Genomic DNA, 57,671 nt, shown 5'->3' on the forward strand with positions numbered 1-57,671 from the left:
TCCTGCTCGATGACCAAACGGGGGAGATAAAGACCGGCAAGTGCCTGACCACGCCCCGGGACCCGTCGGATGCCGTGGAGGAGGGGATACGGGGCCTCGAGAAGACGACCCCCGATTTCGTGGGGAAGCTGGACGAGCTCATCCACGGGACGACGCTCGTCATCAACTCCATAATCGAGAGAAAGGGAGCGAAAACGGGCCTCATCACGACGAAAGGGTTCAGGGACGTTCTGGAGATAGGCCGCGAGATCCGCTACGCTCCCTACGACATATTCGCGGAATTCCCGCAGCCGCTGATCCCCAGGAGACTTCGCCTGGAGGTGGACGAAAGGATTCGCAGCGACGGGACCATCTTGACGCCCCTCGACCCGGAAGACGCGAGAAGGACCGTGAGGGCGCTTCTCGATATGGGTGTCGAGTCCATTGCCGTGTGCCTTCTCAACTCCTTCGAGAACCCTGTCCACGAGCGCATGATCGAGGAGATCATCCACAGGGAGGCGCCGGAGGTCTCCACGTCCATCTCCTATCACGTCCTTCCGCAGATAAAGGAGTATGAAAGGACGAGCACCACGGTGACGAACGCGTACGTCAAACCCCTCACGGGACGGTACCTGTCGAAGCTGTCGGGACGGCTGGAGTCCATAGGCTTCACGGGCAAGCTCTTCATCATGCTGTCGAGCGGAGGCGTCACCTCTGTCGACACGGCCGCGCGGTTTCCCGTGCGCATCATCGAGTCGGGGCCGACGGCTGCGGTCATCGCCGGCCAGTACTACGGGAAGCATTTCAACATCCCCGAGATGTTCTGCTTCGATATGGGCGGTACGACGGCGAAATCGTGCCTCATCCAGAAAGGGGTGGCCGGTGTCGTTCCCACCTTCGAGGTGGGAAGGGTCCAGAGGTTCATGAAGGGAAGCGGGCTCACCATCCAGGTCCCCGTTGTCGACCTCATGGAGATAGGGGCCGGTGGCGGCAGCATCGCGAAGGTGAGCAAGCTGGGGACGCTGCAGGTGGGGCCTGAAAGCTCCGGCGCGGACCCCGGACCTATCTGCTACGGCAGGGGAGGACAGGACCCCTGTGTGACCGATGCCGACCTCCTGCTGGGGTACCTCGACGAGAACTACTTTCTCGGGGGCACGATGAAGCTCGACAAGGAGGGGGCCCGCCGCGGTGTAGAGGAGAGGATCGCGAAGCCGCTGGGTGTTTCCTTCATTCAGGCCGTCTGGGGCATACACGACCTCATCAACGAGACGATGGCGGCGGCGGCAAAGACGCACATCGCGGAAAAGGGAGGCAATCCCAAGATCGTCACCATAGCGGCCTTCGGCGGTGCCGGGCCGGTCCATGCCTACGGGCTCGCGAAGAAGCTGGGGTCGCCGCGGATGCTCATTCCGCCGAACGCGGGAGTCGGCTCGGCGATGGGGTTCTTTACGGCCCCGCGGGCCTTCGACCTTTTGAGAAGCCACAAGGTGTCACTGGGGGACGCCTCCTTCGGGGACGTAGAGGACATCTTCAAAGGGCTTGAACAGGATGCCGCCGAGATACTGAAGAAGGAGGCCACGACCGACACGATCCGATTTGAACGGTCCCTTGACATGCGTTTTGTCGGACAGGGCTCGGAGATGAACATCTCCTTACCCGACGGGGATTTCACGAAGGTGACGAAGGCCGAGGTCAGGCAGCGTTTTGATGACGCGTACCGGAAGCTCTACGGGAGGACGTACCCGGATTCGGAGGTGGAGTTCATCAACTTCAAGGTCAGGGCCAGCCTCCCCGAGAAGCTTCTGCAGCTGCCGAAGATCGAAGGAAGGGTCGGGACCCTCGACAAGGCGGTCAAGGGCCAGCGGCTTGCCTATTCGCCCGTTTCGAAGGATTTCATCCCCCATACCGTTTACGACCGGTACGGTCTCTTTCCGTCGGCACGATTTCCCGGTCCCGCGATCATCGAAGAGAAAGAGTCCACCCTCATCGTGGGTGAGGACGCCCGCGTGTCCGTCGATGACTTCGGGTTCCTCTGGATCGATCTCAAGGAGGTGTGCTGATGGCTCGTACCTTCGATCCGATAACACTCGAGATCCTGTGGAGACGGCTCATCTCCATCGTGGATGAAGCGGACGGCAGCGTCGCCCGCACCGCCTTTTCGAGTCTCCTCAGGGACGCGCACGATTACACCTGCATGTTCACCGACCGTTTCGGCAGGGAACTGGCGCAGGGTACCTTTGCCACGCCGGGACAGTCGGGCGCGATGGCCCTCGGCATCAAGAACCTTGTGAACAAGTATCCCCTTGACTTTTACAGCGAGGGAGACGCCTTCATCACTAATGACCCCTGGGCGCTCGCGGGACATCTCAACGATGTCTGCGTCATGAGCCCCATATTCTACAAGGACAGACTGGTCGCGTTCACCGCCTGCGTTTTCCATCATTCGGATATCGGCGGACGCGTCGCGTCCGACAACCATGACGTCTTTGAGGAGGGGATCTTCATTCCCCTGGTGAAGCTCTACGACAAGGGCGTGCTGAACGAGTCCGTTCTCGACCTCATCCGCTGGAACGTGAGGACCCCCGATGAGGTCATCGGAGATATCCGTTCCCAGATAGCCGCGAACCACGTCTGCGGTGAAAAGATCTGCCAGATGCTCAAGGAGAGCGATCTTGAGAACCTCGACGACCTCGCGGACCAGATCATCGGTCTCACCGAGAAGAGCATGAGGGAAGAGATCGAGAGGATCCCTGACGGAGTGTACCGGACGAGGGGTGTCATCGAGCAGATGAAGGGGAAGGATGACATCATCATCGAGGCAAAGGTGGAGATCAGGGGAAGCGATATCATCGTCGATCTCGAGGGGTCGTCGGGACAGGTGAACTGGGGCGGCAATGTGGTATACAATTTCACGTATGCCTATGTCTTCATGGCGGTAAAGAGCATGTTCGCGCCGGACATCCCCAACAATGACGGATGCGCGCGACCGATCAGGCTGACCGCGCCCGAGGGAACCGTCGTCAACTGCAAGTTCCCCGCGGCCGTGGCGGCACGCATGGGAGTGGGCCACTTTCTGACGGAGGTCATATACCGGGCGCTGTCCGACGTGCTGCCCGGCAAGGTGATAGCCGCGTCAGGCGGCACACCGGCGGCGATGAACGTCTTCTACGGGAAGAGAAAGGACGCGAGGCCCTGGCACAGCGTCATCATCAGGGGCGGCGGCATGGGGGCGGGGGCCCGCAACGACGGCAACTATGTCTACATCTTCCCGGCCAACGGGGCGAACACGCCCGTTGAGATCTTCGAGAGCGACACGCCGCTTATTGTGGAGAAACGGGAGATAGTCGCCGATTCCGGCGGTGCCGGCAGGATGAAGGGCGGGCTGGGGAAGCGAGAGGTATTCAGGGTCCCTGATGATGAGTATGCCCCCATTCCCCCTGTTAATCTGGGGATCCAGGCGGGCCGTTACATCTATCCGGCAGAGGGCCTTTTCGGAGGAAAGCCCGGGGCGAAGGCACAGTTCCTGGTGAACGGCGTGCCGGGGAACTCCTACGGGCTGACCCAGCTAAAGCCCGGCGACGTGGTGATCATAGACGCCGCTGGCGGCGGCGGCTACGGCAGCGCCGGTGAACGGGACCCGGAGCTGGTGCTCAATGACGTCCGCGAGGGATATGTGAGCCCTGAAAGCGCGAGGTCGGACTACAAAGTGGCGGTCGATCCGAAGACACTCGAGATCGATGAGGAAGAGACAAGGAAACTGAGACAGTGAAGATCGGCATGCCGCGAGAAGGGCATGCCAGGGGCAAGAGGAGGACAGTGAACATGGAGCGGCCATTCGATTCAAAAGTGAGATCGGAAAAGGAACTGAAAGTTCTCCAGCTCGACGGGCTGAAGTGGACCGTCGAGCACGCATACAATGGTTCCGTGCATTATCGGCGAAAGCTCGACGAGGCAGGGGTGAGACCGGGGGATATAAACTCCCTCACGGACATTCACAAGCTGCCCTTCACGACGAGCAAGGACCTTCAGGAGGGATACCCCTTTCCCTTGAGGAGCGTTCCCTTTGAAGATGTGGTCCGCATTCACGCGTCGAGCGGAACAACGGGCAAACGGAAAGTGCTCTGCTACACGGCGAAGGACATCGACGACTGGGCCAACATGTTCGCCCGGTGCTATTCGTACGCGGACTGCACACCCGAGGACAGGATCCAGATAGCCGTGGGATACGGTGTCTGGACCGCGGGATGGGGTTTCCAGAACGGATGTGAACGGTTCGGGTCCATGTCCATCCCCATCGGCCCGGGGAACACGGACATGCAGTGCCAGTTCCTGGAGGACTTCGGGACGACGGTCATGACCTGTACCGCTTCCATGGGCCTTCTCATGGCGGAGCTCATCGAGGCGAAGGGCCTTCGGGGGAAGATCCCCTTGAGGAAGATGATCTTCGGTTCCGAGAGGGCGAGCGATGCCATGCGCCAGAGGATATCCGAGCTTTCAGGAGTGGCCTTCGACCAGCTCTTCGACATTCCGGGCATGACGGAGCTCTACGGTCCGGGAACGGGTCTCGATTGCCGCTACCACACCGGCATCCACTACTGGGCCGATTATTACATACTGGAGATCCTGAACCCTGAAACGCTTGAACCGGTACCCGAAGGCGAGGTGGGGGAGATGGTGGTGACGACGCTTCGTAAGGAGGCGGCGCCCCTCATCCGCTACCGCACGAGGGACCTGACAAGGATCATGCCGGGAAAATGCCCCTGTGGCAGTCTCATGCCCCGTCATGACAGGATACTGGGACGAAGCGACGACATGTTCATCTTCAGGGCCGTGAACATCTATCCCAGCCACATAGACCAGATACTCTCCAGCATCAGGGAGGTCGGCAGCGAATACCAGGTCCGTCTCTACAGAAAGGACAAGGGCGGCAAGGACCACATGACGATCAGGGTGGAGCGGGCGCAGGGGACCGAGAAGTCCCACGACGCCGATAAGCACATCCGCAAGACCATAGAAAAGGAGGTCAAGAGACAGGTGCTCGTGAGCTGTGACGTGGAGGTGGAGGATTACGGCTCCCTTCCGAGATCGGAACGTAAAACGAAAAGGGTTTTTGACGAAAGGGATTCATAGACGGGTTTTACAGGATAGAAAGGATTGCAAAGGGGGTTCATGTGAAAGCCTGTGATTATCACAAGCCGCATACGGTCAAAGAGGCCATCGACCTCATGGATAGCCTTGAAAACGCGAAGTATATCGCCGGAGGTACCGACATCATGGTTCTCACGAGGCAAGGGAAGCTCTCTCCGGCTAACCTGGTATCGCTGAGAAACGTCAGCGGTCTCTCCGGCATTGACGTGCAGAACGGTGTCAGGATAGGTGCCGGGGTGACCCACACCCGGATCGCCAACGACGAGTTCATCCGGGAGCATTGCAGCGCCCTCGCGGAAGGGGCCGGTGTGGTGGGTTCCCGGCAGATACGCAACGTTGCGACCATTGGAGGGAATATTTGCAACGCGGCCCCGTCGGCGGACACGGCATGTCCGCTTCTCGTTCTCGATGCCGTCGCTGTTATCACCGGCACATCGGGGGAGCGCCAGCTCTCCGTTGACGATCTCTTCCTTGGACCAAACAGGGTGGCGCTGGAAAAGGGCGAGCTCGTGACCGCTTTCGTCATGCCGGCCTTCGGTCCGCGGACGGGTTCTGCCTACATAAAGCACGCGAGACGTATGGCAATGGACCTGCCCATCCTCGGTATAGCGGCGCGGGTGACGGTGAAGATCGGCGGCAGTGAGGGCGGCTGCAGGGACGCTTTTGGCGGTGACGCGTCGGAGACCGTCAAACGTCTCGAGGCGGAAGGGCTCAGTCTCGAAGATGTCCGGATCGCGATGAGCGTTGTGGCGCCGCGGCCGATACGCGCGAAGAGGGCCGAAGAGAGCTTGAAGGGCAGGACGATCTCGGAGAAGGCCCTGGAAGAGCTCGGCGAGATCGCCGGGTCGGAATCGCAGCCCCGTGACAGCTTTAGAGGGGAAGCATGGTACAGGCGGGACATGGTACGGGTGCTTACGAAACGCGCGGTTCTCACGTCCATTGAGCGCGCGGTGGGTGCGAGCAGCATGGTGTTTCCGGGCAGGCTCTGGTGAGGAGGGGGTTCATGATGAAGAAAGAGGTGGTGTTCACTCTGAATAACGAAGAGGTCATCGTGGAGGTCGACCCGAAATGGACGCTTCTCCACCTGTTGCGGGAAGTCCTCGAGCTGACGGGTACGAAGGAAGGATGCGGGGTGGGTGAGTGCGGCGCGTGTACCGTGATCGTTGACGGTGAGGCCGTGAACTCGTGCCTGTATCCCGTGATGGAGGTCGAGGGAAGGTCGGTGGTCACGATCGAAGGTGTCGCCTCGCCGGACGGCACGCTCCACCCCATTCAACAGGCATTCATAGAGAACAACGGTGTTCAGTGCGGCTATTGCACGAGTGGCATGATCATGTCCGCCAAGGCCCTCCTCGACAAGAAGAACGATCCGACGGAGGACGAGATCCGGACCAGCATAGCGGGAAATATCTGCCGGTGTACCGGGTACGTCCAGATCGTTGAATCGATACAGCAGGCGGCAGAGAGAATGAAGAAATAGGTGGATCGGTCCACGGACTTCAACGATACCGCTGAGCTGTGCTCAGCTCGAGGAGGAGGCAATGGAGAACTTGCTGCATGTTGGAAAGAATGTTCCGAGAACCGCCGAGATCGACAAGGTCACCGGTCACGCGGTGTATATAGACGAGTATAAGCGGCCCGGTATGCTGCACGGGAAGATACTGTACAGCCGGTACGCTCACGCGCGGATCAGATCCATCAACACGGAGAAGGCGAAGAAGCTGCCCGGGGTGCGCGCCGTGATCACCGGATATGATATCCCTGACGTGAGGGTGGGCTTTCTCGGCGACCAGACGGTCCTCAAGCGAGATGTCGTCCGCCAGTTCAGGGATGAGGTCGCGGCGGTGGCGGCCGTCACACCCGAGATCGCCGAGGAGGCTCTCGGGCTCATAGAGGTGGAATACGAACCGTTGCCGGCGATATTCGATCCCATGGAGGCCATGAAGCCGGACGCGCCGCTCATCCATGAGACCGACGCGAGGGGCCGTCCGCTGAGAAGCAACATCCTTCCCCTGCCGTGGAAGTTCTCTGCCGGGGACGTCGATAAGGCCCGGGAGGAGTCGGCCCATGTCGTGAAGCACGACGTGACAACCCCGTGGATCAACCAGTGCTGCATGGGAACGAGCGGGTGTGTTGCCGAGTTTGACAGCAACAACAATCTGACCTACTGCGCACAGACGAACGTCATCTTCGGGGCCAAGCAGAGGATCGCCGCCTACCTCAGGAACATCGGTCTCAAGGGAAAGAAAATACGGATCTTCAACCCTGTTGTCGGGGGAAGCTTCGGCACGAAGCTCGATACGGATATCTATGAGTTCGTCTGCATTCAGCTCGCATTGAAGACACGCAGACCGGTAAAGATCAGATTCACCAGGGAAGAGGAGTTCATGGCGCTGCCTCCCCGGCAGGCCTCCCGGTTCACGATCGAACAGGGGTGCGACAAGGAGGGGAAGCTGACCTTCCGCAAGGTCGACGCCATCCTCGACAACGGCGCCTACACCTCCTGGGGTGCGACCACGCCGTCCGTCATGATGCTGCCCATATCGTCGATGTACCGCGTGCCCAATGTCTCCTTCCAGGCGACCTGCGTCTATACGAACAACATCTACTCCCAGGCCATGAGGGGCTACGGGAACCCGCAGGCGGCGTTCGCGGTGGAGACCTCGATGGATCTCCTGGCGGAGAAGGCCGGCATAGACGCGGCCGAGTTCCGGATGATCAACCGCAACCATCCCGGAGACGTCACGCCAATGGGCCTCAAGATCACAACCTGTCCCCTGGAGCAATGTATCATCACGGTGAAGGAGAAGATCAAATGGGACGAGAAGCGGGGCAAGGGCAACGGCCGGGGAGTCGGCATGGCATCACTCATCCACGTCGCCGGGGGGGCCCGGGTCTATCTCTCGGATGGAACGGGCATACGGATCAAGGTGAATGAGGAGGGTGAGGTGGACGTGCTTTCCGGCAGCACCGATCAGGGCCAGGGATCGCCCACCGTCATCGCGCAGATAATTGCCGAGGCCACGGGTTTCCGGCCCGAGGACGTCAATATAGTCTTCGGCGACACCGCTCTCGGGCTCTGGGACGCCGGTACCCATGCCAGCAGGCATACCTTTGTCGCAGGCAACGCTGCCGTCAGGGCCGGTGAGATGGTGAAGCGCCAGATCCTGGAGCTCGCTGTGGAGTACATCCCCAAACTGGTCAAGAGGACCTTGAAACAGCAGCAAAAGAAGAACCCCGAGTTCGTGCCGCCTGAACTGGATTACACGTTGATCGACAGCCCGGACAAACTTGAGCTGAAGAACCGCATGATATATCCCAGGGAGGCCCCGGACCATCCCCATTTCAAGACCGAGGTCAGCAAGATCCTGACAGCCGGGCTTCACGTGGGTGTCGGTGAGAGCAAAGCGGTCGTCGCGGAGGTGTTCTGGGATCCGCCAACGCAGATGCTGAACGCCGAGATGAAGGGCAATTATTCGTGCACCTATGCCTTCGGGACGGCGGGCGTCGAGGTGGAGGTGGACAGGCAGACCGGCGAGGTGAAGATCGTGAAACTGGTTTCCGCCCATGACGTGGGCCGTGCCATCAATCCCACCCTGGTCAAGGGGCAGATATACGGTGCGGCATACATAGGGGTCGGTTACGGTCTTACCGAGAGAGTGCAGGTTGTTGATGGAAAAGTGGTGAACGCGAACTTCCGCGACTACAAGATCCTGACGGCAAACGACAGGATCCCCGTGGAGGCGGTCATCATCGAAGATCCCGATCCCGCCGGACCTTATGGAGCAAAAGGCATTGGTGAGCCGGGCCTGGTTCCGACGGCACCGGCCATCGCGAATGCCGTCTATGACGCGGTGGGTGTTTGGATCAAGGACCTGCCCATCACGCCCGAGAAGGTGCTTGCTGCTCTCAAGGCGCAGGGCCGGTGAGGAGGTACTTCGGTCTGAGGCCGGGGATCGGCAGGCGATACCGGCCGTACCCGGGAAGAGGGATTTTCGGCAGCAGGGATGCGTGAATGGAGAAGAAAAGGCTCATTTACATGGACAATGCCGCGACTTCCTTTCCGAAACCGCCGCAGGCGATACGGGCCATGGTCCGTTTCATGGAGGATGTGGGTGCGAACCCCGGCCGTTCCGGTCACCCGCTGGCCCGCGAGGCGGGGGAGGTCGTGGATGGGACGCGCAGGAGCCTGGCCCGTCTTTTCAATGCCGACGATCCCTGCAGGTTCTGCTTCACGCTGAATGTTACCCAGGCGCTCAACACCGTATTCCTGGGATACCTGAACCCCGGGGACCACGTGGTCACAACCTCCATGGAGCACAATTCCGTGATGCGTCCCCTGGTGTATCTGCAGGAGACCGGGCATATATCCCTCGATATCGCGCCCTGTGACCGAAAAGGCTTCCTGGACGTGAGTGCCCTTGCGGGATTGCTCCGCAAAGATACCCGGCTGGTGGTTGTGAACCACGCATCGAATGTCTGTGGCACCCTGCAGGATGTGGCGGCGGTAAGGGCCGTTATCGGTGATATCCCCCTTCTCCTCGATACCGCGCAGACAGCGGGTTGTTATCCTATTGATGTGAAGGCCCTGGGTATAGACATCCTTGCCTTCACCGGCCACAAGGGGCTCATGGGTCCCCAGGGGACGGGAGGATTCTACGTGAGGGAGGGGATCGATTTGCGACCCCTCATGCGGGGCGGGACGGGCAGCAGGTCCGAAGACCTTCACCAGCCCGATCTCATGCCCGACCTGATGGAGAGCGGTACACAGAACAACGTGGGGATCGCCGGTCTCGGTGCCGCCGTGGAGTTCATTCTCGGGGAAGGTGTGGAGAAGATCCGCCGTCACGAGGAGGAACTGACGCAAAGACTCTATGACGGCATCTACGACCTGCAGAATGTCGCGATCTACGGTCCCCTCGACCCGGCCAAGCAGACTGCGACGGTGTCCGTGACCTTTGAGAGCACGCTGCCCGAGGGCTCGGAAGGCTCCCTGGGATGCGGTGCCATCAACCTCGAATGGTTCGCGGACGGTGTTGGTGTCGGGGAAGCGGAGGACGTTCTGGGGAGTCAGTACAATATTGTGGTGCGCGTCGGCTTGCATTGCGCGCCGATGGCCCACAGGACGATCGGCACATTCCCGGATGGCACCGTTCGTCTCAGCATGGGGTACTTCAACACCCCTGAAGACATCGATGCCGCGGTGCGGGCGATACGGCGGATCGCGGTTTGAACCCATGACTGCCTTTGCGGGCGAGGTAACATGTTCATGATGGGGACTGACAGAGTGCGGAGATCAGGCTGCGTCGGTCGGAGAAAAAGGCCAATGACGACCGTTGGAATGAAGAGGATAAACAACCGGTAGGAGGGGGCATGAAGATCGAAAGGATCGACCACATATGCTTCGCGGTGAGTGACCTGGAGGAGACGAAGCGGGTGTACCGGGAGGATTTCGGGCTTGTCCCGTCCTGCGAGTATATCGCGGAATCGGAAAAGATCAAGGTGTCGCGCTACTACATCGGGGAGGTCGCCGTCGAATTCATGGAATCGACGGCACCCGACGGTGAGGTGGCGAAGTTCATCGAGAAACGGGGAGAGGGTGTCTTTCTCATATCCTACAAAGTGGACGACCTCACGAAGGCGATGGACGAGCTGAAGGAGAAGAACGTGGACCTCATCGACAAGAAGCCCCGGGAACTCTTCGGCACGCGGTATGCCTTCGTGCATCACCCGAGTAGGCTTCACGGGGTGCTCACGGAACTCCTGGAAGGCGATTTCGATATCAATAAGTGATGGTACGAGAGTATTCAGGACAAAGGGTCAAGGGTCACAAGGAGGGTGAATGAAGGTACTGGTGCTGGGAGGAACGGGAGGCATGGGCCAGGGGGTCGCGCGAGACCTCATCAAGCAGGACCGAATAGAGAAGGTGGTGCTCGGAGATATCAATGTCGATCCCGCCAGGGTGCAGGAAAAATTGCGGGCCAGCCCGAAGGTGTCCCTCGTGAGGATAGACGTCAATGACCACGCCGGGATGGTTGGAGAGATCAAGGGGGCGGATGTCGTCGTCAACTGTGCGGGACCATTCTATAAGACCGCCGTGGCCGTGGCGAGGGCAGCGGTCGAGGCGAAGGTCAACTACATCGACATATGCGACGATTACGAGGCGGCGCAGATCCTCTTCGCCTCCGATATCGACGCGGCGGCGAAGGAGGCGGGTATAACCGTCCTCACGGGTATGGGATCGGACCCGGGAACGAACAACGTTCTCGTGAAGTGGTACGCGAACAGGCTCGACCGTGTCGATGAGATATATCTCTACTGGGTCGTGAGCATCGCGGAGCTTGCAGGCGCTGCCTGGGACCACAGCCTCCACATGGTCCTCGGCAAGATCCCGCAGTATATCGACGGCCGACTGGTCGAGGTGGACGGAGGCGGCGGTGAGGAGGTGGAGCATTTCCTCGAACCCCTCGGGGAATGCCTGATAAGCTATGTCGGTCATCCCCAGCCCATCACCATACCGCGCTACATCACCGGGGTGAAAACGGTGGTCATAAAGGGGGCCCTCATACCGTTGTGGGTGGACAAGCTTATCAAGGAGCAGAAGGCGATGGGCCTTCTCGGCAGCGAACCCGTCGAGGTCAGGGGGGGGAAGGTGGTGCCCTACGACCTTGCCTTGAGGCTCTGGGACACCATCCCCAAAGACAGGGACAACGGTCCTCAGGCGTCGGGTCTTAAGGTCATAGTGAAAGGTGAGAGACAGGGGAAGCAGGTGACCTATACCGCCGATATCGTCGGCAGGATGGCCCCCGGCACGGGTCTTCCCGCGTCCATAGCGGCCCTCATGATGGACGGGGGTGAGGTCACCGTAAAGGGTGTCGTCGCCCCCGAAGGCTGCATCGACCCCGACCGGTTCCTCGCCGAACTGTTGAAAAGAGGCGCGCGGATACACCAGACGGAGACGATCCGGTCCATGTTCGAGCTTTAATGGCGAAAGGTTTTCCATGAAGGAGGTTCACATGAAAGAAGCCCCGAAGTTGAACATAAAGAGAAGCGTCGAACTCTTCGAGGAGGCAAAGACCCTCGTCCCGGGCGGGGTCCTGGGAGCCAGGAAACCGGGTGATTTCATCATGGGCGAGTATCCCATCTTTCTCGAGTACGGGAAGGGTTCCCGGCTCATCGACGTCGACGGGAACGAGTTCATCGATTTCCTCTGCGGCTACGGCCCCATCATTCTCGGTTACCGCGAGGATGAGGTCGATGACGCCGTCATACGTCAGTTAAAGGACAAGGGGTTCTGCTTCAGTCTCACCCAACCCTATCAGAATGAGCTGGCAAAGAAGCTCAACACCCTCATCCCGTCGGCGGAACTGAGCATCTTCCTCAAGACCGGATCCGACGCCACGACGGCAAGCATCCGTATCGCGAGGGCCTACACCGGACGCACCAAGGTCATGCGCTCCGGGTACCATGGCTGGCATGACTGGTGCGTCGAGATGAAGGGGGGCATTCCCGAGAAGTTCTACGAGGACGTCTATGAATTCCATTACAATGACCTCGAAGCGCTTGAGGACCTCATGAAGAAGCACGGGGACCAGACGGCGGCGATCATCATGACACCCTTCGGCCATCCTCTTCACCAGAAGATGCAGACGCCGAAGCCGGGTTTCCTCGAAGGCGTGCGCAAGCTGGCCGACACCTACGGCGCGGTCCTTGTCTACGACGAGGTGCGCACCTGTTTCCGCCTCAGGATGGGCGGGGCGCAGGAGCTTTACGGGGTCAAACCGGACCTCACCGTGCTCGGCAAGGGTATGGCCAACGGGTATGCCATCAGCGTGGTCTGCGGGAAAAGGGATGTCATGATGGCCGCGGCGTCGAAGCTTTTCATCTCCTCCACGTTCTTCCCCAACAGCGACGGATACATCGCGGCCCTCAAGGTCATCGAGATCATGGAGCGCGAGAAGGTGCTCGATCAGATATGGGCGAAGGGCGAAGGGCTTCTTAAAAGGATCCAGGGCATCATCGACAAGTATCCGAATACCGGGGCGGAGCTCACGGGTGTTGCCCCCATGTTCCACGTGACCTTCACGAAGGGGAACCCCGACACGCAAAGGGACCGCAGGACCGACTTCTACACCCAGATGATCCGAAAAGGCTTCTTCTTCACGCCCCATCACCACGCCTACCTCAGCTACAGGCACACGGAAGAGGACCTTGACCTCACGGTTCAGGCTATGGACGAATCCATGGCCTATGTGAGTGAGAAGTACAAAGGGTAGGGGGTACGGTAATGAAGGACGATCTCAATATCGTAGGCAAAAGGGTTGTGCGAAGCGATTCACTCGCGAAGGTGACAGGCGAGGCACGCTATACGGCCGATCTCACGTTCCCGGGCATGCTCGTGGCAAAGGTCTTGAGGAGCCCCTATCCCCACGCGAAGATCGCGGGCATCGACGTCTCGAAGGCCCTCAAGGTGCCCGGCGTCAGGGCCGCCATCAGCGGTTTCGATTCCTATGGTGTAAAATGGGGTGTTTTCCGGTATACTCAGGACCATGCCATGCTCCACACCGACAAGGTGCGGTACATCGGCGAGGATGTCGCGGCAGTGGCTGCCGTCGACGAGGAGACAGCGATGGAGGCCCTCTCCCGCATCAAGGTGGATTACGAGCCCCTTCCTGCCGTTTACGACCCCATGGAATCCATGAAGGACGGCGCGCCGCAGATCCATGAGGAGTACAAGAACAACATCAATATCCATATACATATCGATGTCGGCGAGGTTGACAGGGCCATGGAAAAGGCATACCTCGTCCGGGAGGACACCTTCAGGGCGGCCGGCGAGGCCTATGCCATGATGGAACCCTACGCCGTCGTCGCCTCTTTCAAGAGCGGATATCTCGATCTTTACATGCCGAACGCGGGACCGCATGTCCGGGCCAAGGCGCTGTCGAACATGCTCAAGCTGCCCCTCAACAGGGTACGCATCCGCCATATCAACTCCGGCGGGGCCTTCGGAGGGCGTTCCGAGGTGGCACCCGGTGACCTTGTGGCGTCGCTTCTCGCCATCAAGTCCGGCAGACCCGTGAAGCTCGTCCTCTCCCGCGAGGAGAATGCCACGAGTTCGCGTCAGGTCCACGACATCATCGCCACCGTGAAGACGGGCATGAAGAAGGACGGCACCATCCTTGCCAAGGACTACAAGGTGATATACGACGGCGGCGCCTACAGTTCCACGGGGCCCATCGCCACGTCCATACCTTTCTATGTCTATGAAGAATGCTACCGTTTCCCGAACGTCCGGTACAACGGCTACAGGGTGTTCACGAACAAGGGTATCCGCGGGATGTACGGCTGCCATGGCCGGGCCTTTCTTGCGGGCAATGAGGCTCAGATGGACGTGATGGCGAAGGAGCTTGGCCTCGACCCTGTGGGTGTGCGCCTTAAGAATGGCCTCAAGCCCGGCGAGATGACGGCGACGAAGTCGAAGATCACGAGCTGCGGCCTCAAGGAGACCATAACGACCGCCTCGGAGAAGACCAATTTCAGGAAGAGATGGGCGAAACCCTCGCGGCTCAAAGGTGTGGGCATGGGATGCGTCGCCATCATGTGCGGTTTTCCCATGGGGTTCCGGTCGGGCTCGTCCTGCTACGTCAAGATCAACGATGACGGACAGGCGACGCTCGTGACGGGGCTCGTCGATAACGGGCAGGGAAATGAATCGATGGTGATCCAGGTGGCCTCCGAGGTCCTCGGGATACCCATGAAAGACATCAACCTCGTGAACGCGGACACGGAAGTGACGAACCTCGACCCAGGCGCCTATTCACAGGCCGCCGCCTTCGTGGGGGCCAACGCCGTGCGGGTTGCCTGCGAGAACGCCCGCGGGAAGATCGTCGCCATCGCGGCGGAAAAACTGAAAGTGAAGGTGAAAGACATCGGCCTCAAGGACGGTGCCGCCTATTCGCTGAAGAACCCCGACAAGAAGATGCCCATATCCTGGGTGGTGCGCGAGGCTTTCTTCAGAGGAGAACCAATCACGGGAACAGGCTCGTTCTTTCCAAACATCGATTTCGAGAGGGAGTGGGTGACGAGGCCCTGGGGCCAGATGGCGGGGACCTTCTCCTTCGGGACCTCCGTCGCGGAGGTGAGTATTGACGGTGAGACGGGCAAGATCACAATGCCCCGCTTCACCTCGGCCCATGATTGCGGGCGGCCCATAAACCCGATGGCCGTCGAGGGCCAGATGGAAGGCTCCATACAACAGGCGGGGGTGGCGGCCATTACCGAAGGGAACCTGTGGGACGGGGGGCATCTGCTTAACCCCAACCTCCTCGAGTACAAGGTCCCCCTGGCGTGCGACATGCCTGATATGGACACGATCATAGTGAGCTCACGGGACCCCGCCGGACCTTTCGGCGCCAAGGAAGGGGGCCTCACGGTGCGCATGAACGCTTACAGCGCAGTGGCGTGCGCCGTCGCGAACGCCACGGGCGAGCTGTTCAGCGAACTGCCTCTGACGCCGGACAGGGTGATGAGCATGCTGGAACGAAAGAAGGGGGTGAAGTGATGATCCTGCCACAGTTTGAATACAAGAGAGCACGGAGCGTGGCCGACGCGGTTACCCTCTACAAGAAAGAGAAAGGAAAAGCGATCTATCTCGCGGGGGGAACGGACCTCATCCCCCTCGTGAAGCTGAGGCTGCAGGCGCCGAAGGCGGTCATCGACCTGAAAGGAATAGAGGACTTGAGGATCATGGCCTCCCGCGGTGGGTCCCTTGTGGTGGGCGCCAACGTTACCCTCTTCGACCTCAAGAAGGACCCCGTGATAGCAGCGCACTTTCCCGCTCTCGTCGAGTCCCTCGATGCCACGGCCTGTGAGACACTCCAGATGCGCGGAACTCTGGGCGGCAATATTCTCCAGGGTACGCGCTGCCTTGAGTACAACCAGTCCCTTGAATGGCGGCAAGCGCGGGGCTTCTGTTTCAAGATGGGTGGAAAGCAATGCAACGTCGTCAAAGGCGCGAAGGCGTGTTTCGCGAATTACTGCAGTGATAATGCCCCGGCGCTCATCAGCCTCGGGGCGCAGGTGAGGCTCACGGGCCCCGGCGGGGAGCGCACCGTGAAGCTGGAAAGCCTTTTTACCGGGGATGCCAGGGCACCTTTTGCCATGGAGGGGGGCGAGGTGCTGACGCACATACTTATCCCTCTCAAGAAGACAAAGGGGGCCTACGAGAAACTGCGTGTCCGCGAGTCCATGGACTACCCGCTTGTCGGCGCCGCCGTGTCCGTCATCGACGGGAAGGCAAGGATCTGTGTGGGCGGCGTGGGTGGAGCCCCCCGCCTTTATGTCCTCGGGGATATCAGGGATGCCGCCTCCGTCAGGGAGTTGGCCGAAAAGGCGTCCGCTGACGCGAAGCCGGTGGCGAACGCGACAGTCTCGCCTTCCTATCGGAAGAAGATGGTGGGTACCCTGATCAGGCGGGCCGTCAAAAGAACTCTTGCGGAGGGTAAGCGATGAAGACGATGAAGGTCAGTTTCAATGTGAACAACGAGGATGTCACCCTTGACGTGAAACCCTACGAAACCCTTCTCGAAACGCTTCGCGAGCGACTGTTCCTGACCGGCGCGAAGGATGCCTGTGGTCTGGGCTCATGCGGCGCCTGCACGGTGATCGTGAACGGGATACCGCTGAGGTCGTGCCTTGTCCTGACGCCTGAGGTGGAGGGAGCCACGATCACGACAGTGGAAGGCCTAAGAGAGGAGGGGAGACTCCACCCGCTGCAGGAGACGTTCATGGAGAAGGGGGCCATCCAATGCGGCTTTTGCACCTCGGGTATGATAATGACTGCAAAGGCCCTCCTCGACAGGAACAAGAAGCCTTCGAAGAAGGAGATCGTCACGACAATATCCTCCAATATCTGCCGCTGCACGGGCTACAAGAAGATAGTCGAAGCAGTGGAAGAGGCGGCCAAGAGGATGGCCTAAAGCGGTTTAAACCGCTTGAACCGCTTGAGCGTTAAAAGACATCGCAGGTCCTGTGGGTCGGATGTGTCCTATGGGACCTGTGCTTTTTCCTCGTAATGTTGTATATTATTAACTGTATTGGCTGTATGGAGGTGCGACGATGAAGATCAGGGTGAAAGTTGATTCGAACCTTCGGATCAAGAACGTTTTTGAGCCCCCGCTCGAACTGGAGATGAGTCAGGACGAGAACACCCTGAAGGATGTTCTCGGCAAACTTTCCGAGCGGTATCCCTACCTGAGGTTCCTGGAGAAAGGGGAGATGGGCGATGACCTTCACCACCTGTATCTCAATGGAGAAAGCCATTTTTCATTCCCCGAGGGCCTGAACAGAAAGATCACCGAAGGCGACACGGTCCGCGTGGACGCCTACATGGACCCCCTGGCAGGGGGATAAAAACGGTTCAAGAGTTCAAGGGTTCAAAGGTTCAAGGGATTAGAGACGGTTCCGGGTTCGGGAGTTCGGGCTCTTTCTCTTGAACTTTTGAACCCTTGAACTCTTGAACTATTTTCTCAGTAGTATCCACAACCCCCCTTCGGTAACAACATCGACTCCTTCGGTTATGCCTGCCGATTCGAGGTCTTTGCGTATCTCGTCGACGGTGGTCTCTTTCTTCCCTATGAGGTAATTGAGTTCCCGTGAGCAGTTCGCGAGGGGGCGGATGATCTCCGGGGGTGTGTACTTGCCGAAGCCCCCGCCCACGAAGGCCGTCCCGCCGGGTCTGAGGACGCGGAGGATGGCCCGGTGGTCGACCTTGAACAGTGACGGGAAGAACAAGGCCCCTCTAAAGACGAGAAGGTCGATGGTGTCGTCCTCGATACCGCAGAGGTCCGGCGACGTCCCGATAATGTCGACCGCGTCCCCCATGCTTCGTTTTTCTATCTCTCTCGTGTAAAAGGTGTAGAGACCGCGAGGGAAGGAAGCTATGCGAAAGGAACTCCCGATCCCCTGCCTGACAAGATCGTATATAACGCCGCAAAAGGGGCCGACCTCGAGTACGGACCCGTCCGCACGGCCATAGACGTCCCCGATATGACGTGCCAGATGTGGATAGACTGTCTCCCAGAGGATGTTGATCTCGCAGATGAGGGACAACATGTCGTGAAGTATACCAGACAGATGCGGGAGAGGTCCATCTTTTGAAAATCAGGACAAATGATGCTCGCTGTGATATTCTATCATCCTCTCTGATCACACGGAGGAAAACGGCGCCATGGGCGATATAAGAAAAATGCTGAACCCTGCCACCGTTGCGCTGATAGGAGCGACGGAAAGGGAGGGGTCTATCGGGAGGCGTATTCTCGAGAACCTGCTGACCTCAGGGGACCGGAAGGTGCTGCCTGTCAACCCCGGCCGAAGGACTGCGCTGGGAATGGAATGTGTTGCCAGCGTGTCGGACGTCGACGGGGAGATAGATCTCGCCGTTGTCGCCGTGCCGGCCGCGGGTGTGCCCCAGGTCGTGGACGAGTGTGGCAGGAGAGGCGTGCAGGGAGCCATCGTCGTGTCTTCCGGTTTCCGGGAGGCGGGAGAAGACGGCAAGATGCTGGAGAGGGAGCTTTTCAAGGCAAAAGAGAGATATGGGATCAGGATCGTGGGCCCCAATTGCCTGGGTATCATGATACCTGCCGCCAATCTGAACGCCACATTTCTGAAGATCCGTCCCGAAACGGGGAACATCGCCTTTCTGTCGCAGAGCGGGGCACTGGGTGATGCCATCATGGACTGGGGGACGAGCAACCATGTGGGGTTCAGCATGTTTGCGTCCCTCGGTTCAATGGTCGATGTCGACTTTGCCGATCTCATCGATTATCTCTCGGACGATTACGCGACGCGGAGCATCATGCTTTACATGGAACGCGTGGGGACAGCCAAAAAGTTCATGAGCGCGGCACGCATATTCGCACGGACGAAACCGATCGTCGTGCTGAAGCCCGGACGTTTTGGAGGGAGCGCGCGGGCGGTTGAATCACACACCGGTGAGGTGATCGGCGACGACAGGGTGTACTGCGCGGCGTTCAAGCGCGCCGGGATTGTTCGGGTAAAAGAGATCGCCGATCTTTTTGATACTTCCCGGGTGCTGGTATCGCGAACAATGCCCAGGGGCGCACGCCTCGCCATTGTTACCAACGCGGGTGGTGTCGGCATCATTGCCACCGACACGCTCATGGAACTCGAGGGACAGATAGCGGAATTGTCCGAGCAGAGCATCGGCAGGCTTGATGGCATTCTGCCCGGGGATTGGAGCAAGGGAAACCCCGTCGATATCGTGGGCGACGCCGACCTTTCGCGATATACCGGGGCCATTGAGATCTGCATGTCCGATGAGGGTGTCGATGGAATCCTCGTGGTGTACACTCCCCGCGCGGAAGTGGAGCCCCTGAACCTTGCGGAAGCGTTGCTCGACCTGTCCCGCCGGTCCAACAAGCCGTTGATCGTGGTATGGATGGCGGGTACTCTGGCCGAAAGAGGCAGGGATGTGCTCATCGAGAACAACGTACCCGTTTACCGGACACCGGAAGAGGCGGTCAAGGCCTATATGTACATGCATCAATACCGGAAGAACATAGAAATGCTTTACGAGATACCCGAGGACATCTCGCCCGGTCAGTCACGATTGAACAATTATCAAAAGGCCATAATCAAGAACTGTCTCAGGGAAGGGACCACGACCCTTACCATGGAGCAGTCCGTCTCCCTTCTCAAGAATTATGGAATTCCCTTTCCGCCGACATCATTTCCCAGGAGTGTCGATGAAGCTGTTCGCGTGGCGGAGGGGATGGGGTTTCCCGTATTGGTCAAGGTCAGAGCCGGGGGAAGGCCCGGTGCGGGCAAATCGTTTCCCGGTATTGCCTCCCGTCAGGCCCTCCTTGAGGCCCTCCGCGGGATTCAGGGAGAAGGCGGCCAGGGATCGCGTTCGACGGACATCCCGGAAGTGATGCTCCAGAAAACGGTTCGTGGGAAGACGGGGGAATGGTTTTTGAGCACCAGGAGGGACAGTGAGTTTGGTTCCACCATCTTTCTCTTCCCCACCTTCAGCGACGATGTGCCCGGCGCCAGGTCCGTCGCGGCCTTGCCTCCCCTGAACCAGACGCTTGCAAAGATATTCCTGGAAGACGCAGGCGTGCAGGAGGCCCTTCGGAAACAGGAGCATGTGGAGGTTCAGTCGCTCGTGAGGCAGTTCGAGGTGCTCTGTGTCAATTTCGCGTGCCTGGTCGTTGATTTCCCCGAGATCCTTACGATCGGGGCCGGTCCTATCGTGATCGATGACGGCGGTGTTTGCATGACCGACGCGGTGATCGGTCTCGACGGCGGGTTTTCCGCGCAACCTGCACGCTATTACTCCCATCTCGTGATAACCCCCTATCCCACCCAGTACGTCACGCCCTGGACGTTGAGGGACGGTACGGATGTCGTCATACGTCCCATACGCCCCGAGGACGAGCCGTTGACTCGCGAAATGCTTGCCCGGACCTCCGAGGAAGCCTTGAGGGTGCGGTTCTTTTCTTCCGTCAAGGTGCAGGAAATACCGCACAGCACGCTGATGAGGTTCTGCAACGTCGACTACGACCGGGAGGTTGCCCTGGTGGCGGAAACCAGGGAAGGAGAGGGCAAAAGCATCGTGGGAGGAGGGCGGCTCATCATCGAGCCCGATCTCAAGCGGGCGCAATTCGCGGTCCTCGTGCATGACAGTCTCCACGGCAAAGGTCTGGGCGAGAAATTTCTCGATATGCTCATAGGGATCGCCCAGGAGAGGGGCCTCGAGGCCATTTACGGGATAGTTCTCACCGAGAACGAGAAGATGCTGCGGCTTTGCAAGAAAATGGGTTTCGTATCAATGCGGCTGCCCGATGGGATCACCCGGGTGGAGATGGCATTGAATTGATCCTTACCGCCCTGGTGTCGGATCGGCCATCCTGTTCTCGGCCCGCCTTTCAACGTCATCGATCTTGTCCGCAAGACGATCGAGTCTTCTGAGGTCATCCGCCGTGAATCGCACGTCCCCGTAATAGATCCTTTCGAATTCCCGGGCAAATTCCAGGCAGATCGTCCTCAGATCGTCATCGCCGACGCGCCGGAGGAACTCCTCGAGACCCTCCGATGGGTGTTTCTCGTATCCCCGGGCCTCGAGGCGCTTGAGGAAACGGTCAAGCACCGCCATTTCCCTCCGTTTCATCGATGTGCTGAAGAACCACGCCAGAAGGACAAGGCCGATGACTGCCGCAGAGAGGGCCAGGTATTGCGCCGTCTTCTTCATAAGAGGGGAAAAGGAGAAGGACGACGGCCTCTTGAGGCCCGATACGATGGTCCTCGTTATGGATATCTGTCTTTCGAGGTTGTAGGTGAGGACTATTCCGTACCAGTAATAGTTTATGGTATCGAGGAACATCTGGAGCTTCAGGAGCCCCCCCCTTCCCGAGACGGCTGAAAGCGCAGCCCCGGCGGGCGTCGGATCGAAGCGGACCCACCCCCTTCCCGGAATGTGGACCTCCACCCACACGTGGGCATTCTTCTGGGGGACAAGGTAGTAACCTCCCATTTCGTTGTAGTATCCACCGTGGTACCCTCCGACAAGACGGGAGGGAATGTCGTTCACGCGCAGGAGAACAGCCATTGCAGAAGCGAAGTATTCGCAATTGCCCCTGGGGGAATCGAAGAGAAAGGTCTCGAGAGGGCTCTTCGATACGGGAAGGTCCTTGAGGGAATAGCCGTACCTGTCGGAGGCGAGGTGGTCAAGGACCCGTTTTACCGTGGCGTTCCTGTCACCCCGAACGGCAAGGCCTTTCGCCAGGGAGATGACGCGCGGCGAGAGGTCGGGAGGAAGCTGGAGGTGGGTCTTCAGGGCGATGTTCTCCTCGGGTATGACGTTCGAGAGCGCCGACAGGGCGGTATAGCGGACCCGTCTTTCTATGAAGCCCGGCATGGTGAAGGTGAGGTCGTCGTTCTTCCTTGCCCTTCTGAGTTCCACGTGGAGCGGTTTGTCGAGGGCAAAGAGGGAGGAATTGTCGTAAGGTTCGAGATATATCGTCTGGCTTATCATCTTGCCGACGGGCACCCGGGTCCTGGCCGGCGCGTAGACGCCACGCCTGGTGCCTCTCCAGGATACCCCGTCGAAGTGGTTGAGGGTGATACCCCTCCAGTAGAGGCTGGTTTCATCTATCCTGTCCATGGTGGCCCTGAAAATGATCCTTTCGTCCTCCTGGATATCGGATACCTGGCCCAGCCTGACGTTGTCCGTGAAGCCAGCCCTCGCTTTGTCGGGCCTGTTGAGAAAGGTGAGGATGGGATAGCTGGTGCGGGGAAGGATGACGAACATCGCGGCGGAAAGGGGAATGGCAAGCAGCGGTATCCACAGGCACCTCGCGATGATTGTCCGCACCGTGCTGTTCGTGAGTTCCATCTCCGGGTCCTGCGAATAGAAGGTGAGGAAGATGAGCGACAGCGACAGGAGGAAAAAGAAGACGAGCAGGTACGCCACAAAGGCCATTCCCAGGGTCATGAGGCCAAGCCCCGCAAGGACGAAGAGGGCGAGGGCGTATATCTGCATGAAATCACGGACCTCTCTGCGTTCCAGGAACTTTATCGCCAAAAGGACGAAAAGGGCCTCCATTATCTGCCCTATCAGATCCTGCACGTCGATACCTATGAGAAAGTACAGGATGACGGCCACCGAAACGGCGGTGAGGACCCACCGGGGAATGGAGACTTTTTTCAGGTCAAGGTAGACCGAGAGGCCCATGCCAGCGAAAAGGACGAGGGGATAGATGAAGGGAATATGGCCGGACACGGCAACAACGCAAAGCACCCCGGTGATGTAAGTGAGAGCCTCGACGACGGTACGTACCTTCAATTGTGTGAAACGGATCGTCATCATACGCCTTCAGCGAACCTTAATCTGCGCCCATCACCTATAACCTGTAACCCATTACCCATCCTTATCATACACCGCCAGTTCCTTCAGCATGTTCAGCCTGTGGACTGCCGTCACGTCCGGGGGGTAGAGGCGTCCGTCAATCCTCAGTCCCACGGGCACGTTGTTCCTGAGAAGCTGAACGATCGTGTAAGCGACGCAGGAGATGCGCTCCTCGATGTCTTTGACGAGGACCCTGTCGAATTCGATGATGACGGGCTGATAGGACAGCGACGACTGCTCCTTCGTCTTGAGCCTGCCCGTCCTGGCCGTTGCCTTCCAGTGGATGTACTTGATGGGGTCTCCCCGGACATATTCCCTGATGGAGACGATGTCAGAATCGTAGCCTATCTTATCGGATGTCCTCTCCCCTCTCGATCTGTGCTCCTTGCGGTACAGGCTTGCCAGGTCGCATGCCTTCAGTCTCGGAAGGACCGTTATCGTGTAGGCCCGGCGGAGCCTCTTGAAGCGGGTGAAGAAGTTGAAGGGGAACACGGAGTACACGCTGGGGTCCTCTATGGTGTGAAGGCCCCGTTCATGAAAGGTCACGCTGGTGTAGACCGAAGAGGTCCCTTTGCGCGGGGTGAAGGGCAAGAGGGCCGAGATCCGGTCGGCGCTCAAGCCGATGAGAAAGGCGGGAAGGAACCTGCGGCGGTTCCGCATCGTTATCTTCACGGGGACCCGGCTTCCCGCGTACACCTCCTGGGGGAACTCTATCATGAGGTCCAGCTTCGAGAGATTTGTCTTCCCGAAGACCCCCGATATGCTCATGAAGCTCAGGAGCGCCGAAACAACGAGAAAGATGAGGTTGTTGTTGGTGTTCGCCGCCGCGATGCCAAGAAAGATGGTGAGCGCTATGTAGATGAAGCCTGCCTTGGATATCTTTATTACAGGGGTGTGGGAACGGTGTCTACGATCGATCTTACAATCTCCCTTTTGTTGAGGTTCTCGTACTCTTCCTTGAAGATCACGCGGTGAGGGATGGTGTACTCGACGAGGTCCCGTATGTCCTCGGGAATGACATAGTTCCTGTCATGGAAGAACGCGTGGGCCCTCGCGGTATTGACGATCGTCAGCGCGCCCCGGGTCGAGAGCCCTGCCGTGAGATACTCGCTCGTTCTCGTCTCCTGTATGATCGATAGCGTGTATTCAAGGATCTTGTCTGAAACGTGGATGTCGTGAGAGATCTCGTCCTGGATGCGGGAGACCTCGTCCTGAGTGACGACGGGATCGATGTCGTATATGTCCTCTCTCTTGCTGCCGATCTTGAGGATCTCCTTTTCAGCCTGCCTCGACGGATAGCCGATGCTGATCTTCATCATGAAACGATCGAGCTGCGACTCGGGCAGGGGGAAGGTTCCGAACTGCTCCGTCGGGTTCTGCGTGGCTATGACGCAGAAGAGCCGGGGGAGCTTGTAGGTCTTGCCCTCGATGGTGACCTGTTTTTCCTCCATGGCTTCGAGGAGCGCGCTCTGCGTTTTGGGAGTGGCGCGGTTGATCTCGTCACAAAGGACGATATTGTTGAAGATGGGGCCGGGATGGAATTCGAACTCTCCCGACGTCTTGTTGTATATGGACAGCCCGGTGATGTCCGTCGGGAGGAGGTCGCTCGTGCACTGGATACGGCCGAAGGAGAGACCCAGGGACTTTGCGATCCCGATGGCGAGAGTGGTCTTTCCCAGGCCCGGAAGGTCCTCTATGAGAAGATGCCCCCGTGAGAAGAAGGAAACAAGGGACAGGGCGAGGGGTTTTTCCTTGCCCTGCAGGTACGTCGAAAGGGAGTCGGTGATGTGCCGGATCTTGTTAGCGTCGAGCCCGATGGCGAGGTCTTTGCCGTCCATGCTCGTCATTCTAACACAAAACGAGGGGAAAGGGGAAAAGGTGCAGAGTGGGAAGGGGAGCGGATAGGACCTATATCCTATCCGTCCTATCTCTTCGTGAGGGTTCCTTCTTCCGCCGCCTTTTTCCCCTACCCTCTGCCGCTTTCTCCTCTCCTTGACAAACCCCCGCAATTCCGCTTGAATAGAGACATGCCGTCTCTTCCTCAGTTCCCTTTTTTCAAGCCTGTCGAACTTTCGGACAAGCCGGTCATTGACGGCATTCTCCGTGGATATCGGCCTTTCATATCGGAACTCACCTTTACGAACCTTTTCATATGGAGGAAGCATTTCGACCTTCAATGGTCGGTTCACAAAGACTGGTTGTGCATCATCGGCAAGGAAGACCTGTGTCCGAGATTTGCCATGGGGCCCATCGGTCCGCCGGGACGGACGGAGATCACGAGGCTGCTTCTGGAATGGCTCACGGAGCATACCGGGGACCCCGGTCCCTGCATTGAGCGTGCCGACGAAAAGCTTGCCTCTGAGTTGTCGGGCCTGCCGGGCTTTATGGTGGTGGAGGCGCGGGAGCATTTCGACTATGTTTACCTGACACAGGACCTCATAAACCTGGCCGGCGGCAGATACAGAACGAAACGGAACCGTATCAACCAGTTTCATCGTACTTACGGATCGTACACGTATGAGGAGCTCGATGAAAGACACGTTGAGGCATGCCTTGCGCTCCAGGAGAGGTGGTGTCTCCTCAAGCGGTGCGAAGAGGACCTCAACCTGGATGGTGAATGGGACGCGACAAGGGAGATCCTCATGAACTACCGCGCCCTGGAGACAGTGGGTGCTGTCATAGTGGTCGCTTCCGAGGTCAGGGCCTTTACACTCGGTGAACCCCTGGGAGACGACATGGGGGTGATCCACGTGGAGAAGGCCGATCCCGGGATACCCGGTTTGTATCAGCTCGTCAATCAGCAGTTCTGCGCGAGGCGCTGGAGCAACATGAGGTTCGTTAACCGGGAGCAGGACCTTGGTATCCCGGGGCTCCGGGATGCCAAGCTTTCCTATGGCCCCGACCATTTTATCAAGAAGTACAGGATAACGTTGAAAGGATGACGGGTAGAGGATGAAGAACGGAAGAGGAGAGGAAGACGGGGGAGTTCCTTTCTCCGCCGAGGAGATGGAGCGGTATTCCCGGCAGATGATGATCCCCTCGGTAGGACGGGAGGGTCAGGAACGTCTCAGGGCGGCGAAGGTCTGCATAGCCGGCGCCGGAGGGTTGGGGTCGGTTTCGGCCTATTATCTGGCGGCTGCCGGAGTGGGACGGATCCGGATCGTTGACCGGGACAGGGTGGAGCTGTCGAACCTGAACAGGCAGATCCTCCACTTTACGGGCGACCTCGGTGAGCCGAAGGTCCTCTCCGCCCTCGACAAGCTTGAGAGGCTGAACCCGTACTGCCGGGTGGAGGCCGTTGAAACGGACATAAATGAGGGCAATGTCTTCGAATTGATCGGCGGCTGCCAGGTCGTTATTGACGCCCTCGACAATATCAGGACGCGAAGGGCCCTCAACCTTGCGTCCGTGAGGAGCCGGATACCTCTCATATACGGGGGCGTGGAGGCCTTCTCGGGGATGGCATCCACCTTTGTCTCCGGTGAAACGCCCTGTTTTGAATGCCTTTTCTCCCACATCTCCGAGGAGGAAAGGACACGAGGCGTGGTGGGGCCCCTCCCTGCCATTATAGGATCCATACAGGCCCTGGAGGCCATGAAGATCCTCCTGGGAGAGCGCCCGTCGCTTGCCGGCACACTGCTGTACTTCTCGGGAACGAACATGACCTTTCAGAACATCACCGTGGAGAGGAACACCCTGTGCCCTGTCTGCGGCCGGACCCCCGGCGGGGCGTGAGACGGGACGCGCTGCCTCCTTAAGGCCCTCGCGAAACGGCGGATGACTATCCGTTCCATGGCGGGAACGGAACGTTACCGGTGAACTCGACGAGGATGGGCTCGTCCCAGTGCACATCCCGCAGAAAGATGTCCTTGAGGCCGCGCAGGGTGCCGGTCCTTTTTGCCGTGATGCCGAAGGCGCGGGCCAGCTTCACGAAATCGGGATTGACGAGTTCCATGGAGCCGTGGATGTTGTGGCGGCTTCGCATCGCGTCCTCGAGGATGGAAAAGCTGTTGTTGTTATGCACGAGGATGGTGACGGGTATGCCGTACCTGATGATGGTTGCCAGTTCGGCCATTTGGGGGAGTCCTCCGCCATCGCCGCAGAGGGCGAGGCAGGGAAGGTCGGGCCTTGCGGTCTTCGCGCCAAGGGCTGCCGCAAGGGAATAGAATATGGGCGATATGCCGCGGGGCATCAGGAAACTCCGCTGAGCATACACGGGCAGATAGTACTCGGCCCAGTATGAAGGCATGTTGAGATCGCAGACGATGATGGTGTTCTCGGGTACAGTCCCGCGCAGGAGGTCGATGACGGCATAGCCCGCCTCCTTCCTCAGGCGGCCCATCTCCAGGTCCTGTTGTCCTTTCAACCGCGCGATATCCCAGTCAAACGTTCTTTTCTGCACGATCCGGGCGATACCTTCGAGGACCTCTTCGACATCTCCCGCACAATGAAGAGCGGTGCGGTAGTTCTTTCCTATCCACCTGTCATCGACATCGATATGCACGAGGTTCCCGATCCTGACTCCCCGGCGCTTCGCGTCCACGTCGCGCAGCCGTGTGCCCGCCGCGATGACAACATCGGCAGAGGCCAGGATATCCCGGACGGTCCCCTTCGCCGTGACGTTCCCGAAGGAGAACGCGTTCCGGTCGCTCGTTACACCCTTTCCTCCTGTTGTTGTCAGGAAAGGAAGGCCGCAACCGCAGATCCTGTCCACGAGAACCCTTGGACGGGCATCCATCAACGCCTTCCCTCCCAGGAGAACGGGCCTGCGCTTGTCCGCGAGGAAGTGTTCCAGATCGTTGAGAAAGGAGCGCACTCTGTCGGGGCCCGATGGCCCTGTCGGGGGATGCTGCCCCTCTCGGGTCTGCCCGGAGATCTCCCTGTCCAAAAGGCCGAAAGGAATGGAAACAAGGACCGGCCCCTTTCGAGGCGTATTGCAGGTTCTCAGGGCATCACGCAGGTGCGATGCCAGGGTCCCGGGTTCGTCGACCCTGAAAGAGGCCTTGACGAAGTGTCTGAACATGTCCTCGGGGGCTTCGAGCTCATGGAGGATGCCTTTCCCCATGTCTTTCCTGTCCGTGTCGATATGGATGATGAGAATAGGTACGTCGTCGGAGTAGGCCTCCATGCATCCCGATACGATATTGCCGAGACCGGGCCCGGGCGTGACGACGATGACCGCCGGCCTGCCCGAGGTTCTCGCGTATCCGTCGGCCATGAAGGCCAGATTGCCCTCATGACGGGCGGTGATCGTTTTGATGTTTTCGTGGGAAAAAAGCTCCGCGTTCAGGCTAAGTGTATGTAAACCGGGTAATTGGAAGATATGGGAAACGGCCGCTTCCTGAAAAAACGCTCTAATTACTTGTTTTCCTTGCATAATGTGCCCAGATTGGATAGTTTAGCATACTAAACCTGAAAGTTAAATAAAAATTGCCTTGACAAAAAAAATACGAATTTAGTTTAATAATGTAAACTTTTTGTACGTGTATACTGTTATGGCGAGATCGGGAGAAATGAGCATAGGGGAAAGGATCAAGGTGTTGAGGCAGGCGAAGAACCTCACCCAGGAGGAACTGGCGACGAGGGCGGGGCTGACGAAGGGTTTCATCTCCCAGGTGGAGAGAAATCTGACATCTCTGTCCGTTGAAAGCCTCATCGGGATACTCGACGCTCTTGACGAGAAGCCTTCGAACTTTTTCAATGGGGCCTTCGAGGAGAAGATCGTTTTCAAGCTCAAGGACAGGGTCGATCTCGAGATGGAGGGCGTGAAGGGTTTTGAGATACTCGTGCCTGCGGCGCAGAACCGCCTGCTGGACCCGGCCCTCCTCGAGCTCAGGTCCGGCGAAAGGACCCCGGAGGGGGAACCCCACGAGGGAGAAGAGTTTGGTTTTGTCCTTTCCGGAAGCGTGGAACTGGTATTGGGCGGAAAACCCCAGAAAGTGAAGAAAGGCGAGTGTTTTTACTATAAGGCAACGCGGAAGCATTACATCATAAACAAGCGAAAGGCGACGGCAGTCCTGTTGTGGGTATCTTCTCCTCCGAATTTCTAGGTGTTCCCGGCAAGGAACGGTACGCATGAGGCAGGGGAAGTCATGGCGAGCAAGCAAAGACCGGGGCGGGGTTTATTCTCGCCTGTTGTATTGAGGGGCGGCTGAACTCTGCCGGCAAATGAGATGCCTTGGAACTGCGAGGCCTGATCCATTTGGGAGGTGGTCACATTGATTGTCAAAACACCTGCAAAGTTTTTTCTTGTCAGCGGTTCGTCCGATGGTTTTTCGTTGCTCAACGCTTTTGACGGAGCCCTTCTGGCTTCGGGTGTGGGCGATACGAACCTGGTCAGGATGAGCAGTATCCTGCCTCCCGGCTGCCAGGAGATGAGGCCCCGCCCGGCGGCGCTCCCGCAGGGGGCGCTCGTGCCCGTCGCGTATGCCTCACTGACGAGCGATGTTCCGGGAGAAGTGATATCGGCTGCCGTTGCGATAGGGATACCTCAGGACCCGTCCCTTGCCGGCCTTATCATGGAGTATTCAGCGAGGGCGGAAGAGAGGGTCGTCCTCGAGCAGGTCAGAAAGATGGCCGAGAAGGGGATGGAACTCCGAAAACGGCCCATCAGGGAAATAATGGCCATATCTGCCACGTTCAAGGTCGCTGCCATCGGCGCCGTCTTCGCCGGTGTCGTGCTGTGGGACTGACGGCGGCCCTTTGATCGGGAGGTTCGGTCCGCCAGTCTTCGTATAACCGGAAATTCCCAGAGGCTATTGTGATGGAAGGTGTTTTTCACAACAGGTATATATCTTCCCGACCCGACGAAGGGGGGGCGGGTATCGTGATCCTGGGCTGCCCGCTCGATGTCACGTCGTCCTTTCGGGGCGGGTCGAAATTCGGCCCCGAGAGCTTGAGGAGGGCATCGTGGACCCTGGAGACGTACAGTCCCGACCTCGAGCTCGACCTCGACGAGATGGATCTCTTCGATGCGGGTGACCTCGAGCTTCCCCAGGGTAATCTCCCCGGCTCCCTCGATCGCATCGAGAGATCGGCGGCGAAGATCATCGCGCCCGGCCGCAAACCCCTTTTCCTGGGGGGAGAGCACCTCGTGACATACCCTCTTGTGAAGTCCATGATGATGTCTTTCCCGCGGCTCCAGCTTGTCCATTTTGACGCCCATTGTGACCTGAGGGACGAATATGATGGCGAGAAGCTCTCTCACGCCACGGTGATGAAGCGCGTCAGGGAACTCGGCGTGTCGCGGATGTACCAGATAGGCATACGGTCGGGCACAAGGCAGGAGTTCGCGGAGCTGTCCCCTGTTCACTCGCCCGCGGCGCTTGCCGCAGGCCTCGACAGGGATGTTCCCGTCTATATCAGCTTCGACATCGACGTCTTCGATCCCTCTCTCGTGTCCGGTGTGACGACCCCGGAGCCGGGAGGGCTCACGTTCAGGGAGGTCATGGACCACCTCAGCGTCCTTAGGGGAATGGACATCGTTGGCGCCGACCTCGTGGAACTGGCCCCGGACTACGATACCACCTTCGTTTCCTCCGTATGCGCCGCCAAGGTAGCGAGGGAGATCATCATGCTCCTGCATTCCGGCATCAAGTAGACCACGATCGATTCGCTCTTCAGGAGATAAGGACTATGAACAACAAGGACCATGGAAGGATAATGATAATCGGGGCGGGAGGGGTTGCCACGGTAGCCGCCCACAAATGCGCGCAGGTGCCCGGGGTCTTCAAGGATATCCTCATCGCCAGCCGGACCCTGGCGAAGTGCGACGCCATCAGGGATGACATCAGGCTGAGATACGGCAGGGACGTCAGAACGGCTGAGGTGGATGCCGACAACGTACCGGCCCTCGTTTCTCTCATAGGGTCCTTCAGACCCGACGCGGTCCTCAACCTGGCCCTGCCCTACCAGGACCTGCATATCATGGACGCCTGCCTCGAGACGGGTGTGCATTACATAGACACCGCCAACTATGAGCCCCTCGACGAGGCCCATTTTGAGTACAGCTGGCAATGGGCGTATCAGGACCGGTTCCGCGAGAAAGGGATCATGGCCCTTCTCGGGTCCGGCTTCGACCCCGGGGTGACGAACGTCTTTGCGGCTTACGCGCAAAAGCACCTTTTCGACGAGATACACTACCTTGACATCCTCGACTGCAACGCGGGGACACACGGTCACGTCTTCGCGACCAACTTCAACCCCGAGATCAACATCCGGGAGGTCACGCAGGTGGTGCGTCACTGGAGACAGGGGGAGTGGATCGAGACGCCCGCGATCATCGAAGAGGGCAGTGTTCATTTCACCTTCGATTACCCCGTTGCCGGGAGAAAAGAGAGTTATCTCCTGTACCACGAGGAACTGGAATCTCTTGCCAGGAACATAAAGGGGTTGAAGAAGGCCAGGTTCTGGATGACCTTTTCCGAGAACTACCTGACCCACCTCAAGGTCCTTCGGAACGTTGGCATGACGAGGATAGACGAGGTCGAATACGAGGGGCACAGGGTGGTCCCGATAAAGTTCCTCAAGGCCCTCCTTCCCGAGCCGGCCTCGCTGGGCACGAAGTACACGGGGAAGACCGTCATCGGCAACATCATGACGGGAGTGAAGGGCGCCGGCACCATCACCCGCTACATTTACAACGTCTGCGATCACGAGGAGGCGTTCGGGGAGACAGGTACGCAGGCGATCGCCTACACGACGGGCGTGCCCGCCATGATCGGCGCGATGATGGTGCTCACGGGCGTCTGGCAGGGCACGGGGGTGTTCAACATGGAAGACCTCGACCCCGACCCCTTTATGGAAGCCTTGGGGAAATACGGCCTTCCCTGGCAGGTCATGGAGCACACGCCTTTGCCGCAGGAGCCGTGACGAACACGTGGATGCCGTACTCACCATCGAAGAGACCCTGCAGTGTATCCGCACGAAGGATGCGCGCGCAGCAGCGATGTACCATATCCTTGATGACCGGGACAGGCGCAAGGTCCTTGGGAGCCTCGATGGAAAGGGGCTGAAGACACTGACGCGTCTCGTCATGGAGGCGCGCTCGAAGGTCTTCCGGGAGGCAAAGGAGAACGCTCCCGGGATCGCTGAAGGCATTGCGCACACTCCCGCCTACCTCATAGACGAGAACCTCATCGAGGAGAACATGCGTGTCCTGCGATATGTCAAGGACAGGACGGGGTGCAGGATACTCCATGCGCTGAAGGCCTATGCGTCCTTTGCCACCTTCGGGGTGATGACACCTTACCTCGACGGGGTATGTGCCAGCGGCGCCAACGAGGCAAGGCTGGGACGGGAGGAATTCGGAAAAGAGGTCCACACCTTCGGAGCGGCCTATGGCGAGAAGGACATGCGGGCAGTCCTCAAATATTCGGATTGTGTCATCTTCAACTCCTTCCATCAGCTCGGCAGGTACGGAAAAGCGGCGAGGCGTCTCGGGCGTGATGTGGGTCTTCGGGTGAACCCGGGGTATGCCGAGGTTGAGACGCCGATGTACAACCCCTGTGCTCCCCGTTCGAGACTGGGGGTGGTGCACGACGAGTTCGAGCGGAGCTTTCCCGCCTTTGCCGGGGAGGTCACGGGCCTGCATTTTCACGCGATGTGCGAGCAGAACTCCGATGTCCTGCAAAGGGTCCTCACGTCCTTCGAGCGGCTTTACGGGCGCTACCTGCAGGGCCTCACATGGGTGAACTTCGGTGGAGGCCACCACGTGACCAGGGACGACTACGACCTGGAACGCCTTATCAGGCTCATCAATGACTTCAAGAAGAAATACGGTGTTAAGGTGTACCTGGAGCCCGGTGAAGCCAGCGTCTATCATGCCGGGTTGCTCGTCTCCACCGTTCTGGATATCGTAAAGAACGAAATGGATATCGCCATCATGGATGCCTCCGCGGAAACCCACATGCCCGACGTGCTCCTCATGCCTTACAGGCCTCACGTGATCGATTCCGCCGAACCCGGGGTGAAGGAGCACACATACCGCCTGGCCGGCCCAAGCTGCCTGGCGGGTGATGTCGTCGGGGACTATTCTTTCGACGAGCCCCTGAGGCGGGGCACGAGGCTTCTTTTTACCGACATGGCCCTCTACAGCATCGTCAAGAGCACGACATTCAACGGCATCGGGCTTCCCGATATAGCGGTGCTGAGAAAAGGCGGCGTGGTTGAGATCGTCAGGCGGTTCGGCTACAGGGATTACCGGAACAGGCAATCCTGAGAGACAGTCTCAAGTCTCAGGTCCCATGTCTCAGGTTGCGAGGCCCGACCGCGAAGGAACCAGTTTCGGGATGCCGGAGCGTTGGGGCGGGAAGAGGGGCCTGCTCTTTCAACTGCAAGATTCCTTTTGATTTACTCCTGTCGTTTTGCGATAATGGGATTGATCTCCTGACATTGTATGTTCGCCGGAGGCTGGATGAGTCACAGCAGGACCGTTCTTCTCGTGGAGAACGAGGCGAAAACCGCCGAGGCGCGCCGACGGACCCTCGAGGGATGCGGCTGCACCGTGGTCATCGCCGCATCGGGTGAAGAGGCAGTGGAGAAGGTCCGCTCGGGTGGCGATATCGATCTCGTCGTTGCCAACGTCGACCTGGGCGCCGGTATGAGCGGGCCGGAGACGGCTCAAGCCATTATCGCCGAAAGAAGCATACCCGTTCTTCTGTGTTTCCATACCCGTTCTTTTCGACAGGGCAACGCGGACAGTAGCCGGGATGCGGTCTGGTACGGATGTACCATGGCTGTGTCCGATGATGCCCGGCTCGAGACTTCCGTCCGGACGGTGTTGGAGGCGCACGGAGCGCGCGGAGGGACGACGGACCGGTACGCCGCGGAAGGCGACAGGGGTGGTCGGGAGAGATACCGGGCGCTCATGGACCAGGCGAGCGATGCCATCATCATCGCTGATGTGAAGGGGAATTTCCTGGAGGTCAACCGCCGAGCCGCGGAACTTCTCGGTTACACAAAGAGGGAACTGGTGGGTATGACCCCTCTCGACATCCACCCGAAGGAGGAGCGGGAGAGGGTCGCGCACCACTTCGCGGGGATAGCGGCGGGACAGATAGAGGGCCTGTACGATACCAGCGTGCTGACGAAGAATGGGGACATCATTCCCGTCGACATAACGGGTTCCCCGGTGAAGTACGCAGGCAGGACACTGGTCCAGGGGATCTTCAGGGACATCACGGACCACAAGAGGATGGAGGACGAGCTGAAGATGCACCGCGACCATCTTGGCAAGCTGGTCGCGGATCGCACCGCCCGGATCCGGGAGGAGGTTGCCAGGAGGAAGAAAAAGGAAGAGCAATACCTGGCCCTTGTGGAATCGGTGAGAGAGTGGATATGGGAGACGGATGGGGATTTTGTGCACACCTATGTGAGTTCGAGGGTGTATGACGTGCTCGGGTACAGTCCAGAGGAAGTGATAGGGAAAAGCCCCTTCGATTTCATCCCCCCGGAGGAAAGGACCCGGGCGCTGACTGTCCTCAAGGACCTCCTTTCCCGGAAGCAGCACTTTGCCACCTTTCAGACCATGGCCCGCCACAAAGAGGGACATTCCATATATATTCAGGCGAGCGGTATCCCCTATTTTGATGAGGCGGGAAACCTTCTCGGCTATCGCGGCAGCTGCCAGGACATCACGGACCAGAAGAACATGATGAATGCCCTGAAGGAAAGGGAAAGGGAGCTTGTCGCGAAGTCGCAGACGCTGGAAGAGGTCAACGCGGCCCTCAAGGTTCTCCTGAATCAGCGGGAAGAGGACAGAAAAGAGCTGGAGGGGAAGTTCGTTTCCAACATCAAGGAGATGATCCTTCCCTATATTCTGAAGATGCAGAAGGGCCAGCGCGACCCCAGGGCAAAGGCCTACCTCGATATCGTCACGACCAATCTCAACGAGATCATATCACCCTTTCTCAACACCATACGGCAACTGAACCTGACTCCCCGGGAGATCGAGGTGGCCTCCTTTATCAGGGAAGGCAGGACGACGAAGGAGATAGCCCAGATCCTCGGCGTGGCGACGAGCGCCGTGGATTCCCACCGGAACAACATGAGGATCAAACTTGGGCTCAACAAGAAAAAGATCAACCTGCGCTCCTACCTTCTGTCGCTCAAATAGGACACGTCCTGTTGTGTCGACACCGTGGGCGGGACAGGATGATGGGGGAAACTTGCCGGGTGACGCGGGCGGACGGTCCTCAGGAGAACAGGACCGTAACGGGGATCCCCTTTTCCGTCAGTATATCATGGAGTTCCCGGGCAGCGGCCCTCACGCGGGGCATGGCCATGAGGGGAGCGAGCCCCGAGGAGCGAAGGAGGCTCGCAACCTTGCCGGCATAGTTCAGCCTGTCTATGAGGACTTCGTCGGCGGCGCCCTCGATCATCGACGCAAGGACAGCGGGATCCATGGGAAGCAGGGGCCCCACGAACACGTAGGTCCTCAATCCCGCATCGTGCAGGGCCTTCAGGGCTTCGACGCGGGAGGCGATGGAAGGGGCCCGCGGTTCGAAGACCCGCTTCACGTCTTCCCTGTTCGTTGTTATCGACAGGCCGACCTCCACGCGGGAGAGCTCCTTGAGAACGTCCGTGTCCCTGACGACGAGCGGGGAGCGGGTCAGGACATGGACCTCGAGAGACGACGGAACCAGGGCGGTCAGGCAGTCCCGCGTCAGGCAGTATCTCTTTTCCAGCGGTTGGTAGGGGTCCGTCACGGTCCCTATGAGAAGGGTGCCTCCCCTGATTCGTCTGAGCTGCCGCCGCAGGACATCGGCCACATTGGCCTTGACGTCGACGAAGTCGCCCCACGGTTCGGAGTGCCCCGTGAACCGCTTCATGAAGGCGGCGTAGCAGTACCTGCATCCGTGACCGCAGCCCACGTACGGGTTCAGACAGTAATCATAACCCCCGATACCTGTTTTGGTAAGCGCGCTCCTTGCGGTTATCTCACGTATGTTCATGACGGATATACCCTTGAAGGGACCAATTATTTTATCACAAAAACCTTCGGGAGTCTGCGCGTGCGGGAGGCGCGCAGACGGGTCTGCCCTTCGCCGGCGACCCATCCTCCCGTGTGCCCCTTTGCCCGCAGGGCAGACCCGTAGGCGCAAGGCGCCGACCCGTGTGCGTGAGTGTGGGGCACGGGGCCACGCTCAAATGGCCATGACAGGCCCGATTCACCCGATTGTCGGTTTTTTAATAAGATTTTCTTGACAAAGTAGCGTACCTTATATTTATATAAGGACTTTGAGAACAGCCGTAGCGAACCTCGGCTTTCATCCAGTTAATGCATCATGAGAGGTGACCATCATGAGATCTGCAGCACCGAGCGACTCCCCGAGAACAGCAGCCGTGAGAAAGTCCGACAAGGACACGGCGATGAGAATACAGGGATTAGAGGAAACGAACGAAGCCCTGAAGATCCTCCTCGCCCGCGGAGAGGACGATAAGAAGCTTGTTGAGGACAGGATCAAGTCGAACGTGAAGGAGCTTGTCCTTCCCTACGTGGAAAAGCTGAAACTGACGGGACTCACCGTCGAACAGCAGACCTATCTCGAGATCATAGAGACGACCATCAAGAATGTGTTCTCATCGTTCCTGCAGAAGATAACGTCAAAGCAGTATCATTTCACGCCCAAAGAGATCCAGGTGGCCACACTGATCCGCGAGGGGAAGACGACGAAGCAGATCGCCGATATCATGAAGGTCACGCGCAGCGCCATCGGGCTGCATCGCCATCATATCAGGAACAAGCTGGGCCTCGGCAAGGCCAAGGTGAACTTAAGGTCCTACCTCTTGTCCCTGCAGTAGGAACGGACTCATTTCGCGACGGCGAAGACCTGATCATTGGCTATAATTTGGTATTGCCATCCTGTGGTTCTATGCTATAATCAGCGTGCGAGCTTTCCACTGTGTCATATTCGAACTAAAACTGAATACTGATCCACCGAATCAAGGATGATCTTGAGCCGAATATTCGTAAAGGAGAGAGCGAATGAACAGGTATCCAGAGATCGCTGACAGGTTGATGGGTCTCGATGAGGCCGTCTCACGGTTCGTAAAGGATGGTTGCCAGCTAGCCATAGGGGGGTTCACCATTACCCGCAATCCGATGGCGGTCGCGTACGAGATCGTGCGCCAGAGGGTGAAGGACATCCACCTCGTCTGCCATTCCCACGGGCAGGCGCTCGATGTCCTTATAGGCGCGGGGTGTGTCAGGAGACTGGAGATAGCTTACGGGGGCAACGGGCGCTACGCGCCGACGTGCGTGAGGTTCAAGAAGGCCGTACAGCGAGCGGAGATAGAGTTCGAGGACTACTCGAACTACCAGATGTCGTTGAGATTCCTCGCGGGAGCGTTGAGCATCCCCTTCATCCCGACCAAGTCCGGGCTCGGGTCCGACCTCATGAACTATGAAGGTTTCCCGGCCGATATCAGGCTGGAGGAGAAGGTGGCGAGCAAAAAGTACGCGAAGATGCAGAACCCCTTTCGTGACGAAAAGGACGAAGTGGTCCTCCTGCCGGCTCTGACGCCTGATGTCACCATACTGCATGCGCAGTTCGTCGGTGACGACGGCACGGTGCGGATGAAGGGTCTGACCTTTGCGGATCTGGAGCAGGCCAAGGCGGCTGATGTGGTGATCGTTACCTGCGAGGATATAGTACCGAGGTCGTTCATTCGGACGGATCCCGATCAGAATTCATTGCCTCCCTTTTTTGTGGACGCCATTGTCAAGGTTCCCTATGGTGCGCATCCTACGGCATGCTACGGCTTCTACGATTACGATCCGAGACACCTCAATCTTTACCGCAAGATGGCCGAGGATGACGCCCTCTTCAAGGAGTATCTCGAGGAATGGGTCTACGGGGTCGGTTCCTGGGAAGACTATCTCACAAAGGTGGGAATGGAGATGATACTCAAGATCAAGGCCAATCCCGTGATCGGATACGCGCCGGGACTCGACAGGAAATAAGGAGGCTATCTCATGATCCAGTACAGCGACAATGAAATGATGGCTCTGGCGGCAGGGCGGTTCATAAAGGATGGCGACATAGTGTTCGCGGGAACAGGCGTGTCCATACTGGCGGCCACCGCTGCGAAGAGGATCTTCGCTCCGAAGGCGGTCATATTCTTCGAGACGGGAGGTATCGACCCGTCTCTCGACGAGATACCGATGGCTGTTGCTGACCTGAGGGCGATGGCTGGCACGTCGCTCAATTCCGGGCTCATAGAGGCTTTCTCGATAGTCGGCCATCGCAAGCTGCATACCGTCGCCTTCCTGGGGGCGGCCCAGATAGACCGGTACGGAAACCTCAACACCACCTGCATCGGCGACTACTTCAAGCCCAAGACCCGTTTCTCCGGCAGCGGGGGCGCCTGTGACGTGGCGACCTACGCGTCGGGGGTGATAACCTTCATGCAGCACGAGAAACGCAGGTTTGTCGAGAAGTTGGATTACCTCACCAGTGTCGGCTGGTACAAGGGCGGCAACTCGCGAAAAGAGCTCGGCCTGAGGCGCGGGGGCGCCCTGGCGGTTGTTACCAATCTCGGCGTGCTCAAGTTTCACGAAGAGACGAAGGAAATGTACCTCACGGAGTATTTCCCGGGTGTTACAGTGGAGAGGATAGTGGAGAGCACCGGTTTCCCCATAGACACGTCCATGGCCGTGGAAGCGGAACTCCCCACCCCCGGTGAGCTCCAGATACTGCGCGAAGAGGTGGACCCCCAGCGCCTCATCTGCCAGGTCATCCTGGAGGCGCCGCAGCGGTAAAGACCGTTAGAACCGTTAGAACCGTTGGAACCGTTAGAACCGTTGGAACCGTTAGAACCGTTAAAGCCGTTAAAGGTTATGGCAGATTTGGTTCCTATATCCCTGATGGTCTTCCGTCTACATCAGGGATCGTCCTTCTTTCGATCAAACGGCTCAAACCGTTCTAACGGTTCTAACGGCTTTAACGGCTCCTTTCTATTGCTAATTTCGCAGAATTAGGTTTATAATAAGGCAGTTTTCAAGGGACTTTAAAGTCCCTTTTTCATGTCGGAGGTATTATGAAGGTTCAGGTTGAAGCGCTCGACAGCGTGAGAAAGAAAGTTGAAGTTCTTCTTCCCCGGGAGACCGTTTCCGGGATAAGGGAATCCATTTATGATGAGATAAGAAGAAGTGCGAAGATCAAAGGGTTCAGGCAGGGAAAGGTCCCGAGAGCCATCATCACCCAGTACTACAAGGAATATATCGAGGAAGAGACACGGAAGAGGATGCTTCAGAATACCATGTTCGACGCGCTGAAAGAGGCGAATGTGGAGCCTGTCACGGAGCCAGTGGCCGATTTTCTGGAAGGCGACGAGCCGGGCTACACACTTGAATGCGAGGTTCTTCCCGAGATCGAACTGCCCGAATACAAGGGCGTTAAGATCGAGGCGGAGCCCATCAGCATATCCGATGAGGACGTGGAGCATCGCATCGAGAGCATGCGTCAGTTCCATGCCAGCTTCGAGGCGAAGGAAGGCGAAGCGACGGCGCAGAAGGGCGACTTCGTTATCATCAAGTACCAGGGATACCGTGACGGAGAGGCGTTGAAGCAGATCGCGGCTGACGGTTATCCCCTTGAGCTCGGGAACGCGATGCTCATGCCCGAGTTCGAAGATGCCGTCATCGGTATGAAGGAGAACGAGGAGAGGGACGTGGAGGTGACCTTTCCTGACGATTATCCCGACAAGGACATCGCGTCGAAGAAGATCCTTTTCAAGGTCACCATGAAGGAGATCAAGCAGAAGGTGCTCCCTGAGGTCAACGACGAGTTCGCCAAAGACATGAGCTTTGAGAACCTCGAGGTGATGCGCAAGGGCGTGAGGGAAGAGCTGGTGAAGGAGAAGGAAGGCTTCCGCAAGAGCGAGCTAACCCGGAAGGCGCTGGACACGCTTCTCAAGGACAGGGAGATCCCCGTTCCGAAAAGGTTCCTGGAGAAACGCGTGCACGGAATGATAGAGGAAGCCCAATCACGCTACCAGACAGACAAATTGTCTGCCGAGGAACTGCAGTCCATGTCCGAAAGGATGCATGCCGATTTCGGAAAACGGGCCGAGGAACGGATCAAGGCCGAGATCGTCCTCGCCCGGATCGCGGAGAAGGAAGGCATCAAGGCGGACGACAGGGATGTGGAAGAACGTCTGAAAACGATTGCAGAAGATGCCAACAAGACATACAATGAGGTCAAGGGCATTTATGAGCAGTACGGTCTCGTGGCAGGGCTCAGGGACAACATCGTTGAAGAGAAAGCCATAGACTTCGTGCTTGCCAATGCAGTGGTAAAGGATGTGCCGAAGGAGAAAGAATGAGTCTTGTACCGATAGTCATCGAGAAGGACGGAAGGGGCGAGCGGGCGTATGACATATACTCGCGGCTTCTCAAGGAGCGCATTGTCTTCCTGGGCACAGGGATCGACGATATGGTGGCGAACATCATCATCGCCCAGCTCCTGTTCCTCGAATCCGAAGACCCGTCAAAGGACATATATCTTTACATCAACAGCCCGGGGGGCATCATCACCAGCGGGCTTGCCATCTATGACACGATGCAGTATATAAAGGCGCCTGTCGTGACCACCTGCATCGGGCAGGCCGCAAGCATGGGAGCGGTGCTCCTTGCCGGGGGAGAGAAAGGCAAGCGTTTCGCGCTGCCTCACTCGCGGATCCTCATCCATCAGCCGCTTGGCGGAGCGCAGGGGCAGGCGAGCGATATCGACATCCAGGCAAAAGAGATACTGAGAATGCGGGAATCGATCAACACCATACTCGTGAGACATACCGGTCAGCCTCTAGAGAAGGTCGCGAAGGACACGGAACGCGATTATTTCATGGACGCACAGCAAGCCATAGAGTATGGTATAGTAGATCAGATCCTTGAGAAGAGGTTGTAGAACATGATCAAAAAGACAAACGGCAGGACCATCAAGCTCAACTGCTCTTTCTGCGGAAAGAGCCAGGACGAGGTCAAGAAGCTGATAGCCGGACCGATGGTTTACATTTGCGACGAATGTATCGAACTGTGCAACGAGATAATACAGGAAGAGGCCAAGAAGGAACGTTTCGACTATATTAAGACGGCGATCCCGAAGCCCCACGAGATAAACAAGCTCCTCGATGATTTCGTCATCGGGCAGGACCACGCGAAGAAGGTGCTTTCCGTCGCGGTCTACAACCACTACAAGAGGATAGAATCAAAGACGCAGTTCGACGATGTGGAGATCCAGAAGAGCAATATCCTGCTCATCGGTCCCACGGGCTCGGGGAAGACGCTCCTCGCGCAGACGCTGGCCAAGATACTCCATGTGCCCTTCACCATCGCGGATGCGACCACGCTCACCGAGGCGGGGTACGTCGGCGAGGACGTGGAGAACATCATCCTGTACCTGCTTCAGTCGGCCGACTACAACGTTGAACGGGCGGAGCGGGGCATAGTGTACATCGACGAGATCGACAAGATCTCACGCAAGACGGACAGTCCATCGATAACCCGTGACGTTTCCGGGGAAGGGGTCCAGCAGGCCCTCCTCAAGATAATCGAGGGCACCGTCGCGAACGTGCCGCCCAAAGGCGGCAGGAAGCATCCCCAGCAGGACTACATAAAGGTCGATACATCGAACATACTTTTCATCTGCGGGGGCGCGTTCCACAGCATCGAGGGCCTCATAGCAAGCAGGATAGGGAAGAAGAGCATCGGATTCGGTGTCGACGTGGAAGGCGGAAGGGACAAGATGTATTCCGAGCTCATCCGGGACATCCAGCCCGAAGACCTTCTCAAATACGGGCTCATACCCGAGTTCATCGGCCGTCTGCCCATCACGGCAACCCTCGAGGAACTCTCCGAGGAGAACCTGGTGGAGATCCTGAAGAGGCCGAGGAACGCCATTGTTAAGCAGTACAAGAAGCTTTTCGACCTCGAGAACGTCAAGCTTACCTTCACTGAAGGGTCGCTCCGCGGCATCGCCAGGGAGGCCATGAAGAAGAAGACCGGGGCCCGTGGTTTGCGGTCGATCATGGAGAAGGTGATGCTCGACGTCATGTACGAGATACCCTCGCTGTCCAATGTCAAAGAGTGTGTCATCAGCGAAGAGGTGATCGTCAACCACGAAAGGCCCATCCTCATCTACGAAGAAGAGGCCGAGAGTGCGTGAGAGGTTGACATTTCACGGTGAACCTGTTATATTCACCCCTGTTGGGCGGATAGCTCAGCGGGAGAGCATCGGCCTTACAAGCCGAGGGTCGCAGGTTCAAAACCTGTTCCGCCTACCATTTACGCGGGGTCGTAGTTAAGCCTGGTTATAACGCCGGCCTGTCACGCCGGAGGCCGCGAGTTCAATTCTCGTCGACCCCGCCATTTTTGATACATAGACTGGTATCTGTATGGCTATGAACCTCATCATCTGCATACACAATCATCAACCAGTCGGCAATATGGACCACATTCTGGAAGAGGCCTATACGCGTTCGTATATGCCTTTTTTTTCTGTCCTGAAGGACTTCCCGGAGATCAAGGTCAACATCCATTTCACGGGCTTCCTTTTTGAATGGCTGAAAGAGAACAAGCCCGGATACATAACTCTCCTTAAGTCCCTCTGCGACAGGGGCCAGCTCGAGGTCCTTTCGGGGGGAATGTACGAGCCCATCCTCGCGCTTCTTCCCGAGGACGACGCCCGCGCGCAGATACGGCTCCACCTCGACCTGATGGAAGAGACCTTCGGTGTGCGCCCCCGCGGCATGTGGCTGGCGGAGCGGGTCTACGAGCCGCAGCTGCCGAAGGTCATGGCGCGGGCCGGGATCGAATACACCGTCATTGACGACAATCATTTCAAATCCGTTGGTCTGAGGGATGAGGAACTCCACGGTTACTTCATCACCGAGGCTGGCGGCGAGAAGCTTTCCATCTTCCCCGGTTCCGAGCTGCTGAGGTACGTCATTCCTTTCAAGAGCATCGAGACAGTGAATGAGAGTTTCCGGGACATGGCGGCTGCCGGCGCCGACGTTGCCGTGTTCGCCGACGATGGGGAAAAGTTCGGGCTCTGGCCGGGCACGTTCGACTACGTCTATGACAGGGAGCACTGGCTCGAATCGTTCTTCCGGTACCTCAGCGATAACGCCGACTGGCTGCAGACGGTGACGTTCAGTGACTATATGGCCGCGGTGCCGCCCAGGGGCCGGATATACCTTCCCTGCGAATCTTACAGGGAGATGGAGGAGTGGTGCCTTCCCGCTCCGCGGGCGAGGGAATACTCCGAGCTCCTCCACGCGGAGGACCTTGAATACCGTGATTTTCTGAGAGGCGGCTATTACAGGCATTTTCTCGTGAAGTACAGCGAGAGCAACGACATGCACAAGAGGATGATGCGCCTTTCAAAAGCGGCGAAGATGAACCCCGAGGCGAAAAGGCACGTCTACATGGCACAGGCCAACGACAGCTACTGGCACGGGGTCTTCGGCGGCCTGTACCTGCCGCACCTGAGGGGGTCGGTCTGGCGTCATCTCATCGAGGCGGCGAAGCTGCTCGATCCAAAGAAACCCTTCGTCAAAGGATATATCGAGGACATCAATCTCGACGGTCACGACGAGGCCGTGATCAGGAACAACGAGATGGAGGCATCCTTTCGCCTGAGAGAAGGAGGGGTGCTGTACGGTCTCGACTACAAGCCTTCGTCCGTCAATATCATGGCCACGCTCAAGAGGCGGTACGAAGGGTACCATGAAAAGATCAGGGAGGCTGTCAGCCAGTCCTCCGCTGACGGAACAAAGACGATCCACGACATGGTGATGGCAAAAGAGGAGGGGCTTGAGCGCTTTCTCCACTACGATTGGCACCGCAGGGCCTCCCTCGTGGACCACGTTCTGGGAACGGACGCCACGCTGGAGGCGTTTTACCGGTGTGAATGCGTCGAGCCCGGCGATTTCGTTATGGAGCCCTACACCGCGGCAATGGAGAAGGGGAAGAGAACAGTGGAGCTCCTGCTGCGGCGGGACGGGAATTTCCGGGTGGCCGATGGTGTCCTGCCCCTTTCCATCGGGAAGAGGGTCTCCGTCGGGGAAGGGACCGCGGAATTCACCGTTGACTATGATCTTGCGGGGGATGTGAATGTCCCCTTCCTCTTCGGGGTGGAGTTCAACTTCGCCTTTCTGGGAAGCGGAGGGGACCGTTACCTGGAGACAGAGAGGGGCAGATATCCGCTGACGCTCCAGGATATCCTCGGGCCGGCCGCGAACCTGAGGTTCCATGACCCCTACCAGGACATCGAGGTCTTCCTGGAACTTGGGGAGGCCGCGGAACTCTGGACCTTTCCCGTTGAGGTCGTCTCCCTTTCGGAAAACGGTTTCGAGCGCAATTATCAGAGCACCATGGTCATGCCTGTCTGGCGCGTCGACCTTGCCAGTGGCCCGAGGCACATCTCTCTCAAGGTCCGGATGGATAAGGCCCGTCAGGCCTGACCTCACGTGCGGTCTCAGCCAATAATGGAACGCTGAACGGACGAGGAGGCCAATGCCCAGGGTTTCCGTCATCATCACAACCTTCAACCGCCGTCACTTCCTTAAAGAAGCCCTCGCATCGGTCCTGGCCCAGGATTACCGGGACAAGGAGATCATCGTGGTCGACGACGGATCCACGGACGGGTCACGGGACGAGGTCGCCGGACTCCCGGTGAGGTACGCCTGGAAAGAGAACGGCGGGATCTCGAGCGCCAGGAACGCGGGGCTCGCAATTGCCCGCGGCGACTACATTGCCTTTCTCGATGTCGACGATCTCTGGAAGAAGAAGAAGCTTTCCATCCAGATGGACGAAATGGAGCAAACGGGCACGCCGCTCACCTACACGGACGAGATATGGATACGCAACGGGGAAAGGCTCAACCAGAGACTGCGGCACCGCAAGTTCTCGGGGGAGATCTTCGAACACTGCCTGCCCCTGTGCATCATCAGCGCGTCGTCGGCGGTCATCCACCGGGGTGTTTTCGATGCCGTGGGTGCTTTCGATGAGTCCCTGCCCGTTTGCGAGGACTACGACATGTGGCTCCGTATCACCGCACGGTTCCCTGTGACCTTCATCGAAAGGCAGCTCATCATCAAGCGGGGAGGCCATCCCGATCAGCTTTCACGGGCCTATGACGGTATGGACCGATTCAGGATAGCGAGCATCGTGAAGGTCCTCGATAGCGGCGCCCTGTCTCACGGACAGACCCGGAAGGCGATCGAGGAGCTCCGAGCAAAATGCCGCATTTACGGGGTCGGTGCCATGAAAAGAGGCAAGAAGGAAGAAGGGGAGCGCTATCTCAAACTGGCATCGGTCTATGAAGAAAGAGCGACCCCGGGGAAACAGATCAGTTCAGGTTCTTGATCTCCGCGTCTATCCTGGCCTTGTGTGTAACGGTATCGGAGATTATCTCCTTCATGAGACCGAGATATTCGGTGTCACCGGTCTTGACGATCTCGCCATAACGTTGTTCCATGATCGATTGTTCCAGGTCCCGGGCCAGAAAGAGGGCGTTTCTCCTCTGGAGGGCGCCCGTCCTTACCTTCTCCGTATTGCCTCTGATACCCTTGACGAAGGTTTGGACGGCCACAATGTTGAAGGGGCGGCCCCTCTCGAAGCGCTCCGGTTTTTGGGTGATGATGTCCTTCATTCTCTCGATATTGCGCGCGTGTCTATTCTCTTCCTCCTCAATGCCGGACCAGAAAGCTCGCGTATCCTGCCAGGCCTCACCGCAGACATGATAAAGCTCCGCGAGCGCCGATTCCGCCTCCGCCATAAAGGACAGGACGTTCAAGATACCGCTCAATTCTCCCGATGTCGTCAGATCCATAGCCACCTCGTTGCTTCGCCGGGCATCTCTTCCGGTGCCTGCCCCGGCGGTATCGTTGAAAAACTACCAGAAGCGGCGAACATATTCAACGCTAAAGATGGGGCATCGAGCCACCGGACTTGAGAAATGGGACAGAAACCTGTATATTTATCAATGCTTTCAGGTGAAGTTCAAACCTTTCTCACGAAAAAGGAGCCCACGTATGCCCTATGACGCGACAAAGATGGCGGACTGGCAGATATCCGAGGCCGCCGAGGAGAGGATGAAGAGTATCCAGCAACTCAGCGATGAGATGGGTCTCGGTGATGGCGAGGTCATACCGTACGGCAAGGTGGGACGACTGAATTATGCCGCGATCATGCAGCGCATGGGGGAGAGGGCGAACGGAAAGTACATAGACGTCACGGCCATAACCCCCACTCCCCTCGGTGAAGGCAAGACGACAACAACGGTCGGTCTTCTCGAGGGGCTGGGAAAGAGGGGCCGAAATGTGGGAGGGGCCATTCGACAGCCCTCGACAGGTCCGACGATGAACGTCAAGGGGAGCGCGGGAGGCGGAGGAAACGCTCAGGTCGTGCCGCTGACGGAGTTCTCCCTGGGTCTGACCGGTGACATAGACCGCATCATGAACGCCCATAACATCGCCATGGTCGCCCTCACCGCGCGGATGCAGCACGAACGCAACTACGGTGACAGCGAGCTGGCGAAGAGAGGTCTTAAGCGTCTCGACGTGGACCCCACCAATATCCAGATGGGATGGGTCATAGACTTCTGCGCCCAGGCGCTCCGCAACATTGTCGTCGGGATGGGTGGAAGGATGGATGGCTTCACGATGCAATCCCATTTCGATATCGGGGTCAGCTCCGAACTCATGGCCATCCTGTCTATCGTGCGGGACCTCAAGGACCTGCGCAAACGTATCGGCGAGATCACCGTCGCCTACCGCAAGAATGGTGAGCCTGTCACCACCGAGGACCTCGAGGTGGCAGGGGCGATGTGCGCCATCATGAAGGACACCATCAACCCCACCCTCCTGCAGACCGTGGAAGGCCAACCCATCATGGTACATGCCGGACCCTTCGGGAACATAGCCATCGGGCAATCGTCGATCATCGCCGACCTTTTGGGTCTTAAGCTTTTCGACTACCACGTCACCGAGAGTGGTTTTGGCGCGGACATCGGTTTTGAGAAGTTCTGGAACGTGAAGTGCAGACTGAGCGGTCTCAAACCCAGTGTCTCGGTGATCACCGCGACCATACGGGCCCTCAAGATGCATGGCGGAGGGCCGCGTGTGGCGCCGGGCATCCCGCTGCCGCAGGAATACACCCGGGAAGACCTGGGGCTGCTGGAGAAAGGTATCCCGAACCTCCTTCACCATGTGCGGATAGTCAAGATGTCCGGGATCAAGCCCGTGGTGTGTATAAACAGGTTTACGACGGACACGGATGACGAGATCGCGCTGGTGAGAAGGCACGCGGAGGCCGAGGGCGCTCGCGTTGCCGTATCGGAGCAGTGGCTGAAGGGCGGAGAGGGGGCTCTGGAGCTTGCCGACGCCGTTATCGACGCCTGCGATGAAAAGGTCGAGTTCGGATATCTTTATCCCCTTGAGATGCCTCTTATGCAAAGGGTCGACGTGATAGCGAAGAACATCTACGGTGCCGACGGCGTTCTGTGGATCCCCGAGGCGGAGGAGAAGGCGCGGCGCCTGGAGACGGATCCGGGGAAGAGCGACTATTACACCGTGATGGTCAAGAGCCACCTCAGCCTCTCCCACAAACCGGAGCTCAAGGGTGTCCCGAAAGGCTGGAGGCTTCCCGTCCGGGATATCCTTGTCTTCACCGGGGCGCGGTTCCTCTGCCCCGTCACCGGGGCCATAAGCCTCATGCCCGGCACCAGCTCCGACCCGGCCTTCCGCAGGATCGACGTCGACGTGGAGACGGGAAAAGTAAAGGGTCTTTTCTAGCGAAAAGCCCGAAAAGACCGTTCAAGAGTTCAAAAGTTCAAGGGTTCAAAGGTAAGACCCTTGAGACAGGGAACCTGCACCGTGTCACGTGCAGGCTCCCTGTCTCAAGACAATTCGCACAACGGTCGAAGGCATCCGGTGTTTTTTTCTTTTTACTCTTGAACTCTTGAACCCTTGAACCTTCTTTACTGTATTTCCCCCGTCTTCACGGAGAAGAGATAGGCCTGGTCGTCGTGGGTCTTGATGAGTATCGTGCCCTCTTTGTCGTTGTACTTCAATTCCTTCTGCCAGAAGAAATGGCTCACGGTGTGCTTTAGCTTCAACTGGTTCTTGATAAGGTCCCTGATGAGGTAGCTTTTCAGCTCCTTTCCGTTCTCGTAGAAGGCGAGCGCCAACTGCTCGACAGATGATGCCCAGGGCCCCATGCGGACGATGTGGCGGCCGTCCGAACTGGGGTAGACGGAGAAGGAATACCAGTGGACGGTCCACAGGGGGGTAGCGGAACCATCGTTCCTGTAAAGCCCCGATGTCGTGTAAGTTTTTCTCAGCTCCGGGTCTTTGCTCACCCATCTCTCCGGTGGAGCGAGCATCACGAAGATGTACTGTCCGTCCTCTGTCTCCTTCGCGTAATCGCGGGGAGGGGCGGGCGTATCGGCAAAGGCTGGAAGGCACAGCGCCAGGGACAGGACGATCAGCTGAAGGGCAAAGATGGATCTAACGGCGGCACTCATGGTCATTTCCTCCCGGATAATGTAGGAACCGGCCTATAGAGTACTACGATCGGCGGGACCAACACAAGGCCGGCGACCGTCATTCCACGGCTCCGATGTAGCGCAGGGACCCGGCTCTCCCGGAGAGGCACGACCAATCTGCCATTTTCCGTACCTGCCGGGAGAGGATCTCTTCCAGCCTTTCCTTTTGCTTATCGGCCATCTCCGCCCCCGTTCCTCTTGAGCTCCTCCACGACCTCATCCGTCGAGCGGACGTCTCCGAAGAAGAGTGTGATATTCTTCAGCGCGTTCCTGAGGAGGGCTGTGTCGGGTGAGGCTGTGGCGTCGGCGACGACCGTCACTTCGTAGTCAAGCTGCATGGCGTCCCTCGCGGTGGACTCGACGCAGACATTTGCCGCGACGCCTGTTATGATGAGCTGGGTCCTGTGCAGACTGTCCAGTTTCTGCCTGAGCTCCGGCGGGTTGGACAGGAATGCGCTGTAACGGTTCTTGAACACGATGTGGTCCCTGACGGGATCGACGTGCATGTCCCGAAATATCTCCGTGCCCTTTCCCTTGTTGCATATGGCCTTCACGTGGTCTTTGTTGTGGAATGCCCCATAGAGGCCTCCGGTGTCGCCTTCCGGCCCGCAGGTGATGTTCTGCCGCACCCATATCACGGGAACCCCCAGGGACCGGCAGTGATCCGCGAGGTTGTTGGTACGCGCTACGGTGGAGGCGATGCCGGACATGGGTGCTTCCCCGGAGGGCGCGCAGGAGAAGTTCTGCATGTCGATGATGACAAGGGCGGCTCTTGAAGGATCGAGATGGAAGATCTGCGCAGACCGTCCCGTCTGCTTGAGGGCAGGGGCAGTTTCCCGGCGGAGTTCCTCGAGCACTCCCTCTTTCGCGTCGCCGCCGGCCCCAAGGGTGACGACAGCGAAGCTCATCAGGCATCCCAGAACCTGGAGGGCAAGAATCGTTCCGGATACGGTCTTCATGGAGACTCCTCCTTTATTGGTGTGCCGTCGATACGCTTAAGGCGCGTATCAGGCTCTCGTCCGGTTGTCGTGAACTCCTAATTCTCTCCGTATTTCCACAGGCATGCAAGAAAAAATACACGTAACGGCCGGGGATGACAGGTTTGGCCCGGGGGTATTCCCCTGCGGGTTATCTTCCTTTATAATAGTCTGCAGGGCAGGGTGGTGCAGGCACGGATGAAGGGAACAAGGAAGACAGCGGCGCTGGCAGTGATGCTTCTCATGGCAATGGCGGTTGCGGGGTGTGATGTGCTGCAGGACCATTTCCTGTACTTTCCCGATCACGTCCGGCCCTCCGCCGGATCCCTGACGCAGCGGGGCCTGGCGTTCTGGATGGTGTCGGAGAATGATTACCGGGGACTTGTCAGCGCACCGGAAACGGACACCCCGGCAGGCACGGTCATCGTCTTCCACGGCAACGCGGGCAAGGCTGCCGACCGAGGGTTCTACGCGAAGACGCTCGTTCCTCTCAACTATCGCGTCATCCTCGCCGAGTATCCGGGTTACGGGGGGCGGCCAGGGAGCCGGGGAGAGGATCAATTCGTGAAGGATGCCCGCCGGACCGTCGAGGCTGCCTTCGCGGAGTACGGCGCGCCCATCTATCTGCTGGGAGAATCACTCGGCTGCGGTGTTGTGGCCGCGGTGGCCGGCAGGTCGCCGGTACCCGTGGAAGGGATCGTTCTTTTCACGCCCTGGGACAGCCTCCTGTCCGTGGCGGCTTCGCACGCGCCCGCTTTCATTGCCCGGCTTGTTCTGAAGGACCGTTACGACAGCGTGGCGAACCTGGCGACCTTTGGCGGTAAGACGGCGATCATCGGTGCCGAGCGCGATGACATCATCCCCGTGGGGCACGCTGAGGCCCTCTATGCTTCGATTCCCGGAAGGAAGCGGATGTGGACCATAAAGGGTGCCGGGCACAATGATTGGCCCATGTTCGCGAGCGATGCGATGTTGAGAGAGATAATGGATTTTGTAGTGAAATAGCGCCGGGGAACCTTCATCTTCCTCTTTGGCCGTGCCGCTGCCGGTCCAGCCTCAGCCGGGACGTCAGTCATGCTATTATGGCTTGTAGGCGTTTCACCCACATCTAATTCATCCCCATCCCGATACCAAAGACTCAGGATTTATTCTAACCTGATACTGTGGGATTGGTAACTGATGAGAGAATGCGGCTGTGAGTGCCGCATCGGTAAATCTGAAGGACAAGGAGAAGAAGAATGGCAAACGCTAACGAAACCGATTTCTACGACAAAGTATTTCCTGTTCCTGACAGGGTAAGGGAAAAATCGTACATCAAGAGCAGGGAAGAGTACGAAAAGCTCTACAAGGAGTCCATCGAAAACCCTGACGCCTTCTGGGCGAAAGAGGCCGAAAAACGGCTTACCTGGTTCAAACCCTTTGACAAGAAAAAGATCTCCGACTGGTCTTTCGGCGACGACCTGCACGTGAAATGGTTTGAGGGCGGCAAGCTGAACGCCAGCTACAACTGCCTCGACCGGCACCTGGAGACGAAGAAGAACAAAGCGGCCATCATCTTTGAAGGCAACGACCCCAATGACTGGAAGGTCTTCACCTACTGGGACCTGTACCGGGAAGTGAACAGGTTCGCCAACGTCCTGAAGGGCCTCGGCCTCAAAAAGGGTGATGTCGCTTCGATCTATCTCCCCATGATCCCCGAACTCGTCATCTCCATGCTTGCCTGCGCCAGGATAGGCGTGGTGCACGCCATCGTCTTCGGCGGTTTCTCGGCGGAGGCCTTGAGAGACAGGATCAACGACTGCAAATCCACAGTGCTCATCACCTGCGACGGTACCTACCGCGGTGCCAAGGCGGTCCCGCAGAAGGACAACGCGGACAAGGCAGCCGAGCAGTGCCCGTCCATCAAGACGGAGATCGTCGTGAAGCGTACCGGCACGCCCGTCACCATGAAAGAGGGCAGGGATGTCTGGTGGGATGACCTGATGGCAAAAGCTGACCGCTACTGCAAACCCGAGGAAATGGATGCCGAGGACCCGCTGTTCATCCTCTACACGTCAGGGTCCACGGGAACGCCCAAGGGTGTCCAGCACTCGACCGCGGGTTACCTCCTGTACGCGTCGATGACGCAGCAGCTTGCCTTCGACGTTCGCGAGGAAGATGTCTACTGGTGCACGGCCGATATCGGCTGGGTGACGGGGCACAGCTACGTCGCCTACGGGCCGCTTACCAACGGGCACACAAGCATCCTCTTCGAAGGCGTCCCCAGCTATCCCGGTTTCGACCGGTTCTGGCAGGTGGTCGAAAAATACAACGTCAACAACTTCTATACCGCCCCGACGGCCATCCGCGCCGTTGCCAAGGAAGGCGACGAGTGGGTCGAGAAACATGACCTCTCCTCCCTGCGCGTTCTCGGTTCCGTGGGAGAGCCCCTGAACCCTGAAGCCTGGTGGTGGTTCTACAACAAGGTCGGCGGCTCACGGTGCACGATCGTCGATACCTGGTGGCAGACGGAGAACGGCGGACACATGATCCTTCCTCTCCCCGGCGCGGTCGATATCAAGCCGGCAAAGTGCATGAGGCCTTTCTTCGGTGTTATCCCGGCCATCATGGACGAGGACGGCAAAGAGGTCGTGGGCCCGGGCAAGGGCGCGCTCTGCATGAAGACCGCATGGCCCGGCATGATGAGGGGTGTGTGGGGCAATCCCAAACTCTTTAAGGAGAATTACTTCTCCCAGTTCCCCGGCCTCTACTTCTCCGGCGACGGCGCGGAGAGGGATGCCGACGGCGACTACAAGATCACCGGAAGGATCGACGATGTTATCAACGTGTCCGGCCACAGGCTGGGTACCGCAGAGATTGAGGCGGCGCTGACGTCCCACCCGAAGGTCGCGGAATCAGCGGTCGTGGGCTTCCCGCATGACATCAAAGGTCAGGGTATCTACGCGTACGTGACCCTGAACACGGGCGTCGAGAAAGACGAGGCCCTGAAGAAGGATCTTGTCGCGCTGGTGCGCAAAGAGATCGGCCCCATCGCCACGCCTGACCTCATCCAGTGGGCGGACGGGCTTCCCAAGACACGGTCCGGCAAGATCATGCGTCGCGTGCTCAGGCAGGTCGCGGCCGAGAAGTTCGAGGACTTCGGCGACACCTCAACGCTGGCCGAGCCTCATGTGGTCGATGACCTGGTAGCGGAAAGAAAGAAGATAAAGTAAGGCAATAAAGAAGGACCCGGCCGGACGTCACGTCATCGGCCGGGTCCTTCTCCTGAAAATCTCAGGTGTTTTTCAAAGGAACTTCTGTCGATCGTACCCGTATTGCGATCGGCGTCTGCCAGAGTTGAGGGGGATAAATCTCTCCAACCCACATCTCCCTCAACTCACTATTCTATACTAAAACTCGGAAGAAAAGTAAAGAAAGAAGACGGTTAGAACCGTTAGAACCGTTGGAACCGTTGGAAGGATGGGAAGCACGAGGGTGTGCGGCGTAGTCCTGAGTAATCCGCCAAAGAGACTCTCTTCAACGTCCCGACGATTCAGATCGTTCTAACGGCTCTAACGGTGCCAACAGTTCTAACGGTTCTAACGGTCCTTTATTCCAGGCTTCTCGACATGAGGAGCATGTTGCGTTCCTTGGCGTGCATTGTGAAGTTGCAGTGGTTGAGGACCTTGTTCATGGGGAAGTTTTCCTGCACTATCTCGGCGTTGACGACGCGGACGCCGAGGTATCTTGAAAGGTCGAGGCAGGCCTCGAGGAGCAGACGGCCCAGCGTTTTCTTTTGCCATGAATCGGTGACGATGACGGCGTATTCGGCCTGGCCGGTCGTGCCGCACTTGATAAGGCGGGCTATGGCCACGAGTTTCCGGCTGTCCCCCTCGACGGTTTCGGCAACCACGGCGACCTCCTCCTCGGGGTCGAGGACGCAGTAACGGCGGGCGGCCTCGGGTGTAGGAGCAAAAGGTGAGAGGAAGCGCATCCACAGAGACCGGGGAGAGCAGCTTTTGACGAAGTCGGTCCAGAGGTCGATATCGTCCTGTGTGAGTAGCCTGAGGTGAACCTTCCGGCCGGCTATCTCGAAGGAACGGGCCGCCAGGAAGCCGTTGAGGTCGGCAAGGCGCGCCGCGGCGCGCCTGCGGCCGTGACGGTACATCTCCGCCAGGACCTCGACGGCCATCTCGGGAGTGGAGTATACGGGAATGCCTTTCTGTTCCATTTCAATGACATGGTCCATCATGAACTCCTTGCACGCCACGCAGCACAGGACCGGTTTTCCCCTGTAGTCGATGGAAGCCAGGGCTTCCACATAGGATCCCAGTATTTCGCCCTGAACGATGACGATCACCGCATGAACGTCCGGGCTTTCGACCCCGATCCTGATGAGCTCGCGCGCTTGTGAGGCATCCATGCTGAAGGAGCAGTCCAGGGGGTTCTGGACGTTGAGGTAATCGTCGAGATAGGGTGCCAGTCTGTCCTTCGATCGGGTATCCAGGTCCGCAAGCTTGAGGCCCCGGGTGTAGAGCATATCCGTGGCCGCGACACCAAGGGACCCCGTGTATGTCACGACGAAGACGCCGGGCCCCTTCGGCAAAGGTTGTTTGGAGAAGGCCCGCATGAGAGAGAAGAGGTGTTCGTTGTCCCGGGCCCGTATGATGCCGCTTTGCCGGAATGCCGCGGAGTTTATCTCATCGTTGCCGGCCATGGAGGCGGTGTGTGACGAGACGGCCTTCTTTCCCGCCTCCGTACGCCCTGTTTTGAGGGCGATGACGGGTTTCTTCGGGGAGACCCGTCCCGCCACCTCGGTAAGGCGCCGGCCGCTCGTCACGTCCTCCATGTACATCCCCACCACACGTATGTTTGGGTCCTCCCCCATGAATTCAAGGATATCGGCCTCGCTGATATCCATCTTGTTCCCGATGGTGGCGATCATCCCGAAGTCCATTATATTGTGCAGTCCCGTGAGCATCCCCGCCGCGTACACTCCTGCCTGGGCGATGAGCCCCACATTCCCCCTTTTGAGCTCACCGACGAGCCCTATCGATTGGACCATGTTGTGATGGGTGTTGATGATGCCTGAGCAGTTGGGGCCGAGCAACCGGCATCCTTTTTTCACGACAAGTTCCTTGATGCGGGCCTGTGTCTTTCTGCCGGCTTCACCCGTTTCCGCGAAGCCTGCCGTTTCCACCACGAGATGCCTGACGCCCTTCGCACAGCAGTCTTCGATGGCTTGCGGGGCCGCACCGGCCGGGACGATGATGATCACCGTATCCACCGGGTCCTTAACGTCGAGGATGGACGGATAGGCCCTGATCCCCAGCACCGATGCCTTGCGGGGATTTATGGGGTAGAGCTTTCCCGCGAACTGGTGGGAAAGGAGGTTGCGCATCACGTTGTACCCCAGTTTGCCCCCGGAATCGGTAGCTCCCAGTACGGCAATGCTTTCGGGATAGAAGAGCCCGTGAAGGTCGTCCTTTGCCCCGGGAGGCGCCTCGGGAGAGATCCGGGGGGAATGATCGATGAATATACGGGCGTCCGCCGCGACGCAACCGGTGGGATAGAGAAGAACGGGGTTCATATCGAGCTCCTTGAGCTCGGGGTACTTCATGGCAAGTTCGGAGACACCGAGGAGCATTTCCTCGAGGGCCGCAAGGTCGACGGAGACGCCACGGTATCCTTTCAGGATGGAGAAGCCCTTTATCTCCTTCATCATCTCCCGGGCGGAGTCCGCGGTTATCGGCAGGACCCTGAATGTCACATCTTTCAGGACCTCGGCAAAGACACCGCCCAGTCCGAACATGAGGACCGGCCCGAAACTGTCGTCGCGTGTGAATCCGACGATCGCCTCCACTCCCGGCGGAGCCATCCTTTGCACCGACACCCCCGTGATGCTCTTGCCGCTGAATGACGAGAGGATATCGCGGTGCGCTTGCCTGACGTCATCATCATTCCCGAGGTTCAGCTTCACGCCTCCCGCGTCGGTCTTGTGGACCACCTCGGGAGAGACGATCTTGAGGACGACGGGATAGGTGAGGTTCCGCGCCGCCTCGACGGCCTCTTCCCCGGAGGCGACGACGGTCGCGCCCGTTGTCCTTATACCGGCGCTCTCGAGGATCGCCTTGCTTTCGTGTTCCATAAGGAGATCGCGGCCCTCCGATCGTGAAAGATCCAGTATTCGCGAGATGGTACTGCGCCCGTTGCGGCCGCTCTTGATGGTTCTCTTTTCGTTCATCTTCGTCCACCTGTCCCGTCGCGTGAGCCTTTCCACGAATGGCGGTAGTCTATTATTGCATGGCCGGTGGGCGGGGGGGTATCGGTCGCGGTCTGTTTTTTGTGTCGGTCAGCTGAAGGAATGCCGTGACGGTGTCAGGCTTACAGGGTCGGGTTATGCGGTGGGTAGTCGCATAGGACGAAGCCCGACGAAGGGGTTGGCCGTGATGGTGCCTGGACGGCGCCGCTAGATGATAAGATTGTTCTTTACCGCGTAGAGGGTCAGTTCCGCGTTCTTCTTCATGTCCATCTTGTCGAGTATCCTTGTCCGGTAGGTGCTGATGGTCTTCGCGCTGAGGCACAGCTCTTCGGCCACCTCGCTTACGGACAGTCCGGAGGCAAGCATGAGCATGACCTGGTATTCACGGTTGGAGAGCCTTTCGTGGCGGGGTTTTTCCGCGCCCGCGTCGAGTTCGAAGGCGAGCTTTTCAGCAAGGGAAACGGTGACGTACTTGCCGCCGCGGGAGACCTTGCGGATCGCGCTTATCAACTCCTGGGGGGCGCTTGCCTTCGTCAGATAACCGGAGGCACCGGCGCGGAGCATCCGGACGGCGTACTGCTCCTCAGGATGCATGCTCAGGATGAGGACAGGCACCCTGGGTTTCATGACCTTGATCTCTTCAAGGACCTCGAGTCCGCTTTTCCCCGGCATGGAGATATCGAGGAGGACGAGGTCGAAGTCTTTTGCCGTCATCTTGAGCAGCACCTCCTGCCCGCTTTCCGCCTCATCCTCGACGGTCATGTCATCGAGGCCGGCGAGTATCTGTTTGATGCCTTCCCGGACCACCGAGTGATCGTCAGCAACAAGGATCCGTATCATGTCATCTCCTCCTGTTGCGCATGGGTATCCGGACCTTTATCGTCGTTCCCCTGCGCTGCCTGCCGCTGATAGTCACGCTGCCTCCCCACAGGTTGACCCGTTCCCGGATGCCGATGATCCCGAACGATTTTGGATTCTCTATTTCCGCCCGGGTGATGCCCCTTCCGTTGTCGGTCACTTCGAGGCAAAGGCTGCCGCCTTTTTGGAACAGGCGGACACGAACATGTGTCGCTCCGGAATGACGGGCGACGTTCGTCAGCGTCGCCTGGAATATGCGAAAGAGGGCGGTGGCCTGGTCTTTGTCGACGGAACCGTCCTCACAGTCGAAACGGGCGTCGCACTGGACGCCTGTCCTTCCCTGAAATTCCCCGACCTGCCACTCCATTGCGGCGGCAAGACCGAGGTCATCGAGGAGTATGGGTCGAAGCTCCGTGGAGATGCGGTGGACACTGTCTATTGTCCTGTCGACGAGATTGCGCATCCGCTGCACCTTGCCGGCGAGCGCCAGGTCTCCCGGCGGGATCGAAGAACTGAGCCATGCAAGGTCCATCTGGAGGGCCGTGAGCGATTGTCCCAGTTCGTCGTGTATCTCCCTGGCTATGCGCGTGCTTTCCTTCTCTCGCACGGATTGAAGGTAGATCGACAGCTCCCGGAGCTGTTCCCGGGAATTTGCCAGTTCCTGCTCGGCCAGCCTCTGCTCCGTGATGTCTTCGTAGGTGATGACTATCCTGCGCTGTTTCAGCGCGTCCCCGATCCGGGCGGACCTCATGCGGCAGAGGATGTCCCTGCCGTCCTTGCGCCGGCAATTGAACTCGGCGACGAAGGTGCGCTGATGTTCCAGGGTGCTGTAGAAGTCGCGGCCGATCTCCTCCGCCTCTTTCTCGTTCCGGTAGAAGAGAGTCACGCTCTTGCCGATGAGTTCCTCCGGTCGCCAGCCGAAGACCTCTTCGACTGCCGTGTTGGCGAAGTTGATCCGCCTGTCCTCGAGGCCGACAACGGCCTGCGGG

Annotated in this window: 46 protein-coding genes and 2 tRNA genes (2 of these 48 cut by a window edge); 36 read left to right on the forward strand and 12 right to left on the reverse strand. The window is 58.4% G+C overall.

From position 1 onward, the window contains the following. From GXX82_04595 to GXX82_04660, 14 genes are all read left to right on the forward strand, one after another. Positions 1-2,039, forward strand: the 3' portion of a protein-coding gene (locus GXX82_04595; protein ID NLT22307.1) for a hydantoinase/oxoprolinase family protein. The gene continues 58 nt to the left of window position 1, outside the view; the window shows 2,039 of its 2,097 coding nt (coding positions 59-2,097); the start codon falls outside the window, past its left edge; the stop codon is at positions 2,037-2,039. Further along, positions 2,039-3,748, forward strand: a complete 1,710-nt coding sequence (locus tag GXX82_04600) for a hydantoinase B/oxoprolinase family protein (GenBank protein ID NLT22308.1) — start codon at positions 2,039-2,041, stop codon at positions 3,746-3,748. Before GXX82_04595 ends, GXX82_04600 begins: the two co-directional genes overlap by 1 nt. Positions 3,749-3,801: 53 nt before the next feature. Further along, positions 3,802-5,109, forward strand: a complete 1,308-nt coding sequence (locus GXX82_04605; GenBank protein NLT22309.1) for a phenylacetate--CoA ligase — start codon at positions 3,802-3,804, stop codon at positions 5,107-5,109. A 41-nt stretch (positions 5,110-5,150) separates the two neighbouring features. Continuing rightward, positions 5,151-6,119, forward strand: a complete 969-nt coding sequence (locus tag GXX82_04610) for a hypothetical protein (protein ID NLT22310.1) — start codon at positions 5,151-5,153, stop codon at positions 6,117-6,119. An 11-nt stretch (positions 6,120-6,130) separates the two neighbouring features. Continuing rightward, complete coding sequence (locus GXX82_04615; GenBank protein NLT22311.1) at positions 6,131-6,607, forward strand: (2Fe-2S)-binding protein; 477 nt, start codon at positions 6,131-6,133, stop codon at positions 6,605-6,607. Positions 6,608-6,668: 61 nt separating this feature from the next. Then, entirely contained in the window at positions 6,669-9,056 is a 2,388-nt protein-coding gene (locus GXX82_04620; GenBank protein NLT22312.1) for a xanthine dehydrogenase family protein molybdopterin-binding subunit, read from the forward strand. 86 nt (positions 9,057-9,142) lie between these two features. Beyond that, complete coding sequence (locus GXX82_04625) at positions 9,143-10,360, forward strand: aminotransferase class V-fold PLP-dependent enzyme (protein NLT22313.1); 1,218 nt, start codon at positions 9,143-9,145, stop codon at positions 10,358-10,360. 140 nt (positions 10,361-10,500) lie between these two features. Then, positions 10,501-10,920 (forward strand): methylmalonyl-CoA epimerase, encoded by a 420-nt coding sequence (locus GXX82_04630; GenBank protein ID NLT22314.1) that lies wholly within the window; start codon positions 10,501-10,503, stop codon positions 10,918-10,920. Positions 10,921-10,969: 49 nt separating this feature from the next. Then, positions 10,970-12,112, forward strand: a complete 1,143-nt coding sequence (locus GXX82_04635; protein ID NLT22315.1) for an NAD(P)H-binding protein — start codon at positions 10,970-10,972, stop codon at positions 12,110-12,112. A 31-nt stretch (positions 12,113-12,143) separates the two neighbouring features. Beyond that, complete coding sequence (locus tag GXX82_04640) at positions 12,144-13,403, forward strand: aminotransferase class III-fold pyridoxal phosphate-dependent enzyme (GenBank protein NLT22316.1); 1,260 nt, start codon at positions 12,144-12,146, stop codon at positions 13,401-13,403. Positions 13,404-13,414: 11 nt separating this feature from the next. Beyond that, a complete protein-coding gene (locus tag GXX82_04645) occupies positions 13,415-15,691 on the forward strand; it encodes a molybdopterin-dependent oxidoreductase (protein ID NLT22317.1) in 2,277 nt (758 codons plus the stop codon). Beyond that, on the forward strand, positions 15,691-16,641 hold the full coding sequence (locus GXX82_04650; protein ID NLT22318.1) for a hypothetical protein: 951 nt from the start codon (positions 15,691-15,693) through the stop codon (positions 16,639-16,641). The genes GXX82_04645 and GXX82_04650 overlap by 1 nt, the downstream gene beginning before the upstream one ends. A gap of 5 nt (positions 16,642-16,646) precedes the next feature. Beyond that, complete coding sequence (locus GXX82_04655; protein ID NLT22319.1) at positions 16,647-17,108, forward strand: (2Fe-2S)-binding protein; 462 nt, start codon at positions 16,647-16,649, stop codon at positions 17,106-17,108. Between the two features lie 139 nt (positions 17,109-17,247). Further along, positions 17,248-17,541 (forward strand): MoaD/ThiS family protein, encoded by a 294-nt coding sequence (locus GXX82_04660; protein ID NLT22320.1) that lies wholly within the window; start codon positions 17,248-17,250, stop codon positions 17,539-17,541. Positions 17,542-17,649: 108 nt separating this feature from the next. Here the strand turns inward: GXX82_04660 and GXX82_04665 are convergent, their stop codons facing one another. Next, on the reverse strand, positions 17,650-18,243 hold the full coding sequence (locus GXX82_04665) for a hypothetical protein (protein NLT22321.1): 594 nt from the start codon (positions 18,241-18,243) through the stop codon (positions 17,650-17,652). Between the two features lie 115 nt (positions 18,244-18,358). On the opposite strand from GXX82_04665, the gene GXX82_04670 reads away from it, so the two are divergent. Then, a complete protein-coding gene (locus tag GXX82_04670; protein ID NLT22322.1) occupies positions 18,359-21,028 on the forward strand; it encodes a GNAT family N-acetyltransferase in 2,670 nt (889 codons plus the stop codon). A 3-nt stretch (positions 21,029-21,031) separates the two neighbouring features. On the opposite strand, the gene GXX82_04675 is transcribed toward GXX82_04670, so the two are convergent. The 3 genes from GXX82_04675 to GXX82_04685 all read right to left on the reverse strand — a co-directional run bounded on the left by GXX82_04675 (position 21,032) and on the right by GXX82_04685 (position 24,894). Next, positions 21,032-23,017, reverse strand: a complete 1,986-nt coding sequence (locus GXX82_04675; protein NLT22323.1) for a DUF3488 domain-containing protein — start codon at positions 23,015-23,017, stop codon at positions 21,032-21,034. Between the two features lie 51 nt (positions 23,018-23,068). Continuing rightward, on the reverse strand, positions 23,069-23,824 hold the full coding sequence (locus GXX82_04680) for a DUF58 domain-containing protein (protein ID NLT22324.1): 756 nt from the start codon (positions 23,822-23,824) through the stop codon (positions 23,069-23,071). Positions 23,825-23,940: 116 nt separating this feature from the next. Next, positions 23,941-24,894 (reverse strand): MoxR family ATPase, encoded by a 954-nt coding sequence (locus GXX82_04685; GenBank protein ID NLT22325.1) that lies wholly within the window; start codon positions 24,892-24,894, stop codon positions 23,941-23,943. A 189-nt stretch (positions 24,895-25,083) separates the two neighbouring features. Between GXX82_04685 and GXX82_04690 the strand changes: the two genes are divergently transcribed. Next, positions 25,084-25,998, forward strand: coding sequence for a DUF2156 domain-containing protein (locus GXX82_04690; protein NLT22326.1), 915 nt, complete (start codon positions 25,084-25,086; stop codon positions 25,996-25,998). 10 nt (positions 25,999-26,008) lie between these two features. Beyond that, positions 26,009-26,791: a HesA/MoeB/ThiF family protein gene (locus tag GXX82_04695; protein NLT22327.1), complete on the forward strand. Its 783-nt coding sequence runs from the start codon at positions 26,009-26,011 to the stop codon at positions 26,789-26,791. Between the two features lie 46 nt (positions 26,792-26,837). Here GXX82_04695 and GXX82_04700 read toward each other — a convergent pair whose 3' ends face one another. Next, the gene (locus tag GXX82_04700; protein NLT22328.1) at positions 26,838-28,433 is read right to left on the reverse strand and encodes a thiamine pyrophosphate-binding protein; all 1,596 of its coding nucleotides are present in this window, start codon (positions 28,431-28,433) and stop codon (positions 26,838-26,840) included. A gap of 136 nt (positions 28,434-28,569) precedes the next feature. Here GXX82_04700 and GXX82_04705 point away from each other — a divergent pair, with 136 nt between their 5' ends. From GXX82_04705 to GXX82_04730, 6 genes are all read left to right on the forward strand, one after another. Then, positions 28,570-29,106 carry a cupin domain-containing protein gene (locus tag GXX82_04705; GenBank protein ID NLT22329.1) on the forward strand — a complete coding sequence of 179 codons (537 nt, stop codon included), beginning with the start codon at positions 28,570-28,572 and terminating at the stop codon, positions 29,104-29,106. Positions 29,107-29,274: 168 nt separating this feature from the next. Then, positions 29,275-29,748: an arginine decarboxylase, pyruvoyl-dependent gene (locus GXX82_04710; protein ID NLT22330.1), complete on the forward strand. Its 474-nt coding sequence runs from the start codon at positions 29,275-29,277 to the stop codon at positions 29,746-29,748. Positions 29,749-29,819: 71 nt separating this feature from the next. Next, positions 29,820-30,656, forward strand: a complete 837-nt coding sequence (gene speB, locus GXX82_04715; protein NLT22331.1) for an agmatinase — start codon at positions 29,820-29,822, stop codon at positions 30,654-30,656. A 35-nt stretch (positions 30,657-30,691) separates the two neighbouring features. Next, positions 30,692-31,927, forward strand: a complete 1,236-nt coding sequence (locus GXX82_04720; GenBank protein NLT22332.1) for a saccharopine dehydrogenase family protein — start codon at positions 30,692-30,694, stop codon at positions 31,925-31,927. Positions 31,928-32,090: 163 nt separating this feature from the next. Then, positions 32,091-33,275, forward strand: a complete 1,185-nt coding sequence (nspC, locus tag GXX82_04725) for a carboxynorspermidine decarboxylase (GenBank protein NLT22333.1) — start codon at positions 32,091-32,093, stop codon at positions 33,273-33,275. 195 nt (positions 33,276-33,470) lie between these two features. Then, positions 33,471-35,171, forward strand: coding sequence for a PAS domain S-box protein (locus GXX82_04730; GenBank protein ID NLT22334.1), 1,701 nt, complete (start codon positions 33,471-33,473; stop codon positions 35,169-35,171). Positions 35,172-35,250: 79 nt separating this feature from the next. On the opposite strand, the gene GXX82_04735 is transcribed toward GXX82_04730, so the two are convergent. Next, complete coding sequence (locus GXX82_04735) at positions 35,251-36,009, reverse strand: radical SAM protein (GenBank protein ID NLT22335.1); 759 nt, start codon at positions 36,007-36,009, stop codon at positions 35,251-35,253. A 349-nt stretch (positions 36,010-36,358) separates the two neighbouring features. Between GXX82_04735 and GXX82_04740 the strand changes: the two genes are divergently transcribed. From GXX82_04740 to GXX82_04785, 10 genes are all read left to right on the forward strand, one after another. After that, positions 36,359-36,859 (forward strand): helix-turn-helix transcriptional regulator, encoded by a 501-nt coding sequence (locus GXX82_04740; protein ID NLT22336.1) that lies wholly within the window; start codon positions 36,359-36,361, stop codon positions 36,857-36,859. A 184-nt stretch (positions 36,860-37,043) separates the two neighbouring features. Beyond that, complete coding sequence (locus tag GXX82_04745) at positions 37,044-38,021, forward strand: CoA transferase subunit A (GenBank protein NLT22337.1); 978 nt, start codon at positions 37,044-37,046, stop codon at positions 38,019-38,021. Between the two features lie 12 nt (positions 38,022-38,033). Next, positions 38,034-38,819: a ketoacid-CoA transferase gene (locus tag GXX82_04750; protein NLT22338.1), complete on the forward strand. Its 786-nt coding sequence runs from the start codon at positions 38,034-38,036 to the stop codon at positions 38,817-38,819. Between the two features lie 278 nt (positions 38,820-39,097). Then, complete coding sequence (gene tig / locus GXX82_04755; protein NLT22339.1) at positions 39,098-40,384, forward strand: trigger factor; 1,287 nt, start codon at positions 39,098-39,100, stop codon at positions 40,382-40,384. Beyond that, positions 40,381-40,965 (forward strand): ATP-dependent Clp endopeptidase proteolytic subunit ClpP, encoded by a 585-nt coding sequence (gene clpP / locus GXX82_04760; GenBank protein ID NLT22340.1) that lies wholly within the window; start codon positions 40,381-40,383, stop codon positions 40,963-40,965. The genes tig and clpP overlap by 4 nt, the downstream gene beginning before the upstream one ends. A 6-nt stretch (positions 40,966-40,971) precedes the next feature. Next, complete coding sequence (clpX, locus tag GXX82_04765) at positions 40,972-42,222, forward strand: ATP-dependent Clp protease ATP-binding subunit ClpX (GenBank protein NLT22341.1); 1,251 nt, start codon at positions 40,972-40,974, stop codon at positions 42,220-42,222. 43 nt (positions 42,223-42,265) lie between these two features. Then, positions 42,266-42,340, forward strand: a tRNA-Val gene (locus tag GXX82_04770). A gap of 7 nt (positions 42,341-42,347) precedes the next feature. Further along, positions 42,348-42,425: transfer RNA gene (locus GXX82_04775), tRNA-Asp, on the forward strand. A gap of 77 nt (positions 42,426-42,502) precedes the next feature. Next, on the forward strand, positions 42,503-44,521 hold the full coding sequence (locus GXX82_04780; GenBank protein NLT22342.1) for a DUF1926 domain-containing protein: 2,019 nt from the start codon (positions 42,503-42,505) through the stop codon (positions 44,519-44,521). A 52-nt stretch (positions 44,522-44,573) separates the two neighbouring features. After that, the gene (locus GXX82_04785; protein NLT22343.1) at positions 44,574-45,425 is read left to right on the forward strand and encodes a glycosyltransferase; all 852 of its coding nucleotides are present in this window, start codon (positions 44,574-44,576) and stop codon (positions 45,423-45,425) included. Here GXX82_04785 and GXX82_04790 read toward each other — a convergent pair. Next, positions 45,409-45,891, reverse strand: coding sequence for a hypothetical protein (locus GXX82_04790; GenBank protein ID NLT22344.1), 483 nt, complete (start codon positions 45,889-45,891; stop codon positions 45,409-45,411). The two genes, GXX82_04785 and GXX82_04790, sit on opposite strands and share 17 nt — an antisense overlap. 202 nt (positions 45,892-46,093) lie before the next feature. Here GXX82_04790 and GXX82_04795 point away from each other — a divergent pair, with 202 nt between their 5' ends. After that, on the forward strand, positions 46,094-47,854 hold the full coding sequence (locus GXX82_04795) for a formate--tetrahydrofolate ligase (protein ID NLT22345.1): 1,761 nt from the start codon (positions 46,094-46,096) through the stop codon (positions 47,852-47,854). Positions 47,855-48,039: 185 nt separating this feature from the next. Here GXX82_04795 and GXX82_04800 read toward each other — a convergent pair whose 3' ends face one another. Continuing rightward, the gene (locus tag GXX82_04800) at positions 48,040-48,585 is read right to left on the reverse strand and encodes a hypothetical protein (GenBank protein ID NLT22346.1); all 546 of its coding nucleotides are present in this window, start codon (positions 48,583-48,585) and stop codon (positions 48,040-48,042) included. A 191-nt stretch (positions 48,586-48,776) separates the two neighbouring features. After that, a complete protein-coding gene (locus GXX82_04805; GenBank protein ID NLT22347.1) occupies positions 48,777-49,565 on the reverse strand; it encodes a cysteine hydrolase in 789 nt (262 codons plus the stop codon). Positions 49,566-49,781: 216 nt separating this feature from the next. Between GXX82_04805 and GXX82_04810 the strand changes: the two genes are divergently transcribed. Then, positions 49,782-50,588, forward strand: coding sequence for an alpha/beta hydrolase (locus GXX82_04810; protein ID NLT22348.1), 807 nt, complete (start codon positions 49,782-49,784; stop codon positions 50,586-50,588). 233 nt (positions 50,589-50,821) lie between these two features. Beyond that, the gene (gene acs / locus GXX82_04815) at positions 50,822-52,795 is read left to right on the forward strand and encodes an acetate--CoA ligase (GenBank protein NLT22349.1); all 1,974 of its coding nucleotides are present in this window, start codon (positions 50,822-50,824) and stop codon (positions 52,793-52,795) included. Positions 52,796-53,172: 377 nt separating this feature from the next. Here the strand turns inward: acs and GXX82_04820 are convergent, their stop codons facing one another. From GXX82_04820 to GXX82_04830, 3 genes are all read right to left on the reverse strand, one after another. After that, positions 53,173-55,806, reverse strand: coding sequence for an acyl-CoA synthetase (locus GXX82_04820; GenBank protein NLT22350.1), 2,634 nt, complete (start codon positions 55,804-55,806; stop codon positions 53,173-53,175). Between the two features lie 225 nt (positions 55,807-56,031). After that, positions 56,032-56,664, reverse strand: coding sequence for a response regulator transcription factor (locus GXX82_04825; protein ID NLT22351.1), 633 nt, complete (start codon positions 56,662-56,664; stop codon positions 56,032-56,034). A gap of 1 nt (position 56,665) precedes the next feature. Next, on the reverse strand, positions 56,666-57,671 hold the 3' portion of the coding sequence (locus GXX82_04830; GenBank protein ID NLT22352.1) for a PAS domain S-box protein. The gene runs 485 nt beyond the window's last position; only the last 1,006 of its 1,491 coding nucleotides appear in the window; the start codon falls outside the window, past its right edge; its stop codon occupies positions 56,666-56,668.

This window comes from Syntrophorhabdus sp. (assembly GCA_012719415.1).
GTDB lineage: Bacteria > Desulfobacterota > Syntrophorhabdia > Syntrophorhabdales > Syntrophorhabdaceae > Delta-02.

Coding starts and splice junctions, on each gene's coding strand:
- GXX82_04600 (NLT22308.1), top strand. CDS start 2,039: ATGGCTCGTACCTTCGATCCGATAACACTCGAGATCCTGTGGAGACGG.
- GXX82_04605 (NLT22309.1), top strand. CDS start 3,802: ATGGAGCGGCCATTCGATTCAAAAGTGAGATCGGAAAAGGAACTGAAA.
- GXX82_04615 (NLT22311.1), top strand. CDS start 6,131: ATGATGAAGAAAGAGGTGGTGTTCACTCTGAATAACGAAGAGGTCATC.
- GXX82_04620 (NLT22312.1), top strand. CDS start 6,669: ATGGAGAACTTGCTGCATGTTGGAAAGAATGTTCCGAGAACCGCCGAG.
- GXX82_04625 (NLT22313.1), top strand. CDS start 9,143: ATGGAGAAGAAAAGGCTCATTTACATGGACAATGCCGCGACTTCCTTT.
- GXX82_04630 (NLT22314.1), top strand. CDS start 10,501: ATGAAGATCGAAAGGATCGACCACATATGCTTCGCGGTGAGTGACCTG.
- GXX82_04635 (NLT22315.1), top strand. CDS start 10,970: ATGAAGGTACTGGTGCTGGGAGGAACGGGAGGCATGGGCCAGGGGGTC.
- GXX82_04640 (NLT22316.1), top strand. CDS start 12,144: ATGAAAGAAGCCCCGAAGTTGAACATAAAGAGAAGCGTCGAACTCTTC.
- GXX82_04645 (NLT22317.1), top strand. CDS start 13,415: ATGAAGGACGATCTCAATATCGTAGGCAAAAGGGTTGTGCGAAGCGAT.
- GXX82_04650 (NLT22318.1), top strand. CDS start 15,691: ATGATCCTGCCACAGTTTGAATACAAGAGAGCACGGAGCGTGGCCGAC.
- GXX82_04655 (NLT22319.1), top strand. CDS start 16,647: ATGAAGGTCAGTTTCAATGTGAACAACGAGGATGTCACCCTTGACGTG.
- GXX82_04660 (NLT22320.1), top strand. CDS start 17,248: ATGAAGATCAGGGTGAAAGTTGATTCGAACCTTCGGATCAAGAACGTT.
- GXX82_04665 (NLT22321.1), bottom strand. CDS start 18,243: ATGTTGTCCCTCATCTGCGAGATCAACATCCTCTGGGAGACAGTCTAT.
- GXX82_04670 (NLT22322.1), top strand. CDS start 18,359: ATGGGCGATATAAGAAAAATGCTGAACCCTGCCACCGTTGCGCTGATA.
- GXX82_04675 (NLT22323.1), bottom strand. CDS start 23,017: ATGATGACGATCCGTTTCACACAATTGAAGGTACGTACCGTCGTCGAG.
- GXX82_04680 (NLT22324.1), bottom strand. CDS start 23,824: ATGAGCATATCGGGGGTCTTCGGGAAGACAAATCTCTCGAAGCTGGAC.
- GXX82_04685 (NLT22325.1), bottom strand. CDS start 24,894: ATGGACGGCAAAGACCTCGCCATCGGGCTCGACGCTAACAAGATCCGG.
- GXX82_04690 (NLT22326.1), top strand. CDS start 25,084: ATGCCGTCTCTTCCTCAGTTCCCTTTTTTCAAGCCTGTCGAACTTTCG.
- GXX82_04695 (NLT22327.1), top strand. CDS start 26,009: ATGAAGAACGGAAGAGGAGAGGAAGACGGGGGAGTTCCTTTCTCCGCC.
- GXX82_04700 (NLT22328.1), bottom strand. CDS start 28,433: ATGCAAGGAAAACAAGTAATTAGAGCGTTTTTTCAGGAAGCGGCCGTT.
- GXX82_04705 (NLT22329.1), top strand. CDS start 28,570: ATGAGCATAGGGGAAAGGATCAAGGTGTTGAGGCAGGCGAAGAACCTC.
- speB (NLT22331.1), top strand. CDS start 29,820: ATGGAAGGTGTTTTTCACAACAGGTATATATCTTCCCGACCCGACGAA.
- GXX82_04720 (NLT22332.1), top strand. CDS start 30,692: ATGAACAACAAGGACCATGGAAGGATAATGATAATCGGGGCGGGAGGG.
- nspC (NLT22333.1), top strand. CDS start 32,091: ATGGAGGCGCGCTCGAAGGTCTTCCGGGAGGCAAAGGAGAACGCTCCC.
- GXX82_04730 (NLT22334.1), top strand. CDS start 33,471: ATGAGTCACAGCAGGACCGTTCTTCTCGTGGAGAACGAGGCGAAAACC.
- GXX82_04735 (NLT22335.1), bottom strand. CDS start 36,009: ATGAACATACGTGAGATAACCGCAAGGAGCGCGCTTACCAAAACAGGT.
- GXX82_04740 (NLT22336.1), top strand. CDS start 36,359: ATGAGATCTGCAGCACCGAGCGACTCCCCGAGAACAGCAGCCGTGAGA.
- GXX82_04745 (NLT22337.1), top strand. CDS start 37,044: ATGAACAGGTATCCAGAGATCGCTGACAGGTTGATGGGTCTCGATGAG.
- GXX82_04750 (NLT22338.1), top strand. CDS start 38,034: ATGATCCAGTACAGCGACAATGAAATGATGGCTCTGGCGGCAGGGCGG.
- tig (NLT22339.1), top strand. CDS start 39,098: ATGAAGGTTCAGGTTGAAGCGCTCGACAGCGTGAGAAAGAAAGTTGAA.
- clpP (NLT22340.1), top strand. CDS start 40,381: ATGAGTCTTGTACCGATAGTCATCGAGAAGGACGGAAGGGGCGAGCGG.
- GXX82_04780 (NLT22342.1), top strand. CDS start 42,503: ATGGACCACATTCTGGAAGAGGCCTATACGCGTTCGTATATGCCTTTT.
- GXX82_04785 (NLT22343.1), top strand. CDS start 44,574: ATGCCCAGGGTTTCCGTCATCATCACAACCTTCAACCGCCGTCACTTC.
- GXX82_04790 (NLT22344.1), bottom strand. CDS start 45,891: ATGGATCTGACGACATCGGGAGAATTGAGCGGTATCTTGAACGTCCTG.
- GXX82_04795 (NLT22345.1), top strand. CDS start 46,094: ATGCCCTATGACGCGACAAAGATGGCGGACTGGCAGATATCCGAGGCC.
- GXX82_04800 (NLT22346.1), bottom strand. CDS start 48,585: ATGAGTGCCGCCGTTAGATCCATCTTTGCCCTTCAGCTGATCGTCCTG.
- GXX82_04805 (NLT22347.1), bottom strand. CDS start 49,565: ATGAAGACCGTATCCGGAACGATTCTTGCCCTCCAGGTTCTGGGATGC.
- GXX82_04810 (NLT22348.1), top strand. CDS start 49,782: ATGAAGGGAACAAGGAAGACAGCGGCGCTGGCAGTGATGCTTCTCATG.
- acs (NLT22349.1), top strand. CDS start 50,822: ATGGCAAACGCTAACGAAACCGATTTCTACGACAAAGTATTTCCTGTT.
- GXX82_04820 (NLT22350.1), bottom strand. CDS start 55,806: ATGAACGAAAAGAGAACCATCAAGAGCGGCCGCAACGGGCGCAGTACC.
- GXX82_04825 (NLT22351.1), bottom strand. CDS start 56,664: ATGATACGGATCCTTGTTGCTGACGATCACTCGGTGGTCCGGGAAGGC.